General features: G+C 29.5%; 60 protein-coding genes and 2 riboswitches (1 of these 62 running past the window's edge). Of the genes, 50 read left to right on the top strand and 10 right to left on the bottom strand.

The window, feature by feature from the left end:
* The first annotated feature begins 253 nt into the window (after nt 1-253).
* From ACJDU8_RS12210 to ACJDU8_RS12235, 6 genes are all read left to right on the top strand, one after another.
* Nucleotides 254-1,255: a cell wall-binding repeat-containing protein gene (locus ACJDU8_RS12210; RefSeq protein ID WP_406792425.1), complete on the top strand. Its 1,002-nt coding sequence runs from the start codon at nt 254-256 to the stop codon at nt 1,253-1,255.
* 80 nt (nt 1,256-1,335) lie between these two features.
* The gene (locus ACJDU8_RS12215; RefSeq protein ID WP_406792426.1) at nt 1,336-1,485 is read left to right on the top strand and encodes a hypothetical protein; all 150 of its coding nucleotides are present in this window, start codon (nt 1,336-1,338) and stop codon (nt 1,483-1,485) included.
* A gap of 151 nt (nt 1,486-1,636) precedes the next feature.
* The gene (locus ACJDU8_RS12220) at nt 1,637-1,828 is read left to right on the top strand and encodes a hypothetical protein (RefSeq protein WP_406792427.1); all 192 of its coding nucleotides are present in this window, start codon (nt 1,637-1,639) and stop codon (nt 1,826-1,828) included.
* Nucleotides 1,829-2,082: 254 nt separating this feature from the next.
* Nucleotides 2,083-2,967, top strand: coding sequence for a helix-turn-helix domain-containing protein (locus ACJDU8_RS12225; RefSeq protein WP_406792428.1), 885 nt, complete (start codon nt 2,083-2,085; stop codon nt 2,965-2,967).
* Between the two features lie 100 nt (nt 2,968-3,067).
* A complete protein-coding gene (locus tag ACJDU8_RS12230) occupies nt 3,068-3,496 on the top strand; it encodes a pyridoxamine 5'-phosphate oxidase family protein (RefSeq protein ID WP_406792429.1) in 429 nt (142 codons plus the stop codon).
* Between the two features lie 197 nt (nt 3,497-3,693).
* On the top strand, nt 3,694-4,035 hold the full coding sequence (locus ACJDU8_RS12235; RefSeq protein WP_406792430.1) for a hypothetical protein: 342 nt from the start codon (nt 3,694-3,696) through the stop codon (nt 4,033-4,035).
* A gap of 475 nt (nt 4,036-4,510) precedes the next feature.
* On the opposite strand, the gene spoIIID is transcribed toward ACJDU8_RS12235, so the two are convergent.
* On the bottom strand, nt 4,511-4,774 hold the full coding sequence (spoIIID, locus tag ACJDU8_RS12240) for a sporulation transcriptional regulator SpoIIID (RefSeq protein ID WP_406792431.1): 264 nt from the start codon (nt 4,772-4,774) through the stop codon (nt 4,511-4,513).
* A 422-nt stretch (nt 4,775-5,196) separates the two neighbouring features.
* Here spoIIID and ACJDU8_RS12245 point away from each other — a divergent pair, with 422 nt between their 5' ends.
* Nucleotides 5,197-5,463 carry a hypothetical protein gene (locus tag ACJDU8_RS12245; RefSeq protein WP_406792432.1) on the top strand — a complete coding sequence of 89 codons (267 nt, stop codon included), beginning with the start codon at nt 5,197-5,199 and terminating at the stop codon, nt 5,461-5,463.
* A gap of 219 nt (nt 5,464-5,682) precedes the next feature.
* Here the strand turns inward: ACJDU8_RS12245 and fmt are convergent, their stop codons facing one another.
* Entirely contained in the window at nt 5,683-6,636 is a 954-nt protein-coding gene (fmt, locus tag ACJDU8_RS12250) for a methionyl-tRNA formyltransferase (protein ID WP_406792433.1), read from the bottom strand.
* A 487-nt stretch (nt 6,637-7,123) separates the two neighbouring features.
* A riboswitch (THF riboswitch) is annotated at nt 7,124-7,240 on the top strand.
* Between the two features lie 127 nt (nt 7,241-7,367).
* Here fmt and ACJDU8_RS12255 point away from each other — a divergent pair.
* The 8 genes from ACJDU8_RS12255 (at nt 7,368) to ACJDU8_RS12290 (ending at nt 17,069) form a co-directional block, all read left to right on the top strand.
* Entirely contained in the window at nt 7,368-8,159 is a 792-nt protein-coding gene (locus tag ACJDU8_RS12255) for a folate family ECF transporter S component (RefSeq protein WP_406792434.1), read from the top strand.
* Nucleotides 8,160-8,295: 136 nt separating this feature from the next.
* On the top strand, nt 8,296-8,577 hold the full coding sequence (locus ACJDU8_RS12260) for a hypothetical protein (protein ID WP_406792435.1): 282 nt from the start codon (nt 8,296-8,298) through the stop codon (nt 8,575-8,577).
* 507 nt (nt 8,578-9,084) lie between these two features.
* Nucleotides 9,085-9,768 (top strand): DUF3800 domain-containing protein, encoded by a 684-nt coding sequence (locus ACJDU8_RS12265; RefSeq protein WP_406792436.1) that lies wholly within the window; start codon nt 9,085-9,087, stop codon nt 9,766-9,768.
* Between the two features lie 369 nt (nt 9,769-10,137).
* Entirely contained in the window at nt 10,138-10,668 is a 531-nt protein-coding gene (locus tag ACJDU8_RS12270) for a hypothetical protein (RefSeq protein ID WP_406792437.1), read from the top strand.
* A gap of 306 nt (nt 10,669-10,974) precedes the next feature.
* Complete coding sequence (locus ACJDU8_RS12275; RefSeq protein ID WP_406792438.1) at nt 10,975-13,047, top strand: cell division protein FtsA; 2,073 nt, start codon at nt 10,975-10,977, stop codon at nt 13,045-13,047.
* Between the two features lie 31 nt (nt 13,048-13,078).
* The gene (locus tag ACJDU8_RS12280) at nt 13,079-14,251 is read left to right on the top strand and encodes a M20 metallopeptidase family protein (RefSeq protein WP_406792439.1); all 1,173 of its coding nucleotides are present in this window, start codon (nt 13,079-13,081) and stop codon (nt 14,249-14,251) included.
* 208 nt (nt 14,252-14,459) lie between these two features.
* Entirely contained in the window at nt 14,460-15,419 is a 960-nt protein-coding gene (locus ACJDU8_RS12285; RefSeq protein ID WP_406792520.1) for an RluA family pseudouridine synthase, read from the top strand.
* Between the two features lie 33 nt (nt 15,420-15,452).
* Nucleotides 15,453-17,069: a putative polysaccharide biosynthesis protein gene (locus ACJDU8_RS12290; protein WP_406792440.1), complete on the top strand. Its 1,617-nt coding sequence runs from the start codon at nt 15,453-15,455 to the stop codon at nt 17,067-17,069.
* A 3-nt stretch (nt 17,070-17,072) separates the two neighbouring features.
* Here the strand turns inward: ACJDU8_RS12290 and spoVB are convergent, their stop codons facing one another.
* Entirely contained in the window at nt 17,073-18,404 is a 1,332-nt protein-coding gene (spoVB, locus tag ACJDU8_RS12295; RefSeq protein WP_406792441.1) for a stage V sporulation protein B, read from the bottom strand.
* A gap of 237 nt (nt 18,405-18,641) precedes the next feature.
* Here spoVB and ACJDU8_RS12300 point away from each other — a divergent pair, with 237 nt between their 5' ends.
* The 4 genes from ACJDU8_RS12300 to ACJDU8_RS12315 all read left to right on the top strand — a co-directional run bounded on the left by ACJDU8_RS12300 (nt 18,642) and on the right by ACJDU8_RS12315 (nt 23,121).
* Nucleotides 18,642-19,949: a PQQ-dependent sugar dehydrogenase family protein gene (locus ACJDU8_RS12300; protein ID WP_406792442.1), complete on the top strand. Its 1,308-nt coding sequence runs from the start codon at nt 18,642-18,644 to the stop codon at nt 19,947-19,949.
* A 42-nt stretch (nt 19,950-19,991) separates the two neighbouring features.
* Nucleotides 19,992-20,708, top strand: coding sequence for a zinc dependent phospholipase C family protein (locus ACJDU8_RS12305; protein WP_406792443.1), 717 nt, complete (start codon nt 19,992-19,994; stop codon nt 20,706-20,708).
* A 107-nt stretch (nt 20,709-20,815) separates the two neighbouring features.
* A complete protein-coding gene (locus ACJDU8_RS12310; RefSeq protein ID WP_406792444.1) occupies nt 20,816-21,325 on the top strand; it encodes a class I SAM-dependent methyltransferase in 510 nt (169 codons plus the stop codon).
* A 65-nt stretch (nt 21,326-21,390) separates the two neighbouring features.
* A complete protein-coding gene (locus tag ACJDU8_RS12315) occupies nt 21,391-23,121 on the top strand; it encodes a B12-binding domain-containing radical SAM protein (protein ID WP_406792445.1) in 1,731 nt (576 codons plus the stop codon).
* A gap of 368 nt (nt 23,122-23,489) precedes the next feature.
* Here ACJDU8_RS12315 and ACJDU8_RS12320 read toward each other — a convergent pair whose 3' ends face one another.
* Entirely contained in the window at nt 23,490-23,657 is a 168-nt protein-coding gene (locus tag ACJDU8_RS12320; protein WP_406792446.1) for a Spo0E family sporulation regulatory protein-aspartic acid phosphatase, read from the bottom strand.
* Nucleotides 23,658-23,880: 223 nt separating this feature from the next.
* Here ACJDU8_RS12320 and hprK point away from each other — a divergent pair, with 223 nt between their 5' ends.
* The 4 genes from hprK (at nt 23,881) to ACJDU8_RS12340 (ending at nt 27,936) form a co-directional block, all read left to right on the top strand.
* Nucleotides 23,881-24,807 (top strand): HPr(Ser) kinase/phosphatase, encoded by a 927-nt coding sequence (gene hprK / locus ACJDU8_RS12325; RefSeq protein WP_406792447.1) that lies wholly within the window; start codon nt 23,881-23,883, stop codon nt 24,805-24,807.
* Nucleotides 24,800-25,348, top strand: coding sequence for a 5-formyltetrahydrofolate cyclo-ligase (locus tag ACJDU8_RS12330; RefSeq protein WP_406792448.1), 549 nt, complete (start codon nt 24,800-24,802; stop codon nt 25,346-25,348). Before hprK ends, ACJDU8_RS12330 begins: the two co-directional genes overlap by 8 nt.
* A 126-nt stretch (nt 25,349-25,474) precedes the next feature.
* On the top strand, nt 25,475-26,413 hold the full coding sequence (locus ACJDU8_RS12335) for a magnesium transporter CorA family protein (RefSeq protein WP_406792449.1): 939 nt from the start codon (nt 25,475-25,477) through the stop codon (nt 26,411-26,413).
* 122 nt (nt 26,414-26,535) lie between these two features.
* Nucleotides 26,536-27,936: an aminopeptidase gene (locus tag ACJDU8_RS12340; RefSeq protein WP_406792450.1), complete on the top strand. Its 1,401-nt coding sequence runs from the start codon at nt 26,536-26,538 to the stop codon at nt 27,934-27,936.
* Nucleotides 27,937-27,999: 63 nt separating this feature from the next.
* On the opposite strand, the gene ACJDU8_RS12345 is transcribed toward ACJDU8_RS12340, so the two are convergent.
* On the bottom strand, nt 28,000-28,848 hold the full coding sequence (locus ACJDU8_RS12345; RefSeq protein WP_406792451.1) for a PHP domain-containing protein: 849 nt from the start codon (nt 28,846-28,848) through the stop codon (nt 28,000-28,002).
* A 236-nt stretch (nt 28,849-29,084) separates the two neighbouring features.
* Between ACJDU8_RS12345 and ACJDU8_RS12350 the strand changes: the two genes are divergently transcribed.
* Nucleotides 29,085-29,285 (top strand): alpha/beta-type small acid-soluble spore protein, encoded by a 201-nt coding sequence (locus ACJDU8_RS12350; protein ID WP_406792452.1) that lies wholly within the window; start codon nt 29,085-29,087, stop codon nt 29,283-29,285.
* Between the two features lie 110 nt (nt 29,286-29,395).
* Here ACJDU8_RS12350 and ACJDU8_RS12355 read toward each other — a convergent pair whose 3' ends face one another.
* Nucleotides 29,396-29,722 (bottom strand): hypothetical protein, encoded by a 327-nt coding sequence (locus ACJDU8_RS12355; protein WP_406792453.1) that lies wholly within the window; start codon nt 29,720-29,722, stop codon nt 29,396-29,398.
* A gap of 298 nt (nt 29,723-30,020) precedes the next feature.
* On the opposite strand from ACJDU8_RS12355, the gene ACJDU8_RS12360 reads away from it, so the two are divergent.
* From ACJDU8_RS12360 to ACJDU8_RS12415, 12 genes are all read left to right on the top strand, one after another.
* A complete protein-coding gene (locus ACJDU8_RS12360) occupies nt 30,021-30,383 on the top strand; it encodes a phage holin family protein (RefSeq protein WP_406792454.1) in 363 nt (120 codons plus the stop codon).
* Between the two features lie 255 nt (nt 30,384-30,638).
* Entirely contained in the window at nt 30,639-31,064 is a 426-nt protein-coding gene (locus ACJDU8_RS12365; protein ID WP_406792455.1) for a bacteriohemerythrin, read from the top strand.
* A gap of 154 nt (nt 31,065-31,218) precedes the next feature.
* Nucleotides 31,219-31,395: riboswitch (Lysine riboswitch) on the top strand.
* Nucleotides 31,396-31,506: 111 nt separating this feature from the next.
* Complete coding sequence (locus ACJDU8_RS12370) at nt 31,507-32,961, top strand: amino acid permease (RefSeq protein ID WP_479723071.1); 1,455 nt, start codon at nt 31,507-31,509, stop codon at nt 32,959-32,961.
* A gap of 125 nt (nt 32,962-33,086) precedes the next feature.
* A complete protein-coding gene (locus tag ACJDU8_RS12375) occupies nt 33,087-34,214 on the top strand; it encodes an ABC transporter ATP-binding protein (protein ID WP_406792456.1) in 1,128 nt (375 codons plus the stop codon).
* Nucleotides 34,211-35,110 carry an ABC transporter permease gene (locus ACJDU8_RS12380; RefSeq protein WP_406792457.1) on the top strand — a complete coding sequence of 300 codons (900 nt, stop codon included), beginning with the start codon at nt 34,211-34,213 and terminating at the stop codon, nt 35,108-35,110. The genes ACJDU8_RS12375 and ACJDU8_RS12380 overlap by 4 nt, the downstream gene beginning before the upstream one ends.
* The gene (locus ACJDU8_RS12385; protein ID WP_406792458.1) at nt 35,110-35,910 is read left to right on the top strand and encodes an ABC transporter permease; all 801 of its coding nucleotides are present in this window, start codon (nt 35,110-35,112) and stop codon (nt 35,908-35,910) included. Before ACJDU8_RS12380 ends, ACJDU8_RS12385 begins: the two co-directional genes overlap by 1 nt.
* A 21-nt stretch (nt 35,911-35,931) precedes the next feature.
* Complete coding sequence (locus ACJDU8_RS12390) at nt 35,932-37,008, top strand: polyamine ABC transporter substrate-binding protein (RefSeq protein ID WP_406792459.1); 1,077 nt, start codon at nt 35,932-35,934, stop codon at nt 37,006-37,008.
* 66 nt (nt 37,009-37,074) lie between these two features.
* On the top strand, nt 37,075-38,445 hold the full coding sequence (locus ACJDU8_RS12395; protein WP_406792460.1) for an N-acyl-D-amino-acid deacylase family protein: 1,371 nt from the start codon (nt 37,075-37,077) through the stop codon (nt 38,443-38,445).
* Between the two features lie 126 nt (nt 38,446-38,571).
* Complete coding sequence (galE, locus tag ACJDU8_RS12400; protein WP_406792461.1) at nt 38,572-39,558, top strand: UDP-glucose 4-epimerase GalE; 987 nt, start codon at nt 38,572-38,574, stop codon at nt 39,556-39,558.
* A gap of 339 nt (nt 39,559-39,897) precedes the next feature.
* Complete coding sequence (argS, locus tag ACJDU8_RS12405) at nt 39,898-41,592, top strand: arginine--tRNA ligase (protein WP_406792462.1); 1,695 nt, start codon at nt 39,898-39,900, stop codon at nt 41,590-41,592.
* 124 nt (nt 41,593-41,716) lie between these two features.
* Nucleotides 41,717-42,514, top strand: coding sequence for a ribonuclease H-like domain-containing protein (locus tag ACJDU8_RS12410; RefSeq protein WP_406792463.1), 798 nt, complete (start codon nt 41,717-41,719; stop codon nt 42,512-42,514).
* A gap of 98 nt (nt 42,515-42,612) precedes the next feature.
* Nucleotides 42,613-42,990, top strand: coding sequence for a CBS domain-containing protein (locus ACJDU8_RS12415; protein WP_406792464.1), 378 nt, complete (start codon nt 42,613-42,615; stop codon nt 42,988-42,990).
* A gap of 8 nt (nt 42,991-42,998) precedes the next feature.
* Here the strand turns inward: ACJDU8_RS12415 and feoB are convergent, their stop codons facing one another.
* Both feoB and ACJDU8_RS12425 read right to left on the bottom strand, forming a co-directional pair.
* Complete coding sequence (gene feoB / locus ACJDU8_RS12420) at nt 42,999-44,936, bottom strand: ferrous iron transport protein B (protein WP_406792465.1); 1,938 nt, start codon at nt 44,934-44,936, stop codon at nt 42,999-43,001.
* A 64-nt stretch (nt 44,937-45,000) separates the two neighbouring features.
* A complete protein-coding gene (locus tag ACJDU8_RS12425) occupies nt 45,001-45,258 on the bottom strand; it encodes a FeoA family protein (protein WP_406792466.1) in 258 nt (85 codons plus the stop codon).
* Between the two features lie 293 nt (nt 45,259-45,551).
* On the opposite strand from ACJDU8_RS12425, the gene ACJDU8_RS12430 reads away from it, so the two are divergent.
* The 14 genes from ACJDU8_RS12430 (at nt 45,552) to ACJDU8_RS12495 (ending at nt 56,155) form a co-directional block, all read left to right on the top strand.
* The gene (locus ACJDU8_RS12430; protein ID WP_406792467.1) at nt 45,552-46,277 is read left to right on the top strand and encodes an HAD-IB family hydrolase; all 726 of its coding nucleotides are present in this window, start codon (nt 45,552-45,554) and stop codon (nt 46,275-46,277) included.
* A gap of 89 nt (nt 46,278-46,366) precedes the next feature.
* Nucleotides 46,367-47,032 carry a ribonuclease H-like domain-containing protein gene (locus ACJDU8_RS12435; protein ID WP_406792468.1) on the top strand — a complete coding sequence of 222 codons (666 nt, stop codon included), beginning with the start codon at nt 46,367-46,369 and terminating at the stop codon, nt 47,030-47,032.
* Nucleotides 47,033-47,350: 318 nt separating this feature from the next.
* Nucleotides 47,351-48,385 (top strand): N-acetyl-gamma-glutamyl-phosphate reductase, encoded by a 1,035-nt coding sequence (gene argC, locus ACJDU8_RS12440; RefSeq protein WP_406792469.1) that lies wholly within the window; start codon nt 47,351-47,353, stop codon nt 48,383-48,385.
* A gap of 25 nt (nt 48,386-48,410) precedes the next feature.
* Nucleotides 48,411-49,631: a bifunctional ornithine acetyltransferase/N-acetylglutamate synthase gene (gene argJ / locus ACJDU8_RS12445; RefSeq protein ID WP_406792470.1), complete on the top strand. Its 1,221-nt coding sequence runs from the start codon at nt 48,411-48,413 to the stop codon at nt 49,629-49,631.
* A gap of 17 nt (nt 49,632-49,648) precedes the next feature.
* Nucleotides 49,649-50,500: an acetylglutamate kinase gene (gene argB, locus ACJDU8_RS12450; protein ID WP_406792471.1), complete on the top strand. Its 852-nt coding sequence runs from the start codon at nt 49,649-49,651 to the stop codon at nt 50,498-50,500.
* 12 nt (nt 50,501-50,512) lie between these two features.
* A complete protein-coding gene (locus tag ACJDU8_RS12455) occupies nt 50,513-51,685 on the top strand; it encodes an aspartate aminotransferase family protein (protein ID WP_406792472.1) in 1,173 nt (390 codons plus the stop codon).
* A gap of 194 nt (nt 51,686-51,879) precedes the next feature.
* On the top strand, nt 51,880-52,086 hold the full coding sequence (locus ACJDU8_RS12460) for a DUF1657 domain-containing protein (RefSeq protein ID WP_406792473.1): 207 nt from the start codon (nt 51,880-51,882) through the stop codon (nt 52,084-52,086).
* Nucleotides 52,087-52,102: 16 nt separating this feature from the next.
* Complete coding sequence (locus ACJDU8_RS12465; protein ID WP_406792474.1) at nt 52,103-52,963, top strand: DUF421 domain-containing protein; 861 nt, start codon at nt 52,103-52,105, stop codon at nt 52,961-52,963.
* A gap of 11 nt (nt 52,964-52,974) precedes the next feature.
* On the top strand, nt 52,975-53,454 hold the full coding sequence (spoVAC, locus tag ACJDU8_RS12470; protein WP_406792475.1) for a stage V sporulation protein AC: 480 nt from the start codon (nt 52,975-52,977) through the stop codon (nt 53,452-53,454).
* A complete protein-coding gene (spoVAD, locus tag ACJDU8_RS12475; RefSeq protein ID WP_406792476.1) occupies nt 53,455-54,456 on the top strand; it encodes a stage V sporulation protein AD in 1,002 nt (333 codons plus the stop codon). It begins immediately after the preceding gene.
* A gap of 24 nt (nt 54,457-54,480) precedes the next feature.
* Complete coding sequence (gene spoVAE, locus ACJDU8_RS12480; protein WP_406792477.1) at nt 54,481-54,834, top strand: stage V sporulation protein AE; 354 nt, start codon at nt 54,481-54,483, stop codon at nt 54,832-54,834.
* 30 nt (nt 54,835-54,864) lie between these two features.
* A complete protein-coding gene (locus tag ACJDU8_RS12485; RefSeq protein ID WP_406792478.1) occupies nt 54,865-55,071 on the top strand; it encodes a DUF1657 domain-containing protein in 207 nt (68 codons plus the stop codon).
* Between the two features lie 206 nt (nt 55,072-55,277).
* Nucleotides 55,278-55,832, top strand: a complete 555-nt coding sequence (locus tag ACJDU8_RS12490; RefSeq protein WP_406792479.1) for a hypothetical protein — start codon at nt 55,278-55,280, stop codon at nt 55,830-55,832.
* Between the two features lie 101 nt (nt 55,833-55,933).
* Nucleotides 55,934-56,155 (top strand): DUF3006 domain-containing protein, encoded by a 222-nt coding sequence (locus ACJDU8_RS12495; RefSeq protein ID WP_406792480.1) that lies wholly within the window; start codon nt 55,934-55,936, stop codon nt 56,153-56,155.
* 97 nt (nt 56,156-56,252) lie between these two features.
* On the opposite strand, the gene ACJDU8_RS12500 is transcribed toward ACJDU8_RS12495, so the two are convergent.
* Complete coding sequence (locus ACJDU8_RS12500) at nt 56,253-57,131, bottom strand: YitT family protein (RefSeq protein WP_406792481.1); 879 nt, start codon at nt 57,129-57,131, stop codon at nt 56,253-56,255.
* A 157-nt stretch (nt 57,132-57,288) separates the two neighbouring features.
* Nucleotides 57,289-57,671, bottom strand: the 3' end of a protein-coding gene (locus ACJDU8_RS12505) for an acyl-CoA dehydratase activase (RefSeq protein WP_406792482.1). The gene runs 577 nt beyond the window's last position; the window shows 383 of its 960 coding nt (coding positions 578-960); its start codon lies off the right edge, out of view; the stop codon is at nt 57,289-57,291.

Consider the following 57,671-nt stretch of genomic DNA (forward strand, 5'->3'; position numbering starts at 1 on the left):
CAGCGTCATTTAGGCGCTGGAAGTATTACGCCCTTATAGGGCTGAGCAAGCCACCTCTTTTAGGGGTGGTCATGACTCTTGCTTGTATAGTCCAAATGCAGTTCCAATTTAAGAATAAAATTTAGTCATTTTTGAAGTTCCTCTTTTTTCTACAAACGCCAACTTTTTATGTATAATAACATATTGTAGAAGGATTTAACTAATATTTTGTAGAATATAGGTAACGTATGATAAAAAAAGGAGGATACATAAATTGAAAAAGATTAAATTACTAGTTGTGGCATGTATTTTAATGACAAGTATATTATCTGCTACTAAGGTGTTTGCTGAAAATAATATTACCGTTAATAGATTGTCAGGACAAGATAGATATGGTACTTCATTAGCAATTGTAAATAAAGGATGGACTCAATCGAATTATGCGGTTTTAGTAAATAGTCAAAACTTTCCTGACGCAATAACTGCTTCACCTTTAGCTAAAAAATATAATGCGCCTATATTACTAACTGATTTCACTACCTTAACCGATTCCACTAAACAAGAATTGCAAAATTTAGGTGTTGGAACTGTATTTATTATCGGCGGTACTGGGGTTATATCTAGCGATGTCGAAAATACTCTTGAAAGCATGGGGATTTCTACAAAAAGAATCTATGGCCAAGATAGATACGAAACTTCTGTTAATGTAGCTAAGGAACTAGGAAGTAGTAAAGGTGTATTTGTAGTAAGTGGAGATACATGGAAAGATGCTTTATCAGTAGCTCCAATTGCAGATAAGTTACAATATCCCATAATATTAGTGGGACAAGATAATGTCCCTGATACGGTTAAAAATTATATAAATCAAGTAAAAGCTAATAATGGAGAAGTAGATGTTGTAGGAGGTAGTGATACATTAAGCAATGATATATCAAGTGTGTTAAATCCTACCAAATCATACGATCAATCTACTCAATATGATAGAGCTCTAGCTTTAATCAATAATTATAAGGGGCAATTAGATTTAAGTAATGTATATTTAGCTAGTGATAGTAATTTTGCAGATGCACTAAGTGGTTCAGCTTTGGCAGGAATGAATGGAAATCCGATAATATTAGTTGGAGATAGTAATCAAAGTGATGTAAGTGCTTTTATTACTAATAATAATGTAACTAATGTAAATGTATTAGGTGGAACGGGTGTGTTAAGTGATAATGATATTAACAGTATTACTGGTAAAGAAAGTGATGACTTAGAAATTGTAAGCATTCAGTAGATGGAGGAACTGTATAAAAAAATTATGTATATAATTTTAGTAATGGTGAGACAAGTGCATTTTATAATATAAGTCCAAATTTGGATTTAATGGGAAAGATGGCATCTTCAACAAAAACTATTATAAGAATGCAAGCAGATAGTTCCAGTAAAGATTTTGAAATAAATCAAGATGAAAAAGATAATATAACTAATATTTTAAATAAATATAATCAAATGCTTGGGAAATAAAATATTATAAGTAAGTAATGTATTGTTTTTGGATAATATTGAAAGAAGGTTTTATAATTCTGTTTATTTTTATGTAATATTTCACAAAAATTATAATAAACTATTAATTGAGAATATAAAATTATTCAAAATAAAGGGGAGATATTATAATATGATGGTTAATCATGGCTTAATGATGTTTTCAGGTATTTCTTTTGTATTTATTATAATATATCTGATAATAGCTATAGTTACTTTTGTTTTATTTATAAGACTAGCTACGAGAGGGATAAAAGCATTAGATATATACATAGATAAGAATAAAAATAATAATACAAATGATAATAGTAGTAAAGATATTTAACTTGATAAAAGCCTTGTATTTGTTAAAAATACAGGCTTTTTATGATGGTTTAATTCATTAGAGAAAAAATAGCGTTATAATATTAGTATGCGTGAGATAGAAATAATGAAACCTGTACTTTGTTGAAAGATATATAGAGGGCGGGTAAGGTAAATGTGTCTTAGACCTTCCAATTTACTGATGCTGTTATGGTACATTTACCATGTAACGCTTGTCAATAATAAAGTTACCGGAAAAACTCAAGGAGAATTGCTATGGGAATAAATGAAAAATCTTTAAAAAGCATTCAAGCACTTGTTGGAAATATAACAGAGGATAATCTAAAGTATGTAGATTGTTATATATCCCAGCATTTAGGGATGTTCATACCAAGTGTTGGGTTCTGTGAATATGCTATCATACCACAACATACGCATCCAGCTTACTCTTTCATATTGTTTTTTTCTGAAGAAGATAGTATAGTTCCACAAACAATAGAAGTGTTACCAAATCACTATTTGGTATTATCAATGTCACCAGATATTAGTCATGAAGAGATAGAAAAGGATACCTTTACCCGTTATATTGCTATTTTTATATCAAGAGAATTTTATGAAGGGCAGTATAGCATATATAGCAATAAAAGGCCTGAAATCTATTTCTGGAATCAGTCTTCAGTTAATCAGGATATTATGATATATATAAAGCAGTTCATGGGTGAATATGAGAGTAGACAACTGGGCTATGAAAGTATACTTGATAGCCTTTCAACTATTATTGCACACCAATTGCTCAGAAGTATTCTAAAAATAGATGCTTCATCAAACTTACTTATCGGGAAATATGGGATAGAGAAGGTGATTGAGTATATGCATCAGAACTTTGGTGAAAAATTGTCAATAGTAAATTTAGCAAAACTTGCAAATATGTCTAAGTCTCATTTTATTCGTACATTCAAGCAAGAAACACAATTAGCTCCTATTGAATATTTAATAAAGCTGAGAATTGATAAATCTAAGAAGCTTTTAAGAAGTAAAACTAGCACTATTACAGAAATAGCTCTGAAATGTGGATTTAATAGTACATCTCATTTTTCTTCTTGTTTTGCAAAGCAACTTGGAATTACTCCCACAGATTATCAAAATTTGTATTCAAAATAATTAGCAGGATTATGAAATATCTTGAGAATATTTTGAAAGCTAGTTCCTTATAATTTTTATATATTTAAATATATAAAATATAAGATGAAGGGGAATAGGTATGATAAAAGAAGAAATTTTTGAATTAATGAGAAAAAATCCTGTCTTTTTTTTAGCTACAGCAGAGGATAATCAGCCAAGAGTGAGGGGGATGCTACTTTATAAAGTTGATGAGAATGGAATTATTTTTCATACAGGGATAATGAAAGATGTATATAGACAAGTAATGAAGAATCCCAGGGTTGAGCTATGTTTTAATGGAAATGGCACTCAAGTACGTATAAGTGGGGAATTGGAGGTAGTAGATGACGATAATCTTAAAGATGAGATTTCAGAACATCCAACTCGTAAATTTTTAAAACCATGGAAGGAAAGTGGAGAGTTAAAGAATTTTTATAAAACCTTTGTGGTATTTAGGCTGAAACATGGCATAGCTACTACGTGGACCATAGAAAAGAACTTTGGTCCTAAGGAATTAATCCAACTATGAGAATATTTAATGAGAAAGCAAGTCAGAAGAGTGGCTTGCTTTTATTATTTTTTAAATTTTAGAAGTCACATAAAAATCACATGATTATTCAGTATTGTAACTATAATTATCAATTATAATATGAGATAATATAAAGTCAAATTAAATGATTAGAGGACGTATTCCTAAGTTTTATAAAAACAGGAAGGATGATATTAGTGAGTAGAAAGGAATTTAATTATACAAGAAACTCATTTAATAAAATATATGCAGAAGGATTTGAAAAAGAACTATTGTGTAGTTTATTAGAAAAATATAAAATAGGAGAAATTTATTTTAATGACTGGGATGATACAACAATCATAAAAATAAAAACAAAGAGTGAGTTTATAAAAAGATTCGGTAAAGATTTAATAGGAGAACATAATATTAACTACAATGAAGAAGGAATATCCAATAAAATAACAAAAGAAGAAGAATTATGGACGTTATTAGATAGAAAAAAGTTGGAGAGAAGCTCATTGATGAAATACACACATGTAAGTGAAGGAGATGAATAATATGAATAAAAGAAATATTGATTATTCTCAACTATTTAGTATAAGTGCTGTAATTATAAGTTGCATCAATATACTAGGGATATTGTATATTGCATCTATAGGTAGGATATAGTTAAGCATGTCATGAGAAATTTAGCTGAAAAAATCATTTATTATAAATAAACATATGGTTTAAAGATGTTGCAAAAGTGTGATGTCTTTTTTTCTATTGAGAAATAAAACTAAGAAAATACATATAATGGAATTATGGTATATAGTATAAATATTATGTAAATAAAAATAAAGTAAACTACGAACAAATTTACAACAAATGATTGAATTGTATAATAATAAGTTATATACTAAAATTACATAAAGTGTATGGAACAAAATTAAATCATATCGGTGGAAACAGCTCAGAATAAACAATTCGTATATAACTCTTAAGTAAAGTCCCCCAAGAACTTTACTTAAATATAATACAGCAACTGGTATATTAAGCAATCCCCAGGCGTTCTTTTTGTTTTTTAATTCTAAAAGCTTCGCCACCTCTTATATGTCTAATGGATTTATTATATGCCAAAACGGTTTTTACTTGTTCAGCTATTTGTGGATTTAATTGTGGTAGTAATTCAGTTATATCTCTATGTATTGTACTCTTGGAAGTTCCAAATACTTGTGCTGTATTTCTTATTGTTGCTCTGGATGCCATAATATATTTTGATACTTCAATAACTCTATTTTCAATATAATTTTTCATTACTTTCACTCCTCGTATATATGTAGTGCTTATTACACTACTTAATTTAACTTAACTTTCTTTTGAAATAAATTATAATTATTAATTATGTGCAAAATACCGACCAATAGTGTGAAATTTGTGTTATTTTGTTGAATTAATTATAAAATATAGGTTTTTGATTTAAGTTTTCTTGACAATAAAATAGTACTTAAAAAATGTGATTGTTTAATGACATATTAATGTGAAGCTTATGTAATTCGGGTAAGAAAAAAATAAACCAGGCAGTCTACAATATTATTTGTGTAAATAGAAGGATATTCAGTTCTTTTGTAGAATATTACAATAATAGATAAAGTAAGAATATACACTTAAGGAAAAATCTTAGATAATCACATTAACTTTATATTGATATAAGAAACGTTAATTTAAGAGGTGATTTTATGAAATATGATGACTTTCCGTATTATTTAAAGTACAATAATGAAGAAATTCAATGTCATGTTTTTAGATGGGATGATACTTTAAGAGTAAAATGTAAATACAAAAATACTTTAGTAGAATGTACTTGTTCGTATAAAAAATATTTAGAGGATCTGTCTATAATTGAATCTATGCTTAATAGGCATTTAAAAACAATTGACGAAAAAGGGGAAGAGTTCTATCAGCATTATAAACTAAAAGAAGTAATGAAAATTCTAAAATGTTAAACATAATTATATGAAATGAAAGATTTAAAAGGGGTGTCCAATTAAACAACGGCTTCCGTTTTGAGGTGCAAAACGGAAAAACCTTATAATAGGTAACGTTAAAAACAGCACTAATATTCACATATATTAGTGCTGTTTTTATCATGTTTTTATTTGCTATTAATAAATATTACGAACCAATAATCATAATATTGTAGTCCTATATAGACTATTAATCAATTATGATAATACAATGCCTTTTTCTATTTTATTTCCTTTTAAAAATTCTTTTACCTCAAGAGGTTTCCCACCTGGAAACTGTAATATTTCTATAATCAGAATACCGTTATTGGTGGCGACTGTAATTCCTTCATTATTTGCATCTATGATATAACCAGGTGGTTTAATAATATTTGCCTCTAATGACTTGGATTTGAATATTTTAATTGGAATATCTTTATAATAAGTATGAGCAGTTGGCCATGAGTTTATATTTTTATATGGCCAAGAACTCAATCCTCTTATTAAATTATGTATGTTAATACTACTGTCATTCCAATTAATCTTTGCCATTTGCTTGTTTAACATCTGTACATAAGAACTTCTATCACTCTGTTGTTTTACCCCACAAATTTTACCTGTGATAATTCCATTTATTGTTTCCTCTAACAGTTCAGCACCGTTTATTTTTAATAATTCGTACAATTCTCCTGCTGTCATAGATTCAGATATGTCAAACTCACTTCTCATAAGCATATCACCCGTATCTATACCAGTATCCATTAGTATAGTTGTATTTCCAGTTGTTATTTCCCCATTTATTAAACTCCAATTTATTGGTGATGACCCCTTATACATTGGGAGGAGAGATGCATGTAGATTAATACATCCGAGTCTTGGTATGTCAAGTATATGCTTAGTTATGATTTGACCATATGCTACAACAATAATAAAATCAGGTTTTATTTCTTTTAATTTATCAATAATTACAGAGTCTGTTTTTATTTTTTCGGGCTGAAAAATTGGAATTTGATTCGATAGTCCGACCTCTTTGATTGGTGAAACTGCTACCTTTTTCCCTCTTCCACTTGGTTTATCAGGTTGTGTTACAATCGCACTTACATTATATTTCTCTATCATTTTCTTCAATGAGGGAACTGCAAAATCAGGAGTTCCCATAAAAACTATTTTCATTATTGATACCTCCCTTTGATACTACAAAATATATTTTGTAGTTATTCATTAGTTACACAATAAAATACAAGTATTCACTATTATTATATCTAAAATATGAACATGATTCCAAGTCTTTGAAGAAAATACTGTTTATTACTTAAAATATATTATATCCTCCAAAGTAAATGGCTTTTCTGTTATACCGAGCAACATTGCAGGGGTTACATCTTCCTTCTTGTATTTAAAGGTTTCACAGAAGTTTAGATATGTCCTTAATATTGTCAGCATATAGTGTGCATACTTTGGGTTGAAGTTAGAATAGATATAACTTTTTCCTTCACCACGACCTGATACGAGGGGTCTTTCAAGGATTGAGGCTCTCCTTCGTATCTGATTAAAGTAAGTGTTTATAGCCCTCATATCTACATTTATAACGAACGTAAATGGAAATTAAAATTATTACATTGGACAATGCCTAACTTATTTTGTATAATTAATCCAAAGTAGCAGAGTAAATATTATGCGTAAAGTGTTAGAGGATGGGAAGTTGTCTCTAAACGAAAAGCTTAAATGCTTATTATACAAGATTTAAAGCTTACGATATAATATTGCTTCCGCTGTTACATTAAAGGGATCTTACATTTACTTCTTTTCTCTTTAGTGTGGCTACATTAAAAAGACGAGAGGTGGTTCTGTGGAAAATTAAATTAATTCTTTGTGTAAATTATAATACACTGGAGGTAAAAGATATGAAAAACGGAATGAATATAAGATTCCTTGTTACTACCGCAGTTTTTATTGCTATTGCAATTGTTTTAAGATCCTTTGCTATAAATGTAGCTGTAGGGGGTACACTTACTATGCGGGTAAGTTTTGATGCTATATGTTATATAGTTCCTGGTCTTCTTTTTGGTTCATTATATGGAGGGATTGCAGGGGGATTAATAGATGTACTTGGATATATAATAAGACCTATGGGTGGCTATATTCCTTTGTTTACCATAACTAATATAGCAGCAGGTATTTTACCTGCTATATTGTGGAAGGGTATAGGAAATATAGACAAGCATAAAATTAGAAATTATTACAGTATTTTTTTTGCACTGGTATTTCTAATAGGTTTTGTAAATTTCATTGTGATAAGATTTATGCCTAATACTGTTTTAAATAAACTATTAATGTTTTTGGGCAAAAAATCTCAGTACCTTAGTTTTGGATTTATGGTAATAGGTAGTATAGGTATTTTAATTTTCATTATAAATTTACTTATTAACAAAAATTCAGGAAAATTATATATGGTTATTAATAATAACTATTTTAAGATGGTAATTGTTCTAGGTATATCTGGGATTGTCATATGTACTATAAATACCTATATTCTATTGATATTCACTCCAGCTCTTATGGTTAAAGGATTTATATTTTTATGGATACCTAGAATAATTGAAACTTTACTTATGACTATAATTAATTCTTATATAATATGTATAATCTTATATTCCTACGATTTGTTTTATGGTAGAGTAGTTAAAAAAGCTTAAAAAAAGTAAGGTTATTAGTCATTTTGATTTGAAATGATAGAACTAGAAAAATCATTTGATATGAGGATGTCCAATTTGCAATGAGTTGACAAACATAGTAAAATAAAATTATCAGATAAGGGGAGATGTATGTAAAATGGACAAATTAGATAAACTATTAGAAATATTTAATACTATAAAAGAAGAAAAACAATATTTGTATGCTAATTACAAGGAATTTGGGGCAAATATAAAAGTGTATATAGGATTCAATAAGTATAAAAATAATTTTTGTCAGATTATAAAAGAAAATGGAGTTGTTAAAAATACAAGAGATATTGAAATTAATCAAGTGTTATTTTATTTAAAAGATATATTTAATAAAATAGATGGAGTTGAAAAAAGTAATTGGCAAAAAAATTTCAGAGAGGAATATTAAGTTAAAAATATATTGAAATATAAAAAAATTATGGTTTATTAAACGTTGTAGCTTTTAAATCATAATTTTTATTTTATAATTTTCATCTTTAACATTCTCCAATATGTCACCAACACAATTTGTATGAGAAATGTAATTAATGTCTTCTTTTTTTTATTTATTGACTTTAAATAATGCAGAAAAAACATTAGAATTTTAATTTTATTGGTTTTTTCTGCATTTTGCAGTAAAATAGTATTATTGTAGAACATTGATAGGAAGGACTGGTAAGAAAGCCTCTAGAGAATATAGAAGACTTTAGACATAATGATTTTTGAGTATGTAAGAATGCGAACAGGGAAACACATGCAGCAATCTCTTAAAGGGTTTAAAGACAATCATCTTATAAGGGTGCACATGCAGATGTTACTAAAGGTAAAAAATGTAAATAAAATATCCATCTAAAGTGGTAATTATGATATAATAAGTATTAACTGGACAAGAATACAAAAGAGGAATGGGAAACTAATGCATATATATATTGATGAGTCAGGTAGTATGACAACAGATAGTATAACTTCTAATAATAGATATTTCATAATTGCTATATTATTAGTAGCCGAACCCAAAAAATTAAGAAGAGTCTATGAAAGATTTATAAGTAAATATTTTGATGATTTAAAAGAATCAGATAAAAATGGGAAGATGTTTAGAAGAGGTAAATTTGTTGAGTTAAAAGGTTCTTCACTTACGCCGGAAATGAAGAAGATATTTTTAGAATACTTTTGCAGAAATAATCATTTTCAAATATTATATATAAAAGTAGATAACTCAAAAGTGACTAAAAATTTTTATAAAAATAAAGCAAGGGCATTTAATTATGTATTAAAGTTAGCATTAGAAAATCTTTATAACAGCGGGGTATTAACTGATAGAAATTGGGCATTAAATATTGATGAAAGAAATGTTAAAGCTGATGAGAGACATCAATTAAGGGAACATTTATTAACAGAGTTTATAGGAAAAGATATTGTTGATGAAATACAGCTTGAGTATTTTGATTCTTCTAATAATAAGCTAATACAGTTAGCCGATGTATTTTCAAACTTATATTATTCAAATATATTAACAAATAATTCTTATAAAGATGAAATTCAATATATGATTGACAACAAATATTTATTAAGCACATTTATATTTCCGCTACTATGAATACTATATTTATTTTTTACATAAGTATAATAGTGTAGCATCAACAGTAAATCCTATGATGTGCGGTTATCTTCGTAAGCACCATGTATTGGTGTCATACATAGGTAATTGATGCTATTTATGAATATAAACTGTATATTAAGAAATTGAGTATTAAAACCATTGACGTATAGTGTGACAAGTGTTATACTAACATTGAGTTAAACAGTAAGTCCTAATCATACGCCGTTTTCTAGGTAAGTGGCATGGTTTGTCATCGTATTTAGGCTATTAACTTATGAAATACCAGTATGGCTTCTGAATTAAGAAGTCTTTTTTATTTCTTAATTATTTGTGTAGATATATGGGCAGTGAGAGAGGGTTATGTTAATGGAAAATATATGTTTGAAATTAGAAAAGTTAAGGAAGATATGTTCACAAAAGAAAAATGAAGTCAATGATTTGTATAATGATTTAGTAAATTCCATATTAAAAAGAGATATGGAGTTGCTTTCAAAAAAATACAAGGAAATAATAATAGTGAGACCTGATTTTTGTAAAACAGAGTATTTTAAATACTATATGGATAGAAATGCACTTGATATAATTGATGATAGGGGAGAATATTTTGGATGGCTTTTTGAAATAGCATTCAGTGGTATTGATATCTGTTTGTCAGATACATATGTGGATAAAGAAACTAATATATCATATGATGTTTCTGAAATAGGTGAAGTTAAAGATGAAAATGCTTTTGAAGAGATTGAAAAGGTAATAAAACGGTTGGATAACTCAATTGAGTTTCTAAAAAATAATAGCGATTTTACAAAGTACAAATATTACTATGAATGTGAACATGAGAATGTAAAATGTTCCGATATATTTGAAGTATATAATATAGTTACAAGTAGAAAGTATTAAGTAGGCACTTTGGCATCCTTTAATTTAGGGTGCTATTTTTTATTATACAAATAAATAAAAGATAGAAAATATAAATGATAATGAAATCTTAGTAAACAGTATAAATATTATGTATATTAAAAAAATGTAAACACTAGGCAGAGAAAAGTATTCTTCATGAGCAAGCTTTACCTAAAATTTAGAATTACTTGATTTTCAAATGTAATAAAAGGGTTTTATTGAATGTTTAACTATATTGTTATATAATTCTATTAGGCTCATATTATTAGGATATGAGCCTAAAATTATAGAAAAAGAGGTAATATTATGAAAATTACTAATCTTAATCCACAAGATGTGATATTTGCATTGGATATAGGAACAAGATCAGTAATAGGCACTATAGGGGTATTAAAAGATAAAAAATTTAATGTAATAGCAGAACAGTGTATAGAGCATGAAGAAAGAGCAATGGTTGATGGACAAATACATGATGTGGCACTTGTAGCAAATGTGGTAAATACCATAAAGAGCAAACTTGAAGAAGATCTAAATATGAAAATAGAAAATGTGGCTATCGCTGCTGCAGGAAGATTTCTTAGAACCATAGAAATAAAAGAAAAAATGGAAATAGATTATGAAAGAGAAATAGATAGAGATATTATAAGAAGTTTAGAGCTAACTGCAGTAAAGTCTGCCCAGGAAAAAATAAATGAGAGTGTAAAAGGCAGACTGTATTGTGTTGGATATAGCGTAAAGAACTATTACTTGAATGGATATGTTATAAGTAATTTGCTAAGTCATAAAGGGAATAATGTGTGTGCGGAGATTATAGCTACTTTTCTTCCAAGGTCTGTAGTAGATAGTTTGTATTCTGTTATGGAAAGGGTAGGCCTAAGTGTGGTAAATTTAACTTTAGAACCTATTGCTGCTATGGAAGCTGCTATTCCCCAGAACCTAAGATTGCTAAATTTAGCTTTAATTGATATAGGTGCAGGAACTTCAGATATAGCTTTAAGCAGCAGCGATAGTATAAGTGCTTATGGCATGGTACCTGAGGCAGGAGATGAGGTAACAGAAGTTATAGCACAAAATTATTTAGTTGATTTTAATACTGCAGAGAAAATAAAAAAGCAGTGTACAGAGAATAAGGCTATAACCTATATAGATGTTTTAGGTTTAGAGAATGAAGTATCTTCGGAGGATGTAGTAAAGCTTATAGTTCCCACTGTAGAAAAAATAACAGATAAAATTGGAAGCAAGATAATAGAATTAAATGGTGGTAAATCTCCTAATGCTATTTTTTTAGTAGGGGGCGGTGCACATACACCTAAATTAAAAGAATTTTTAGCTGAGAAATTAAATGTGCCCCTACAGAGAATTGCCATAAAAGGGAGAGAGGCAATTGCAGATTGTATTTGTCCTGACAATTCTTTGGGAAGTATAGGGGTGACAGTTTTAGGCATAGCACTGGTTTGCATAAAAAGGTTAGGACATGATTTTATTGATGTAATGCTAAACGGAAATGTAGTAAGTCTTTTTAATTCTCATAAGCATACTGTCATGGATGTGATGCTGTATGCAGGTATAAATCCTAATGTATTGATAGGCAAAAATGGCAAAAATATAAGATTTACTGTAAACGGAATAAAAAGGGTGGCTTTTGGAACTTTAGCTTCTAATGCAGAAATAACTATAAATGGATTTCAAAAAAGTATAGATGAAGAAGTTAAGGAAGGAGACAACATAGAAATAAAGTATGCCATTAATGGGAAAATTGCTTCACCTAAAGTTATAGATTATGTACAAAAAATATATTCTATAAGTTTTTTTATAAATGATATAATAGAAAATTTAGAGCCTATTGCATATATAAATAAGAATAGAACAGGTCTAGGCAGCATTATAAATGAGGAGGATGATGTAGTAATAATTTTTCCGGAAACTTTAAAGGATTATGAAAAATATTTTTCTTCTCACAGCCAGGAATTTATATACTATCTAAATGGAAATAAATTAGATATAAATTATATAATAAATGAAGGGGATAGAATTTATAGAGTATTAAAAAGTCAGGAAGAAAAACAGGAAAAGATTGAAAAAATATCACTAGATTCAGTAGATGAGAAAGTACCTGAGATTAAAAAAGAAAATGAAAGAGATTTAAAGCAAATAAATGAATTTGAAGAAATTAATAAAAAAGAAATGACTATAACTGTAAATGGGAAAAACATAGTGCTTAAAGGAAAGAAACAATACATATTTGTGGATATATTTAATCATACAGAATTTGATTTAACAAAAGTAAAGGGTAAATTATACTTACATTTGAATGGAAATGATGCAGGTTATTATGATAAACTGTCTCAGGGGGATATAATAGAGTTAGGCTGGGAGTAGAGCTTTTGATAAGTATATTGGAGGTATGGAGATGGATAGGGATTTTTTAAAGATGGCAGGAGCTATAAAAGGAGAATTAATTGAGATAAGAAGGGATTTTCACAGACATCCTGAACTTGGATATGAAGAAAAGAGAACTTCTCAGAAAATAAAAGAATTTCTAAAAAACATAGGTGTAGAATATATAGAAACTGCAGGTACGGGAATATGCGCAATAATAAGAGGAAAAGGATATAAGACTATAGGCATAAGGGCTGATATAGATGCGCTTCCCTTAGAAGACAACAAAAACTGCAGCTATTCTTCAAAGGTAAAAGGAAAGATGCATGCCTGTGGCCATGATGGTCACACTACCATACTTTTAGGGGTAGCTAAAATTTTAAGTAGTATAAAAGATGAGTTAAAAGGGAATGTGAAATTATTTTTCGAGCCTGCGGAAGAGACTACTGGCGGAGCTAAGCTAATGGTAAAAGAAGGAGTACTTGAAAATCCAAAGGTGGATAGAATAATAGGACTTCATGTAGATGAAAATATAGAAGTAGGAAACATAGGCTTAAAATTAGGAGTTGTAAATGCAGCTTCTAATCCGTTTACTATAAAGATTAAAGGGGTAGGAGCACATGGTGCAAGGCCTAATATGGGAGTTGATCCGGTAGTTATAAGCAGCCATGTAATAATAGCACTTCAAGAAATTATAAGTAGGGAATTGCCACCAACTGATGCAGCAGTTATTACTGTGGGTTCTATACATGGGGGAACTGCCCAAAATATCATACCGGAAGAAGTTATAATATCAGGTACTATGAGAACTATGAGAACTGAACATAGAGAGTATGTAAAAAAGAGGCTTTATGATATAACCTATGGTATTGTAAGTTCTATGAGGGGAAAATGTGAAATAAATATAGAAGAAAGTTATCCTTGTTTGTATAATGATGATAATGTGGCTCAGGATATTTTAAAGGCAGCCTATGAAGTAATCGGGAAAGAACATGTGAAAATGTTGGAAAGTCCTAGTATGGGTGTGGAGAGTTTTGCTTATTTCTCAATGGAAAGACCTGCTGCATTTTACTATTTAGGTTGTAGAAATGAAAGTAAAAATATAATATATCCGGCTCATGGAGGCTTATTTGATATAGATGAAGACTGTATTCCTATTGGAGTTGCCATACAGTGTAGGGCGGCATATGATTTTTTAAAGTAAATTAAGTTAATAATCAGTAAAATGTAGTGATAAGTAAATTGTACTTAAAGTTTTTATTCTAATTAGTTATGGACTTTAGGTGCATTTTTTTGTAAAAAACTAGCAAAGGAAATTTTATGTGTTGATTTATATAATGATAGTATTATATAATTAGATATTGTTGGCATGAAATTGTCAATAAATATTTAAAATGCCGGGAGAGATTATGATGAAAGTCGAAATAGGAAGCAATGAATCAGGCCAGAGATTGGATAAGTTTTTGAGAAAATGGCTTCAAGATGTACCCATAAGTGCTATATATAAAGCTATAAGAAAAGGTGATATTAAAGTAAATGGAAAAAAAGCTAAGGAAAAATATTTTCTGGTAGAGAAAGATATAGTAGAAGCTCAATACATAAGTTCTCAGGGTAAAAACTTTAAATTTAATAGAGTAGATAATAATTTTTTAAAAATAACTTATGAAGATGAAAATATGCTCCTGGTGGAAAAGTGGCCGGGAGTTCTAGTACATTCGGATAAAAAGGCCGATGATGTAACTTTGACTGACTACGTACTTTCTTATTTATACGATAAAGGAGAATTCAAACCTGAAGTTGAAGTTACATTTACTCCTTCCCCTTGTAATAGATTGGATAGGAATACTTCAGGAATAGTTATATATGGTAAAAATTATGAATCCTTGAAATTATTAAATGAAATAATAAGGCAAAGAAATATAAGGAAATACTATCAAGCTTTAGTAAAGGGAAGGATAAATGAAGGACTTTATGAAGGATACATATTAAAAGACGAAAAGAACAATACATCCAACATATATAATACACCTAGAAAAGATACAAAGAAAATATCTATGGAGGTAAAGAATCTTTACACCTGCGGTACCTATTCTTTAGTAGAATTAGAGTTAATTACAGGTAGAAGTCATCAGCTAAGAGCTCATTTATCACATCTAGGAAATCCTATAATAGGGGATAGTAAATATGGTATATCCAAGATAAATAGTTTTTTTTATAATAAATATGGATTGTCATATCAGTATTTATATGCCTATAAAGTAAATTTTAGAAATTGTACTGGAAAGTTAAGCTATATGGAAAATAAAACTATATCTGAGAAGCTTCCACCTATATTTAAAAAAATAAAAAATGACATATTTAATAAATTTTAATTATTCATTGTTTTTGGATAGGGAGTTTTAATTATGAAAGAACAATCAACAACTAAAGGTTTTGCTATACTTTCTATGGCAGGAATGTTAGTAAAAGTATTATCTGTAATATATATTCCTATTTTAATGAAAATAATTGGAGAAGAAGGCTATGGATTGTATGCGGCATCTTATCAAATATATACTTTTGTGTTTGTACTTGCCAATTCGGGTATACCTGTGGCCATATCAAAGCTTATATCTGAACTAGCTGCAGTTGGAAATTATAAAGATGCAGTTAGAGCATTTAAAATAGCTAGATTTATTTTAATGGTCCTAGGAATAATAATGGCATTGTTTTTATTGATTTTTGCCTCACCTCTAGCTAAAATAACCCACTATAATGGGGTGTACTTATCACTTGTAAACTTAGCACCTGCTATAGTATTTACTTCTATAGCTTCAGCTTACAGAGGATACTTTCAGGGCAGGGGAAATATGACGCCTACAGCTGTATCCCAGGTTATAGAACAAATATTAAATACAATATTTACACTTATATTTGCTGCATATTTAATGAGGTATGGAGTAGAAGCAGGCTGTGCCGGTGGAACTATGGGTACATCCCTTGGCGCTTTAGCTTCTGCTAGCTTTTTGATGTTCTGTTATACAAGAAACAATAAATTTAAAAGTCCCAAGGGTTCCCTAAAAGTAGAAAATGCAAGACTTACTACAACAGAGATTGCAAAGAAAATTGTGAAATATGGATTACCTATAACTTTATGTGTAGGTATGACCTATGCCGGAAGTATAGTGGACTTAGGCAATACAAAAATAAGGCTTATGGCAGGTGGGATAACTGAGACTAGGGCGACCATATTGTTTGGTTATCTTACAAAATATCAACAGCTTCTAAATGTTCCTATAGCTATAATATCCTCGCTGTCCATGGCAATACTTCCAGCCATCGCTGCAGCTATGGCTGTTAAAGATGGAAAAAAGGTAAGGGATAACATAAATTATTCTTTTAGGCTGTGTTTTTTAATTGCTATTCCATGTGCAGTAGGACTTTCAGTTTTAAGTGGACCTGTATTCTCCATGCTGAAATTTGGGAGAGGTTCTTATATTATGACCTGGGGTTCTGTGGTACTTGTACTTATGTCTATTATGCAAATACAAATTACTATTTTACAAAGCATAGGAAAGCTTTTTACTGCTACATTTTATTCTATAGTAGGCATAATTATAAAAATATGTGTAAATTATTTTCTAATTGCAGTACCTAAAATTAATATATTAGGTGCCATAGTGGGTAGTATTTTAGGGTTTGTCATACCTATAATATTAAATCACAGAATTATTAAAAAATCTTTAAATGTAAAAGTTGGTTTGATAAATCATGCAATTAGACCTGTGCTAGCTTCAGGGATAATGGGAGTTACAGTAGCTGTGACATATTTCTGTACAAATTATATATTCGGATTTATAAAATTCCCATACATATCAAATGCTATTTCAACTGTAATATCTATACTGGTGGGAATAATCACATATACTTTTGTTTTAGTTCTAGTAGGTGGAATAAACAGCAGAGATATACAGTCAATGCCTAATAAAATAACTAGGTTAATTCCAAAATTTATATTAAATAAGGTATGTCTAAAAAAATAACTTCTATGAATAACCATAGAAGTTTTCTTTTATAATTTCACGCATATTTAAAATTAAAGTAGTAAAATAAGTTATAATTAAGCTTATACCACAGCCATATATGTTTATCCAAGGTATACCTGTGAGTATGTATATTAATACTAGTTCTAAAACAGAAGAAATAAGGGAATTTCTAAGTATTATATTTTGTTTCCCAATTCCATTTAGAATACCAAAAGTGGCCATGGAAACAAATACAACAGGGGCAGATAAAGCAGCAAATCTTATGTAAGAGTCAAGATCATATCTTTTATAAAATAATTCTCCCAAGTAACCAGACATACTAATACAAATTATCATAGTGACAATACCTAAAAGAAGAGATACTTTTATTATTTGAGATACTCTATTTTCTATAGCCCAATAATCTCTGTTACTCATTTTTTCGGATAAATCTGGAATTAGTACTATGGACATAGAGTTTATAATGGTAATAGGTAGAAAAATTATATTAAGGGCCATTCCGTCAAACTTACCTATCATGCTAAGTGCCAAGTTGTATTCTATACCTGAAGCCACAAGTCTCCTTGGAACTATTAAAGTGGAAATTGCAGAAAGTGCCGTAGTTAAAAAACCATTTAGACATAGAGGAAAAGATATAACAAGTATATTAAATAAAAGTTGTAATTTATCCTCATAATATGAATTATTAAATCCTAATTTCTTCTTTTTAATTTTGTACATTATATAAAGAATAATAAAACTTATAAATTCACCAATGGCTAAGGTTATGTAAGCTGCAGTTACAGTGCTCCTTATGTCTTTCAAGCAGAATAAAGTTATTATAAATATTATTATGGTAATGCGAAGAAATTTTTCTGATATATCTATAAATGCAGGTATTTTTACTTGGGATATTCCATAAAAGTAACCTTTAAGTATAGAAGAAAGGGCTATAAAAAATATACCGGGACACATAACCTGAATAGCATGTATGGCTCTTGGGTCTTTTATTATTTTGACTCCTATATAGGGGGCATTTATAAATATGATACACACTATAAATGTAGCCAATACAGAATTGAAGGTAAGAGATACATCTATAGAATTATTTAAATTATTAAAATCATCTTTACTGAAGTATACAGCGGCTACTTTGGATAGAGCTGTTATCATACCTCCCGATATAAGGCATACAAACAAATCGTATACCGGCATTATGAGTCCATAAAGTCCCATGCCCTCTGCACCTAATTTTCTAGATAATATGATGGAAAATATGAATGCAAATATTGAAGTAATTAAATTTGCAAAAATTAAAGTAAGTGAACTTTTTAAAAACCTGTCTCTTTTCATAAAAACTCCTGTTTTCCAATTATAGTATAGTATTGATATAAAATTATTTAATATTAATAACTATGACAATGTTTTAAAGTATATTCTCCTTAAATTAATAATTGAGGGTTATAGATAATTTTGAAAAACTTGTTTTAATAATTCTTAATTTTTAGTTATTAAAAGAAGGTACTCATATGTAGAGATTTTTATAATATATATTTATTGTTAAGATATATTTTAAGGAGAGTATTATATATGAAGAAGTTACTAAAAATTTTGTCCATGATTATAATTGTTCTAGTATCAGTTTTTGTAATTAAATTTTATTTTTATAAAACTCATTCAAAAATTAAAGTTCAAATTAAAGATGTTACCTTAAGTTGTAACTTAAAATATAGAGGATTGAAAGGTGCCGTTGATTTTGTGGTGGATGAAAAAGGTACTTATTACATAGCATATAAGAATAGAATACAAATAATAAAAAGTGATGGAGAAAGTTATGATATATTAAAAAATTTAAGTTTAAATATTTACAGCATGGATTATTACAAGGGAAACTTATATTATTCTTCTGATGATAAAGTATATTGTTACTCCATAGAAAAAGGTGAAAACTCGGTACTTATAAGTGGCATGCCTAATTATGGAGATTACAAGGATAGTGTATTAAAGGTAAAGGGAGGATATATATATGTGTCTATAGGGGCTGCCACTAATTCGGCTGTAGTAGGAGATGATAATATATGGATAAAAAATAATCTTTATGCCCATGATGTTACTCCTATTGATTTAACCTTGAAAGGTATAAATTTTGGAAGAGAAAAGAGAGGGGCTTTTCAAAGCTATAATACTCAAAGTGTAAAGGGACAAATAATTCCTAAACATTTTCCGGGAAATGCCTCTGTTATTGTATATGATCTAGCAGACGGCAGCAGTGAAACCTTTGCCTCAGGAATAAGAAATGTAACGGGAATGGATTTTACAAGTGACGGTAAATTTATATGTGCCATTGGCGGTATGGAAAATAGAGGAAGCAGACCGGTTATAGGCGATACGGATTATATATATGAAATTAAAAAGGGTGTATGGTATGGATGGCCAGACTATAGTGGCGGAGATCCTGTTACTTCCCCTAAGTTCAAAAGTATTAAAAATTCTCCTCTGCAATTTGTACTGGATAACCATCCAAACGCTAATCCACCAGCACCTTTATATCAGCATAAAGCGGTAGGTGCCATAGGGAAACTGACTATAGATACAGAAGGAGTTTTAAACCAGAAAGATAGTATATTTTTTTATGATAAGTCAGATAGTATAATATATAGCTTTCGTGGAATAGGTTCACCTATGGAGGAAATTAAATTTAACAGCAATTCTCAAATTTCAAACATTAAAATATTTAATAGGGAGTTATTGGCACTTGACGAAAATGAAGGCTATTTATATAGTATAAGCAGAGGTAAAATTAATGAACACATAAAAGCAAGCAAAAATATTTATCCCTATTTAATTTTTGTATCAGTGCTTGGTGTTATATTAATTCTAAAAATTCAAATTCAATAATTTGTAGATATATTCTATTTTAAAGAGGAGATTATTTTTTATATGAAACATGAAATTGAAAGAACCTATGGAAATGCTGTAAGGAGAATATTTTTTGCAGTAAATCCACTTAAGAAGAAAATTATGAAAACTAATTGTACTGTCCATAAATTTATAATTATACAGTCTATTGAAATATTGAAAAATGATGGCTATGAAGAAGAATATAATTTTTTTAAAAAATATATAAATGCCTTAAATGCAGGAGTTACTTGGGCAGATCAAGATTTTAAAAGTTCAAATCACTTCTATCACATAAGTAGAGGAAAAGGATTATATGGATTTTCCGATGCACTGACAGAGTGTAAAAAATATTATAATAAATCTCTGAAGCTTTTAGAGTCTAATCAAATGGAAAAGGCCCTATTTTATTTTGGAGCTTCCTGCCATCTTGTTCAAGATGTTACAGTTCCTCACCATGTAAATAATAAACTTTTGAATAGTCATAGAAAATTTGAACTTTGGATAATAAGCAGACTTATGACAGATTACTCTTTTATAGCAGAAGATGGAGTTATAATGTATGAAAAGTTAGAAGATTTTATAAAGAATAATGCTATAATGGCAAATAGTATTTATATAAAAAATAGCAATATAGAATCTAGAAATGAAAAATATGGTAAGATAGCTGTAACTATTTTAAAAGAGGCCCAAAGAACTACTGCGGGATTTATGGTTAAATATTATGAAAAAATAAAAAACTTTAAAATTCTCCCATAAACGGGAGGATTTTTTTTGCTTTTCAAGAACATATATAATTAGTAGCTAACATATTATGTATTTAAATATGAAGTCGTTCTTAATATTGGTAAAGGGTAGTGGTGGAGATGAGTAAAACTATATTTATAAATATGGAAAACCAAATATTTAGAGGAAATTTATTAGATGTGGGACTGGAGAATCAAGGTATAGTATATAATATATACAAGGAATTTAATGATGATGTAAATATAGAATATATAAATGGAAAAGAGGAAGAAAAAAATATAAAAGAAAACTATTATCATAATTGTATATTATTGTTCTCACTTAATAAACTGTGGTTTAATTTTAAAAAGAAAAATTTTATTGAAGACATATACAGATATTTAAAAGAAGATGGTTTGCTGCATATATGGGATATTGATAAAGGTTATAGTAAAATTTTTAATGGGTATGTAAAAATTTTAGTACCGGGGGGAGAGATAAAAAAAATAAGAATAATGGATTTCAATATTTTAAAAAATAATTCTAAACAAAATACATTAAAATTGCTGGATAAATATTTTAAAATTTTAGATTTAAAAAATTCAGATGGGCTTTATTATATAAAGGCTCAAAAGAAAAGGGAAGTTTAATGAAATTCACCAATTAATTCACAATATTTTTAAATATGTATAGAGAAAGGAAATTGAGGATATATATGAAGATACTATTAACAGCACTTAATTCAAAATTTATTCATAGTAATCTAGCAGTAAGATATTTAAAAGCATATACTAAAGAGCTTTCATATAATTGTGTTATAAGAGAATTTACTATAAATGACAGAAGAGAAAAAGTATTAGAGGAGATTATAGGTGAGAATCCGGATGTAGTGGCTTTTTCCTGCTATATATGGAATATAGAGTACATTAAATCATTAGCGGTACTTATTAAACTTGTAGATCCTTCTATTAAAATTTTATACGGAGGACCTGAAGTATCTTATGATAGTTATAATCTTTTGAAAAAATTGCCAGGAGAATACATAATAGTAGGTGAAGGGGAAGATACTTACTATGAATTTGTAAAGTTTCAAATAGAATATTTTAATAAAATAGAAGAAAAGGATAATTATGAATTTTCTTTGAGTCTAAAAAAAATAAAAGGACTTTGTTTTAAATGGAATGGACAGGTAACTTTAAATGAAGAAAGAGAATTAATGGATATGAACAAAATAATATTTCCCTATGACGAGCAGGATGATTTAACAAATAAAATTGTATACTACGAATCCAGCAGGGGATGTCCCTTTTCTTGTAAATATTGTCTTTCTTCAACTGTTCATGGTGTAAGATTTTTGAATATAGAAAGAGTGAAAAGGGAAATTAAGTTTTTAATGGGGAAAAATATAAAGCTTATAAAATTTGTAGACAGGACTTTTAATTGCAATCCTAAGTTTGCTATGGAATTATGGAAATTTATAATAGAAGCTGATACGGAATGTATATTTCATTTTGAAATTTCAGCAGATATTATTACAGAAGAAGAGATAGAATTACTGCGGAAAGCACCAAAGGGGAGAATTCAATTTGAGGTGGGAGTTCAAACCACAAATGACAGTGTTTTAAATAACATAAACAGATATGTTAAATTTAAAGATATAGAACAAAAAGTAAGAAAAATTAAAAAAAATAATAATATAAAACAACACTTAGATTTAATAGCGGGACTTCCGGGGGAAAATTTTCAATCCTTTAAAAGATCTTTTAATGAAGTATATTCTCTAGAGCCAGAAGAAATTCAACTGGGATTTTTAAAATTACTAAAGGGCTCACCTATGAGGGAAGAAGCAGAAAAGTGGAAAATGGTGTATTCTCCTTATGCTCCCTATGAGATTCTGAAGACCCAGTATATGGATTATAAAGAAATTGTAATCTTAAAGAGAATAGAACAGGTAGTAGATAAATACTATAATTCTGGTAAATTTAAAAATATAATAAAGTATTTTATTTTTAAGTTTAAAACAGCTTTTGACTTTTATTATGAACTTGCGGTGTTTTTTTATAATAAGGGGTATTTTAACAGGAATATATCCGCAGCAGATTATTATAGGGTATTCTTAGAGTTTGAAGAAGAATGTTTTAATAAAAAAAGTATGGAACTTAGGGAAATAATAAAGTATGATTATTTAAAATTTAATAAGAAAAAGTGGATTCCAGATTTTTTAATAAGATATAGGGATAAAAATGAGGAAAAACATATAAGAGAAAAAATTGAAGAGGGCTATATAAAAGTATCAGAAAGTTATCACATAGAAAAATTTTTTATAAATGTAGAAAAGTTTTTAACTACATCTGTATTAGAAGAAGTACAAGAATATGTAATATTTGATATTATAAGGAATAAAGAAATATATTTATTATCTAACCTCTTATCAAGTGATTCTTAGGTTCAGGTGGAGTTTGCTTATGAGAAATACTTTTCTCTATCTGAACCTTATTAACAGTATTCTTAGTGTCTTCAGCACTTAGAATACGTTATCCTTTAGGAGAAGAACTTATCCAGGCGCGTAGCAGTGCTTATCCCCCACTTTGAAGAAGGTGGGGATGTTAGCAATGGTAGCGTTCGGATAAAAAAGAACAGTAAAACTTGTACTGTTCTTTTTACTAGTTTAAAGGAAATTTATATGTATGTGTTATTTGTATTCATTAAGGAATATATTATTTATAAGTATACTCTCATTTTCAAGATAAAAGTTAGTTTAAATAATCTATCTGGGAATAGAATTTTAGCAGGAGATTTTTATTAGCTAAATAATTATTTTTTAAAATTATTTTCTTTTTGGTACTTTAAAATTAACTCGTCCAATTTTTTGCTGTATTTGACAACTATATCATCAGTAAGCTTACTTGTTTTCATTAATAAATATAAAGTTTCTTTTAGATTATTTATTTCTATGTCTAAAGTTTTTAAATCAGTTTTCATTATTATTCCCCCAGCAAAAACTTTTTTACTCTATATATTTTAACAGATAATAGATAAATAAACATATCTTTTATTAGTCATTAATATACAATATAACACAAAAATAAACAAAATCTCTCTATATATAGATTTTGTCACAATAATATATTTTATTTGCAGTTGACAATATAAAATAATTTATACAAAATAAAATTAAAGTAATACTGAACTGAGAGGTGAAAATATGTCGGTAACAGTGGAAGATATTATAAAAGATTTGGAATTGGAAGTTATAAATAAAGGGAAAAATATAAATGAAATAATTGTAAGTGATATAAATAGACCTGGACTTCAATTTAGCGGGTTCTATAATTACTATGCCAATGAGAGAGTTCAGATAGTGGGGAAAGCTGAATGGAGTTTTTTAGATGCTATGCAGCCAGAACTTAGAAAAAAAAGATTGGAAAAGTATTTTGAATTTGATAATCCAGGCACCATAATTACCAGAGGATTAACACCCCATAAAGAATTTTTAGAAAGTGCTATTAAAAATGAAAGATGGATACTTAGAACCAATAATATCTCTACAAGATTTATAAATAGACTTATGAATTATTTAGATGTTAAGTTAGCTCCTGAAACTAGACTTCATGGTGTTTTAATGGACGTATATGGTATTGGTATACTTATAACAGGAGAAAGTGGTATAGGAAAGAGTGAAACTGCACTGGAACTTATAAAAAGAGGACATAGGCTGGTAGCTGATGACGCAGTTGATATAAAACAAATAGATGGAGTACTTAATGGAACTTCTCCATATATCACATCAGGTATGATAGAGGTTAGAGGTATGGGAATAATTGATATTTCTGCCCTCTATGGGTTAAGTTCTGTACTGAAAACAAAGAACATTAGTTTGATAATATGCTTAGAACAGTGGAAAAAAGATGAAAATTATGATAGACTAGGCATAGATAAAGAATATATGGATATATTAAATGTACCCGTAAGAAAATTGAAAGTTCCTATAAGACCAGGAAGAAATCTAGCTGTTATAATAGAAGCTGCAGCTGCAAATTACAGATATAGCCTTGTGTCCAATGTAACTCCAGTAGATGTAATAAGTGAGAGAATACAAGAGCTTAGAAAAGAAGATGGTGAGGATGAATAAATTTTATATAAGAAAAGCCATGAAAGAAAAAAGGGACAACCTGCCTAAATTAGATAAAGAAAAATTAGATAGCATAATATTTGAAAAAATTATAGGAAGTGAAGAATATAATAAAGCAAAAAGTATATTTATATTTGTAAGTTATAAAAGTGAAGTGGATACTCATAGAATAATAAAGAGAGCGTTAAAAGAAGGGAAACTGGTTTGTGTTCCCAAAGTTATATATAAAGATGGAGGTATGGAAGCGGTTAGAATATATAAATTTAATGATTTAAAAGAAGGTGCCTATAAAATATTAGAGCCTCAAAATACAAGTTTAGAAAAAATAGAAGAGACATCTATTGATCTCTCCTATGTTCCTGGCATGGCATTTGACAAAAATGGCGGCAGGATAGGATATGGCGGGGGATATTATGATAGGTTTTTAAAAAAGGTGAGAGTTGATTCGAAAAAAATTGGACTAGCATATAGCTTTCAAGTTTTGAATGAAATTCCTATGGAAAAGTATGATGTATTCATGGATGATATTATTTACGATTAAAAATACTATTAGAATAATGAATTATTTAGGATTAAAATTAACACACTAATATAAACTGGACTTATTCTATATGTATGAGACATATAGAATTTAAATTGCTTGTAGTTTTTATTGGTGGTGTTTTTTGTGCAAATATTAAATATAGACAATAATTTTCAAGAAATTACTGAAAATATTGATTTTGTAGGTAATCATTATTGGATACTTTTGCCTATAGACGAAATTGATAGATTAGATTGTTTTATATCTGTAGACAGAGAAACCATAGATGAATGCAAGACTTTTTCACAGGTGCCCAAAATAAGCTTTTTTGATGGATACATATTTATGATATTTAATGTGCTTAGTTATGTAGAAGAAATAGTAGTATCCAAAGAATTGAATGTGTTCTTAAGTAGAAATTATATAATAACGGTATATAAAGATAGAATTGATATATTAGATACTTTAATGAAGGATATAAATGATTCTAAAAATTGTTTTGTGTTAAAAGATAATCCAAAAGTGTGTATACTTCTCTATTATATTTTAGATAGAATAGTAGTGAGAAATTATGATATCATATCTGAACTAGAGGTTGAAGCAGATAAAATTGAAATAAGTGTGTTAAAAAACCCAAGACATGAGCAAATAGATAGTCTAATAACTCTCAGAAGACAGGTTTATAAGATAAGGAAATATTTAAATCCTCTTATATACATAGGGGATAGTTTAGTTATAAATGACAACCTTGTAATTGATGCAGATAGTATGAAATATTTTATAAACTTAAATAGAAAAATAGAAAAGCTTATGCTTTCCCTTGAGAGTTTAGTTCAGGATCTGGCTTTAGTAAGGGAAGCTTTTGAATCAGAAATTGCAAATAAAACTAATGAACTTATGAAAATTTTTACCGTAATAGCAACTATATTTTTGCCTTTGAATTTAATAAGCAGTATGTACGGCATGAATTTAAAAGGAATCCCTTTTGTAGAACATGATAATGGGTGCCACTATGTAGTATTGATAATGGGTGTTGTAGCTGCAACTCTCATATGCGTATTCAAGAGAAAAAAGTGGCTTTAAATTAATGTAACAATCATTTTAATAAAATTATTATGATAAAATATAATTGGTAATAAAATGAATGTTACCACTTATTTTTTCATAATATTATTGTAAATTAAATATAGATAAGGGGAGATAAAATGTCAAATAATCTAACTAAAAAATATAAGTATGCCTGGGATAAATATTCAAAGAAGGATTTTAAGTTGCTTTTTCAATTATCCGATGCATATAAAAGTTTTATGTCCAAATGTAAAACAGAGAGAGAATGCATAAAAGAATTTATATCTAGAGCGGAGAAAAATGGTTATAGAAATTTGGAAACTGTAATAAGTGAAAAACTAACTTTAAAGCCAGGTGATAAAGTTTACGCTAATAATAAGGATAAAACTTTAGCACTTTTTGTAGTTGGAAGCAAAGATATACAAGAGGGTATGAGGATACTTGGTGCTCATGTGGATTCTCCAAGAATTGACTTAAAGCAAAATCCTTTATATGAAGATACAGAGCTGGCACTTTTAGATACCCATTATTATGGCGGAATAAAAAAGTATCAGTGGGTTACTATTCCACTAGCTATTCATGGTGTCATAGTGAAAAAGGACGGTAGTAAAATAGAAATAGCAATAGGGGAAAAGGAAGATGAACCTGTAGTTGGAATATCTGATTTACTTATACATTTAGCCTCAACTCAAATGGAGAAGAAGGCAAATAAGGTAATAGAAGGAGAAGATTTAAATATATTAATTGGAAGTATTCCAATTCAAGATAAAGAAGCCAAGGATAGAGTGAAACAAAATATTTTAAAATTATTAAATGATAAGTATAAGATAGAAGAGGAAGATTTCGTGTCGGCAGAATTGGAGGTAGTTCCTGCAGGGGCTGCCAGGGACTTTGGATTGGATAAAAGTATGGTTATGGCTTATGGGCAGGATGATAGAATATGTGCATATACTTCTTTTGAAGCCATGATGAATGTAAATAATCCTGATAAAACCTGTGTTACTCTTTTAGTAGATAAAGAAGAAATAGGAAGTGTGGGAGCTACTGGAATGCATTCAAGATTTTTTGAAAATATAGTAGCAGAAGTTATAGCGCTTTGTGGAGATTATAATGATTTAAAATTAAGGAGAACTTTAACAAACTCAAAAATGTTATCTTCAGATGTTAGTGCAGCGTTTGATCCTAATTATCCATCTGTCATGGAAAAGAATAATTCAGCTTACTTTGGCAAAGGAATAGTGTTTAATAAATATACAGGTTCTAGAGGAAAGTCCGGGTGTAATGATGCAAATCCTGAGTATATAGCTGAACTAAGAAATATAATGGAAAAAAATGATGTATCATGGCAGACCTCAGAACTTGGTAAAGTAGATCAAGGCGGCGGAGGAACTATAGCCTATATATTGGCTCAATATAATATGCAGGTTATAGATTGCGGCATAGCACTGCAAAATATGCACGCTCCATGGGAAGTATCAAGTAAGGCGGATATATATGAAGCTGTAAAAGGTTATGCTGCTTTTTTAAAGGAAATATAATAGAAAAAATCCTGTATTATTTCAAATTTTAGAGATTATACAGGATTTTGTTGTTATACATTTTTAAAGGCTATTGAGTTTATTCAAAAAAATATCTATTCTATCCCCATCTAAAAATACCTGTCCTATATTATGTGAATGTTTAGAAGTTTTTTCTTTTTCTGCAGTTATACCGTGGAAATCAGAACCTGCAGTTATTATTTTATTATATTTTTTAGCATATTCTATAAATTTATGTGTATCCTCTTTAGTATTGTTAGAGTAAATTGCCTCTATACCATGAAAGGGAAGCTGGATTAATCCTTCTATGTCAACATCTTTTACAAGTACAGGGTGAGCTAATACAGTGAGGGCATTTAGGGATTGAAGCATCTTTATGCCTTCTAGGGTAGATAATTTTTTATTTGGTACATAAGCTAAACAGGATTCACCTATAAAGTTTTTAAATATATATTCAAAACTATAATTATATCCTTCATTTATAATAGCCTGAGCAATGTGGGGTCTTGCAATAATTCCGTGGGCATTTTTTAATATATTTTCATAAGAAAGATTTATATTAAAAAATTTATGTAGATTATCAACTATTTTTTTTGCCCTTTCTACTCTATATGTGTTCATTTCTTTTAAGAATTTTTTAAATTCTGATGATATACAGGTGATATCCTTAAAGTAACCTAATATATGAACACTTTTATTTTGGTATAGAGTAGATAATTCCAATCCCGGGATAACTTTCAAATTTATCTTATCTCCTTCATATAAAGCGCTATCTATGCCAGATATAGTATCATGATCTGTTATAGCAACTATGTCTAAACCTAATCTTTTTGAACCATGTACTATTTCAGCAGGAGATAACATACCGTCAGAAGCAGTTGTGTGCAAATGAAAATCTCCTTTTTTATACAATAAAATCACCTACTTGTTAAAAATTAATATATGTAAATTATACTCTAAATAATAGTTATTTAACAGGGAACTATAGGAATTAATATATTTTATGCATAAAAAGATTCTATTTATGATAGAAATTAGCTTATTTTCATACAATTTTATAGTGTAATAATTTTTATATGGAGCAAACTTATAGTGTAATATAAAATAAAATAAAGCAAAGAATATAAAAGAAGAGGAGGAAATTAATCATGGCAAGTAATAGTTCAAATAGAGTTTTAGTTCCCCAGGCTAAAGAAGCTTTAAATAAATTTAAATTGGAGTCAGCTAGGGAAGTAGGAGTGAATTTAAAAGAAGGATATAATGGAGATCTTACTTCAAGGGAAGCGGGATCAGTAGGCGGAAATATGGTTAAAAAGATGGTTCAGGCCTATGAGCAGAATTTAAAGTAAAAAAATTAAAGTAGATATAAACAAAGTCAGATGAAATTCATTTCATCTGACTTTTTAACGTAATGAGGTGCAAATATCTAAATGAAAATGTATACAAGTAATGGTATAGATTATTTTATACCACTTATTTTACCTCTAAGTGCTTTTATTCGTCCATTTACATAGTTTAAAAGTTCAGTTTTATTGTCCTTTATATTCACTGGGGCGCTGGAAACTATGTTTATAACATTCAATCTAGTGGAATTTATTTCACTAGCAATTTCATGGGCCAAGTGCTTATCCTTAGTTCTCCAGTAAGCATTATTAAATTCATTTGCTTGCTTTTTATTATAATATCCCTTTTCAATGCCGAATTGAAATAAATCAGCCGCAGATTCCAGTTCATCCAAGTCTCTAGATTTTAAAGTTTCATCAATAAGAGTTTGAAATGTTTTCATTATTATACTCCTTTTCAATAAATTATTAGAACTAATATATCTATACTTTTAAACTTAAAATTTGTTCTATATAGACAATATTACTTATACCTTTTTTCTTTTATTTTGTCAATATTGATTTTTAATATACAGAATATGAGCTTTTTATTATTTAAAAAATTGAGGATTATATCTATTTTTGTCAACATATTAAATTTAAAATTGTTTAAAAAGTTCATTATTCTTAAATATTTTTTATGCTTTAGGTAAAAACTATGTTTATGTAAAATAAATATTTTATTGAAAAGGAGTGACTTCCATGGGTGATACAAATAAAGAATCAGGAAAGTCTTCTGTAGGAGGTTATATAGTAAGATTTATTTTAACAGTGATTGTACTGGGAATAACTTCATTTTTAACACCTGGTTTTAGAATAGTAGGACTGTGGTCGTATTTATTGGCGGCAGTTGTAATAAGCTTGATAGACTATTTTGTAGAAAGATTTATGGGTGTAGATGCATCTCCTTTTGGAAAAGGAGTAAAAGGTTTTATAATTGCAGCTATAATACTGTATTTAACTCAATTTTTAGTACCGCATATGAGTGTTTCTCTATTAGGGGCTGTTTTAGCAGCAGTGGTTATAGGTATATTAGATGCTGTAATTCCTGGAAGAGTTATGTAAAATGTTGTCTTTTTAAATCAAATTTTTAAAAGATAGTTTATTTTATAAGTTGTAATTTGAAAACTTAGTAGCTTTATTTAAAATATTTTTGCACATCAAAATTGATAAATTATTTCAATTTTGATGTGTTTTTTTGGATGAAAGTATGTTGTATAAAAAATTATAACTTTAAGTAGTTTATAATTTCAATTTTTGCTATAATCATAATATATATTGTCATAAAAAATATTAAAAAAATACGAGGAAGGTAATATAATGTTTAAGTGGAAAGATGATTATAAATGTGGAATTAAAAGGATAGACGAAGAACATAAAAGACTTTTTGAGATAGGAGAGTCTGTATATGAACTTATAATAAATGAAAATCATGTAGATTATTTTGGAGATGTTTTAAATTTAGTTGATGATCTTAAAGAATATGCCATATATCACTTTGAAGATGAAGAGAAAATAATGAAACTTTATGATTATCCCGCATATAATCAGCAAAAAAAAGCACATGATGCTTTTATAAATAAAATTGAAAATGTGGATATAGAAGAATTGGACGAGGATGTACAGAAGTCTATATTAAAGCTTTTAGATTTTGTGTATAATTGGATATCGGAACACATACTGGGGATGGATTTAAAAATGAAGGATTATTTTAATAGTTTAAAATTTAGGAATGTGAAGAAATGAGGAGCAAGTATATGAGGGTGCCAATATGACAAAATAATCATATATTGTATAGTTATATATTGTGATTTTTGTCATAAAGGGTAAATAAATGCAAGGAAAGTCTATTGACTAATTTTATATTATAGTACATAATGTATATGTACTATAAGTGAATAATTAAGATAGAGGTGCAAGATTTATAAGTAGAGTTTTGGAGACAAGCACTATGAAGAAACTTAAAAGGAAATTTTGCCGAAGTATTCAATAAATGCTTTAATGTTGGATTAACTGGTTTTGTATAAAATATATGCAAGACTGTCACAAATTTAATTTGTGAAGAGCTATCATTCATTGTGGAATTAATATATTTTTAACCTTGGGTGTACACTCTCAAGGCTATTTTTATGTGTATCTTATTTACTTCACTTATGGGAATTTTGAGACCGATAAGGGGGAGAAAAAAGTGGAAAGTTCAGTAGATCAAACAAATGAACAGAATAATGAACTAAAAAGAGGTCTTAAAACAAGACATTTAAGTATGATTGCTATAGGAGGAGCTATTGGAACAGGTATATTTCTGGCATTAGGTGCTACTATCAATCAGGCAGGCCCTGGAGGGGCACTGGTAGCTTACGGCTGCATAGGACTTATGGTTTATTTTTTAATGACAGGTTTAGGTGAAATGGCTACTTATATGCCGGTTTCAGGTTCTTTTGGTACCTATGCCACTAAATTTGTAGATCCAGCTTTAGGATTTGCATTGGGATGGAACTATTGGTACAATTGGGCCATAACTGTAGCTGCAGAAATGGTAGCAGGGGCTCTTATAATGAAATATTGGCTTCCAGGGGTACCTGCTATCATATGGAGTGTATGTTTTTTGGCTCTAATAGTTTTATTAAATCTGCTATCTGCAAGAGCTTATGGAGAATCAGAATTTTGGTTTGCAGGTATCAAGGTAGTGACTGTTATCGTATTCATATTAGTAGGAGTAGTCACTATTCTAGGAATATTTAATGGAAATCCTATAGGACTTAAAAATTTTACGGTAGGACAAGCACCTTTTGTAGGTGGTGCTAAATCTATATTTTTAGTATTTTTGATTGCAGGGTTCTCTTTTCAAGGTACTGAATTGGTAGGTATAGCAGCAGGGGAGAGCGAAAATCCAGAAAAAACTATACCAAAAGCTATTAATAGTATATTTTGGAGAATATTAATATTTTATATAGGTACAATATTTGTAGTAGGTGCTATAATTCCATACATGAATGCAGGAGTTGATACAAGTCCTTTTACCTTAGTATTTGAAAAGGCAGGTATAGCAGGAGCTGCTTCTCTTATGAATGCAGTTATATTAACTTCAGTATTATCTGCAGGAAACTCTGGAATGTACGCTTCTACCAGAATGTTGTATTCAATGGCCAAGGATAAGAAAGCACCTGCATGGCTGGGAAAGGTTAATTCAAGAGGAGTTCCTATAAATTCTTTGATACTTACAACTGTAGTAGCATCTGCATGCTTTTTAACAGGACTTTATGCTGAAAGTACAGTTTATGTTTGGCTGGTAGCGGCTTCAGGTCTTGCAGGGTTTGTAGCGTGGGTTGGAATAGCAATTTGTCATTACCGTTTTAGAAAAGCTTATGTTGCTCAAAATCGTGATTTTGATAGACTAAAATATAAAGCTAAATTATTTCCGCTAGGCCCAATAATAGCATTTTTACTTTGTATTGTAGTTATTTTAGGACAAGGTGTTAGTTATTTTGGAGCCAATAAGATAGATTGGAGTGGAGTAATTTCGTCTTATATAGGACTGCCATTATTTTTAGTACTGTGGGTATGGTATAAGAAAAAATATAGTACTAAAGTAGTAAAATTAGAAGAAGTAGATTTTGACAGTATTGAAAAAGAAGTGAAATAATTAATATACATAAATATTTAGTTACCAAGGGAGAAATCTATATCCTTTGGTAATTTTTTATTGTTTTTTAATTGTATATATTAAAAATAATTTATTTTATATAAAAGAACAGCGTATAATATAATATGGAGGTGGGAACACTGGACACTATTCTCAAATTAGTTAATTTAGTAAAAAATTTTCAGGATGAAGTAGTAATAAAAAATATCTCTATGAATATTAAGAGAGGTGAATTTTTAACTATTTTAGGGCCAAGCGGCTGTGGAAAGACTACTACCCTTAGAATGATTGCAGGTCTTGAAGAAGTTACCAGCGGCAGCATTCTACTAGAGGGAGAACATATAGAAGATAGAGAGCCCTATGAGTTGAACATTAATACTGTTTTTCAAAACTATGCTCTTTTTCCTCATATGAATGTATATGACAATATAGCCTATGGGTTAAAGGTAAAAAAAGTTAAAAAGTGGGAGATAAAAAAACGTGTTGATGAAATGTTAAATCTGGTACAACTTAATAACTATGAAAAAAGAATGCCTAGGCAATTAAGTGGAGGGCAAAAACAGAGGGTGGCAATCGCCAGAGCTCTTATTAATAATCCTAAAATATTGCTTTTGGACGAACCTTTGGGAGCACTGGATTTTAAACTTAGAAGAAAGATGCAGATCGAACTAAAATCCCTTCAGAAAAAGTTGGGTATAACTTTTATATATGTAACTCATGATCAGGAAGAAGCTCTTAATATATCCGATCGTATAGTTATAATGAACAGAGGAAGTATAGAGCAGATAGGTACTGCAAGAGAGATATATGAAAAGCCTAAAACCAAATTTGTAGCAAGTTTCATAGGGGAGTCCAATTTATTTGATTCAATTGTAGAAAATATTTTTGAAGATAAAGCTCTATTAAATACAGGGAATTTTAAAATAACTGTGAAAAACAAATCATTACATTCAGAGGATAAAGTCTGTATACTGGTTCGACCAGAAAATATTAGGTATTCTTTAAAGAATATAGAGGGGTTCAAGCTTAAAGCTGTAGTTAAAGAAAATGTATATCTGGGTTCTAATATAAAGACAACTTTTCTTTTAGAAAATGGTCAGGAGATAACTTCAGTTAATTATCGTAAAAATTCAGATGTACCAGAGATATATAAAACTGTTTTTCTATATTGGGATGTAGAAGATGCTATAATAATAAATTTTCAAGAAAAAGATGATGAGTCTAAAGGGGGAAAAGAGGTAATGGTAAGTTGAAAAATATCAGACCTTCTTTAGAATATAAAAATGTAGATAAAAAACACGCTTTTAGTGTAGAAAAGGCTTTTTTTATAGGGCCTATATCCATATGGATGATAATTTTTATGGCAGTACCAATTTTATATATTGTATTTATAAGTTTTCTTCAAAGGGGAGTAAATGGAGGGATTGATTTTACATTCTCTTTAGATAACTATAAAAGAATTGTCTCACCTTTATATTTTAAAATATTTTTTGACTCCCTATATATTGCATTTATAACTACTTTATGTGCTTTAATTTTAGGTTACCCTTTTGCATATTTTGTAGCTAAAATACCTAAAAGACTTCGTATATTTACTGTGATGCTTGTAATTATTCCTTTTTGGACTAACTCACTTATAAGAACTTATGCATGGATGGTACTTATGAGTACAGGAGGAATAATAAATAATTTATTTATCAAATTTGGTGTTATAAAGCAGCCGCTAAAAATGCTTTACACTTATGGAGCTGTACTTATAGGAATGATATATACACTTTTTCCATTTATGGTACTGCCTCTTTATACCTCCATAGAAAAGATTGAAGAAATCTATATAGATGCAGCAAAGGATTTGGGAGCAAGCTCACTTAAAGCGTTTTTAACTATAACTTTGCCCCTTAGCATGCCGGGGATTATATCAGGATGCATTTTAGTCTTTATGCCTTCTCTTGGATTATTTTATATATGTGATCTTATGGGGGGAAGTAAAGTGATGCTTATAGGAAATCTTATTAGAAATCAATTTTTATCTTCTCGAGACTGGCCTTTTGGAGCAGCCATATCTATATTTATGATAATTGCTACATTACTGATTGTGGTTGTAGGTGTAAAATTAGCGGGTAAGAAAATGGATCTGGAGGTTTTTTAATGAAGACTAAGCTTTTTAAATACAGTTCCATTATATATATTGTGCTTATATTTATATTTTTGTATTTACCTATATTTGTAGTTGTAAGTTATTCATTTAATATGACAAGAATAGGGGCAAAATGGACGGGATTTACTATAGATTGGTATAGGAAGCTATTTAATGATTTAAATGTTATAATTGCATTTAAAAATAGTTTTACTATAGCAATTATGAGTATGCTGGTGTCATCTGTAATAGGTACAATAGGAGCCGTTGGATTATATAAGTATAAGTTTAAAGGGAAGAGCATAGTAGAAGGAATTTTAAACATAACTATTGTAATACCTGAGATAATTATGGGTATTGCACTACTTATATATTTTTCACAAATGGGTTTTTCATTTGGTATAGGTACTCTGATTTTATCTCATGCTACCTTTAGTATACCCTTTGTGTTTATTATAGTAAGGTCAAGGCTGTCTGGATTTGACTCTTCTATTGAAGAGGCAGCTATGGATTTGGGAGCTAATAGAGTTCAAGTTTTTATAAGTATTGTACTTCCAATAATATTACCGGGGGTATTTTCTGGAGCAATGATTGCCTTTATACTGTCTTTTGATGATGTAATTATAAGCTTTTTTCTATCAGGACCGGAGAGTACAACTTTGCCCATAAAAATATTTTCTATGCTTAAATTTGGATTGTCTCCAGAGATCAATTCTATTTGTACTCTAATGCTTTTGATTACATTTATAATTTTAGCTGGGGCACAGGTTATTAAAATAATAGGGGCGAAACAAGCCTCAAGTGTAAAATAATTTAAATTAGGGGGATATTTAATGAAAAATAAATTATTAAAAATGCTAAGTATATATGTTATGACTATGTGCCTAGCATTTGCTTTATCAGCATGTACAAATCAAAGGCAAGCTTCTAATGACAATGAGAAAGTACTAAATTTATTTACATGGGCCAATTATGTACCTGATTCTGTAGTTAATGAATTTGAAAAACAAACTGGCATAAGGGTAAATTACAGTAATTTTTCTACTAATGAAGAAATGCTGGCAAAGCTTCAGGCAAATAAGGGTTCACAATATGATGTTATAATTTGTAGTGACTATATCATTGAAGTTATGGGAAAGCAAAAGAATATTTTAATGTGGCCTATAGATAAATCAAAGATACCTAATTATAAAAATGTAGATCCTCAATTTTTAGCACAGAACTACGATAAAGAAAATAAATATTCCATTCCATATACACTGGGAAGTCAGATGATTGTCTATAATCCAGATAAAGTGAATTTCCAGATAAAAGGGTATAAAGATCTTTGGAATCCTTCGCTTAAAGACTCCATTGTACTTGTGGATGACCCAAGGATAGTCATAGGAATGACACTGAAAGAATTAGGGTATTCTATGAATGAAACAGATGCTAAAAAATTGGAACAGGCCAGAGAAGAATTAAAGAAGCTAAAGCCAAATGTAAAAGTGTTTGATGCAGATACGCCTCATACAAGTCTTATAAATGGAGATGTAAGTGTAGGATATATGTATGGCTCCCAGGCATCAGCAGCAGTAAAGGCAAATCCAAAATTCAAGATAGTATATCCCAAGGAGGGTATGAATGCAGAAGAAGATAACTTCATCATACCTGTAAAAGCACCTCATAAGGAAAATGCAGAAAAATTTATAAATTTTATGTTGGATGGCAAAATAAGCAATGAAGCCACTACTGCTAACGAGTATGTAAATACCAATACTGCAGCCAAAAAGTATATGTCCAAGGAGTACTTAAACAATAAAGCAGTTTTTATTCCAGATTCAGAATTAAAAAGAGCTGAGAGATTTAGAGATGTAGGAAGTGCCACTAAGACCTATGATTTAATATGGTCTGAATTTAAACAACAGTAAATTAAAAACCAAAGTAAATTTTTAATAATAAAATAAACTAGGCAGCAAGTTTTAAGGGGGTTAACCATGGATATCTATGATATAGTGATAAAAAATGCTCAAATTGCAGATACGGAAAATGAAAATATATTTAAAGGTAATATAGCATTGTCAGATGGAAAAATATCTGAAATTACCAGTGAAGATATAAAGGGGAATAAGGAAATAGATGCCAAAGGATGTGTAGTAAGTCCTGGATTTATAGATATTCATGCCCATATTGATGGAAATATGGACTGTGGGGAATTATCTTTAGTTCAAGGAATTACTACCACAGTAGGAGGAAATTGTGGAGGAGGACCTATAGATTTAGATGAATTTTTTGATAATCAGAATAAAAATGGATTTTTACTAAATCAGCTTCAATTTATAGGTCACTCCTTTACTTTAAGAAACGAAGTTGGTATAACTAGTCCTTATATTCAGGCAACAACAAATGAGATAAAAGAAATGGAGAAACTTCTTGAAAAGGCGTTTTATGAAGGTGCAGTAGGATTATCTTTTGGACTAGAATATGCTCCAGGATCTTCTTTTGAAGAAGTTATAGCCTTGGGCAAACTAGCTTCAAAGTACAACAAACTAATTTCTATCCATACCAGACTTAAAGCTCCTGATGACTTAGAGTCGCTTGAAGAAGCTGTTAAAATTGCAGAGGTTACAGGGGCTTTAGTACAGGTATCCCATTTGGTGTATCAATATGGGGAAGGGGTAATGACTGAGGCACTAAATATTATAGATAAGGCTAGAAGAAGGGGACTTAACCTATGGGCGGACAGCGGTATGTATACTTCCTTTGCCACTGGCATAAATACCAGCGTTTTTGATAAGGAGCATATTAAAAAGTTTGGATGGAAGTTCAGTAATTTATGTGTTGCTTCGGGCAATCTTAAAGGTAAGTGCCTTACAGAGAACTTATATGATGATATGAGAAAAAAAGATGAAAATCCAATGATAATTTGTTATACAGGATTAGAAGAGGAGATTTATGAGGCACTTTTAAGAGATTATGTAGTTTTATCTTCGGATTCAGGTCTCAATCCAATGGCAGATATAGGTGAAGGCCATCCTCAAAATGCTGGTTCCTTCCCCCGTTTTTTTAGAAAAATGGTAAGGGAGAAAAATTATCTTTCTCCTATCAAAGCTATTAAAAAATGTACATTAATACCAGCTAATATACTTGGTCTTAAAAATAAAGGAAAATTAGCAGTAGGATGTGATGCAGATATAGTAATATTTGATTTAAATACTATTTGCGATAAGTCTGATTTTTTAGGAAAAGGTAAACCAAATGCTTATCCCCAGGGAATTTATTACGTAATTGTAAACGGACAGATAGTGGTTGAAAAGGGTAAAATTAACAAAGATGTGCTGCCAGGCAAAGCAATTAGAATGAATTAACTGGCTATAAATATTAAAATATAATCTGTTCTATCATATGATAGAACAGATTATATTTTAATCCTTTATTAACACAAATTGAGATTCAACTGTAGTAAAATAGATATCAAGATTGGAGGTTTTAAAATGTCAATTCTAATTTGTGGTGGAGCGGGATACATAGGAAGTCATATGGTGGCAGAATTATTGGAAAGAGGAAAACAAATTGTTATATTGGATAATTTTGAAAAAGGACATAGAGCTTCTGTTTTAGGAGGGAAAATTTATCATGGAGACTTGAGAGATGAAATTATAGTGGATAAAGTCTTTAGAGAAAATGAAATTGAAGCAGTAATAGATTTTGCAGCTTATTCTCTGGTAGGAGAAAGTGTATCTGAGCCTCTTAAATATTTTGAAAATAATGTAGTAGGTACTTTAAATTTATTAAAAGCTATGAAAAAATATAAAGTGAACTATATTGTGTTTTCTTCAACTGCTGCTACTTATGGAGAGCCAAAAAGTATACCTATTTTTGAAGATGACTTAACATATCCCACTAATCCCTATGGAGAATCAAAGCTTACAGTGGAGAAAATGTTAAAATGGAGTGATAAGGCCTATGGCATAAAATATGCTGCACTAAGATATTTTAACGCTGCAGGAGCACATATAAGTGGATCAATAGGAGAAGACCATAATCCAGAAACCCATCTGATTCCTATAATACTTCAAGTAGCTTTAAAAAAGAGAGATAAAATATTGATATTTGGGAATGATTACAACACAGAAGATGGAACTTGTGTAAGAGATTATATTCATGTTATGGATTTGGCTAATGCTCACCTTTTAGCATTGGATAAGATCATAAAAGGCGGGGAAAGTAAAATTTATAATTTAGGTAATGGTAAAGGCTTCTCTGTAAAAGAGGTAATTGAAGTTTCAAGGGAAGTAACAGGACATAACATAAAGGCTGAAATTGCACCAAGAAGAGAAGGTGATCCAGCGGTGCTTATAGCTTCTTCTAAAAAAGCTGAAGAAGAACTTTGCTGGAAACCAAAGTATAACTCACTTGAAACAATTATTGAAACTGCCTGGAAATGGCATAAAACTCACCTGCATGGATATGGAGAATAAAGTTATTGGTTAAAATATGGAAAGTATTAAAATTTATATGTTGACAAAAAAATATTAGTAGTAATATAATAAAGTGTAGGTTATATGTGGGTTTATTGAAGAATACTTGTATAAGCCATCAAAGGTTAAGTTTGTTAGCATTTAGAAATACAATAGATAGGCTGTATACCTATTATTTAAATGTTGTGATAGGAGGAGGCCGTCTCTTAAAATAAAAGAGGCGGTTTTTTATATTATATAGTTAACTTAGGGTTTTTAATTTTTATTTAAAGTAATAAAATAGAAGTAGGAGAGGAGATGAAATGTGTTAAATAAAGGTATATTTATTTAACTGTTAGTATGGATTTTAAAAAGTTAGCAGCAGAAGCAATTAGGGAAAACATAGATTTAGAATTAGATTTTATAGAAAATTTAATAGAAATACCGCCAAGACCTGAAATGGGGGATTATGCATTTCCATGTTTTCAATTGGCAAAAGTACTTAAAAAAGCACCAAATATAATTTCTGAAGAACTAAAGAATAAACTGGAAAGTGAATACTTTGAGAAGATTGAAAACTTAGGACCTTATATAAATTTTTTTGTAGATAAAAAAATATTCACCAAAGATACTTTAGAAAAAATATTATCAGAAGGAGATAGCTACGGAAGTTCAAATATTGGGGAAGGGAAAAACATAGTTATAGAATATTCATCCCCTAATATTGCTAAGCCTTTTCATGTGGGTCATCTTTTTAGTACATCTATTGGAAATGCGCTGTATAATATGATAAGTTTTCAAGGATATAATTGCACCAGAATAAATCATCTGGGAGATTGGGGAACTCAATTTGGAAAGCTTATATCTGCTTATAATAGATGGTGTAATGAAGAAGAACTTCATAAAAACCCTATAAAAGAACTTTTAAGAATATATGTTAAATTCCATGAAGAAGCTGAAAAAGAACCTTCTCTTAATGAGGAAGGCAGAATGTATTTTAAAAAGTTAGAAGATGGATGTGAAGAAGAGATTAAACTTTGGAAAAGGTTCAAAGATTTAAGCCTTGGAGAGTTTAAAAAAGTATATAATTTACTAAAGGTAGATTTTGATTCCTATGCAGGAGAAAGTTTTTATACAGATAAAATGGATGCAGTCACAGAAGAAATAGATAAAAAGGGACTTCTTGTGGAGAGTAATGGTGCAAAGGTTGTAATGCTGGACGAATACAATATACCTCCATGTATTGTAAAAAAATCAGATGGAACAACTATATATGCTACCCGTGATTTAGCGGCAGCTATATATAGAAAAAAAACCTATGATTTTTATAAAAGTATATATGTAGTGGGTCTTGACCAATCTCTTCATTTTAAACAGGTATTTACTACTCTTAAATTAATGGGAAAAGATTGGGCAGATTCCTGTAAACATGTGGGATTTGGACTTGTTAGATTTGCAAATAAAAAGCTTTCTACAAGAAAAGGAGATGTAATATTCTTAGAAGATCTGCTAAACAAATCTATAGAGAGAACCCTTGAAATAATAAATGAAAAGAATTCGGAACTGGGAGATAAAGAAGATGTGGCTAAGAAAATTGGCATAGGAGCTGTAATATTTACTTATTTAAAAAATAATAGAGAAAGAGATATAGTATTTGACTGGAATGAAATGTTAAGTTTTGAAGGTGAAACTGGGCCTTATGTTCAATATAGCTATGCTAGAGGAAAAAGCATACTCAGAAAAGCTGGGGATATAGGTAAGGAAGATATAGATTATAGTAAATTAAGCAGTAAAGAAGAATTTGAACTTGTAAAGACGCTTCAAAATTTTAATAACGCCATTTTAAATTCTATAAATAAACTAGAACCATTTATGGTAACCAGATATGTAATAGATGTAGCTAAGGACTTTAATAAGTTTTATAATGTCCATAGTATTATAAATGCAGCAGATGAGGATACCAAAAGAGCTAGATTACAGATGGTAAAATGCACATGTCAGGTACTGAAAAATGGATTGAATTTGCTAGGTATAGATGTAGTGGAAAAGATGTAGATAAAAAATTTTTTCATCCTCTTTGAAATTTCAAATATCTTATAAAGAGTTGTATTAATTTTTAGGATATATCTTTAGATTATATAATATAGAGAGGAGAAGTTACGGTAAAGTAACATGTATTATGGAAATTAAAGAATATGATCATCTTATAAATGTAAAAAGTAATGTATTTTTAAGCTGTGACATGGAAAATATAGCTTATTTTGATATAGAGACAACTGGTTTTGACAGAGAATGTGATAATATAGTACTCATATCTTTTGGAAGATTTCTAAGTAAAAATAAATTAATAATAAAACAATATTTTGCAGATACTTTAGAGGATGAAAGTGAGATATTATATAATTTTGGTATGGATATATTAAAATATGATAAATGGTGTTCTTATAATGGAATAGCTTTTGACGAACCTTTTATAAAAGAGAGAATGCGCAGGAATAATATATGTTTTGAGTTTCCTCCATATCATATAGATTTATACAGGCTTATAAGACCGTACTACAAGCAGCTGGGAATGGAAAGATGCAATTTAAAAACTGTGGAAAAATACTTAGGTATAAATAGGGAAGATAAGATAGATGGAGGAATTAGTGTAGATTTATATAAGGAATTTTTAAAGTCTAAAACTAACAGCATAAAATATACTATAATGCTTCATAATTATGAGGATGTTTTAAATTTACCTAAAATACATGAGTTTACTTTTAAAATAAGGAATAATAATTTACTTGTAAGGGAAAATTGCATTACAGAAAAGCAGAAAAGATATTTGAAAATTCTTTTGAAGAAAAATAATGTAAATTTGAATATACAATTAGAGAAAATATCAAAAAAAGTTGCATCACAAATTATAGATTATTTGTTAAAGGGTGAAAAAGATACGGAGAAATTTGCCAATATAATAGATAATAGTTATTAATAAATTTTCAATATAAATTACTATTGTGCTTGGTTTTTTTGAGAATTTTTAGACTTTTTAGAAAAAGTACTGTATAATGAAAGAAGGAGGGGTGTTGTGTGATTAAAGAAATAATGAGATCGGATATTGTAAAACTAAAGAAGGAAGATAGCTTGTGTAAAGCTTTAGATATAATGGATGCTCATAATGTAAATGGAGCACCAGTAGTTGATGAAAATGGACAACTGATTGGTATGATAGTAAAAGCAGATATATATAGATTTTTAATGGAAGAAGGTCACTATGATACTTGTCCTGTAGATTGGGCCATGACAAAAGATGTAGTTATTGCCCGTAGTGAAGAGGACATTATGATTGTGGCAAAAAGATTGAGAAAAAACAATATAGTAGCCATTCCTATAATAGATGATAAAAGTGTAGTAAAGGGCATTGTTTCTATTGAAGATGTAATGGATTATATGATAAAAAAGTCCTGATATAACAATCAGGACTTTTTTATCACTTTTTCTTTTTTATCACGATGAGAACAGTTAGAAACGGAACAACAACCACAATCACATTTTCCCTTAAATTTATTTTTTAAGCTTTTATATAATATATAAGCGGATGCCACAACTATAGCAGTTCCTAATATGATTTCCAACATATAAAATCCCCCCATTACCCAAAGGGTAGCTAATTTAAATACTACAAAAGAACCTAACCATGCAAGTATTAGTTGATATGTTACAGAAAATACAGCCATTCTGCTTCCATACTCCTTTTTTATAGTAGCTAATGCAGATATACATGGAGTGTAAAGCAGTACAAAAACTAAAAAGGCATAGGCTGAAACAGGTGTAAAAAAACTTGGTAATAAAGAAGATAAATTTCCTCCATATACGATGCTCATAGTACTAAGTACAATTTCTTTTGCTGTGATACCAGTAATGAGTGCTACAGAACTTTGCCATTGATCAAAGCCCATAGGGGAAAATATAGGACTTATAAATTTTCCTACAGATGATAAAATACTTTTGTCCATGCTTACCATACCAGATAAATTAAAATTGGATAAAAACCAAATTAAAACCGACATAGAAAGTATAATTGTACCAGCTTTCCTTAAAAAACCTTTAGCCTTTTCCCAAGTATGAAGTAATAGATTTTTTAATTTTGGAATATTATATTCGGGAAGTTCTATTATAAAAGGTTCTTCATCCTTCTTAAATATGGTATTTTTAAAAAGGATCCCGATTAAAAAGGCTATTGCTATTCCAAGAATATATAGTGAAAATACCACTTCCGTCTGGCTGTGGGAGAAAAAAGCAGATGCAAATAGAGCATATATGGGAAGTCTAGCATTACATGACATTAAAGGTACCAGTAAAGCCGTTAATTTCCTATCTTTTTCACTTTCCAGAGTTTTAGAAGACATAACTGCCGGTACCGAACACCCAAAACCAACTATGAGGGGTATAAAAGCCTTGCCGGATAACCCCATTTTTCTCATAAGTTTGTCCATTATAAAAGCTCCTCTTGCCATGTATCCGCTGTCTTCTAAAAAGGATACACCGAGGAACAAACAAAATATAACGGGAAAGAATACTACAACAGAACCTACACCTGCTAAAATCCCATCGATTAAAAGAGAGCTAAACCAGTGAGAAGTTCCTGAGAGTAATACTTTTAAGTAAGGAGTCAAAGAACCATCTAAAAAATTACTAAAAGCATCTGCTATGGGTTGACCCACCCAACTGAAAGTAAATTTAAAAATTAATATAAGTGCTATTAGAAATATAGGATAGGCCAAAAACCTATTTAAAATTATATTATCTATTTTTTCAGTGGGTGTGGTAATATCTTTTTTTGTCTCTAATAAACATTTATTCAAAATATCATTTATATAAGAATAAGCTTCTTTTTCGCTTTCAAATTCAAATTTTGTTTTGTCTTCGGGAGTTTTGAAGTTGCCATTTTTTAGAATTTCTATAAGTTTATCTATACCAATACCTTTAGTTGCTATGATAGGTAATACCATAACCCCTAATTCTTTAGAAAGTATAGGAATGTCTATTTTCATTCCCTTAGACTCTGCTACATCTATCATATTTAAAACTAATATTATAGGTTTATTAAATTGTTTTAATTGAGTGGTAAGGTATAAATTTCTATTCAAATTAGATGAATCTACAATATTTATTATAATATCTGGATTATCTTTTAATAAGAATTCTTTTGATACTTTTTCCTCATTGGAGTAAGTGTCCATAGCATATATACCAGGTAAGTCTACAATTTTTATAGAGTTATTTACATAACCTTCTTTTTTTTCTACAGTTACCCCAGGCCAGTTACCTACATATTGGTTTGAACCAGTTAAATAATTAAATAAAGAAGTCTTACCTACATTAGGATTGCCAAGCAAAGCTGCTACAACCATATTATTCCTCCTGTCTATAACATAACGGGTAATACTAATATTTATGATTAATGAAATTACTTACTTAACATATTTTATCATATGTCCTGTTTACATTATTTACTGCATTTACTGATATATTTTTTGCATCCTTTTTACGTATAGCCAGATTAAAGCCTCTTAAATGTATAACTATTGGATCTCCAAGAGGTGCAGAATTTTTTACTAGTACTTCAGTGCCCTCAATACAGCCAAGGGCTAAAAGTCTTTTAACTAATTTTTCATCTCCACTTAGTCTTTCTACTAGACCTTTTTCACCAGGTTTTAGATCGCAAATACTCATACTGAATCACCTCACTAAAATTGATTTACATATAATGAAAATCATTATCATCGTTTATTTCTATCGTACCATATTTGATATTCACTGTCAATAATTAAACCATTAAATGCTATTGCAAAATTGAACTTTTTATATTTATCAATATTTGATATAATGAGATTTATAAAATATTCCTTACTATACTATAATATTTTCTATAGAAAGTCACAAAAACTAATATACATATATATGTTAAAATAGTACTATATTGTATATCTAAATTTTAAAATAAGTTATAAGGAGAAAATGTGAGTATGAATATTGCAGCTTTTTTTGATATTGATGGTACTTTATATAGAGAAGGTCTTATAACGGAGGTTTTTAAGAAATTAGTAAAGTATGAGATAATACCTGGAGAAAGATGGTATAAAGAAGTGAAACCTGAGTATGAAAGATGGGATAAGAGAAAAGGAAATTATGATAACTATCTTTTAAAAATGGCAAATATATATATAGAAGCTATAAAAGGGCTTCATAAATCTCAAATTGAATTTATAGCTAAAAATGTAGTATCACAAAAGGGTGATAGAGTATATTCTTATACTAGAGATATGCTAAAGTGGCATAAGGAAAACAAACATATAGTAGTGACTGTATCTGGAAGTCCAGTGGAACTAGTTAGAGAAATGGCTATCAAGTATGGATTTGATGACTATGTAGGAGCTGTATATATGAGAGATGAGAATAATGTATATACAGGAGAGGTAGTTCCCATGTGGGATAGCAGCAGCAAGGAAAAAGCCATAAAAATGTTAACTGAAAAATATAATATAGATTTAGAAAAAAGTTACGCTTATGGAGATACTTTGGGGGATTTTTCTATGATGCAGATTGTTAGAAATCCTGTTTGTGTAAATCCCACTAGAGAATTGTTGAAAAAAGTGTTGGAAGATGAACAAGTAAGCAAAAGGATAAAAATAGTAGTTGAAAGAAAGGATATGATATATAAGTTTGGAGCTGGATGTATAAAAGAAATTTAAATGTTTTTAATTTTATTACATGTATTTATAATTATATTGAATTGGAAAGTACCTTATCCGTATAAAGGAAAGTAGAAAAGAGTGGTATAGTGATAGAAAGACTTAATGATGTTGAGGTTGAAAAACCAGTAATAGAAAATTCATTGAAAGTAGAGGATAGTAGATGTATTTTTAGAGATGCTATATTTTTTGATTTAGAGCACTATATATATAAAAAACCTATATGTGTAGGCGTATTTGGCTGCTGCTTTTATGATTATAAAAATGAAGTGCTAAAGGTAACGCAGTATATGATAGAAAATAAAAAAGATATAAAAATAATACTAAAATTGGCAAAAGAATATTTTGAGAATATGGTCCAAAAAAATAAAAAATATATAGTTACCTTTTCGGGAAACAATGATTTTACAGTGATAAATTATTTATTTGAAAAGTACAATATGGAGTTTAGTATAAGTGATCACTTTATAGATATAGATCTGCAAAAAGAATATGAAAGGAAGATTCATAAGTCTATAGGATTAAAGTCATTAGAAAAAGAATTCGGAATTACAAGGGAAAACACAATTATAAGCGGTTCTAATTTAGCTAAAACTTTTAGTAAGATAATTAAAGATAATGAATATATAAATAGAATGCCTCAGATAAAAAAACAAAAAATATTGCTGTATAACGAACAAGATGTAGTGAGTCTGTTCAACATATATACAAAATGGAATAATGTGGTTATAGAGAACCCGTCAAGTGAATCTTAGAAGAACTTATCTGGGGATAGCGTATTTTAATAATTGTATAAAAACCATAAAAGTTTATATAAACTTTTATGGTTTTTATTTTAAATTATTGTATATTTATAATAAATATATACATATAATATCTCTTGCTTTAAGGTGCCAATAATATAAAAATATTATAGTATGTTTAATAAATGAAAAATATTAAATTAATTTTTATAAAAAAATATTGCATATTTATTTATAAAGTCATATAATAACTACATATTTAAAAAATATGTAAAAAGCTATTATTTATATTTTTATAGGTAATTATGATCTAAAAGGAGGCAAATTAATTTGATACAGGTAGGAGTTGTTGGTGGAACAGGTTATGTAGGGGCAGAATTAATAAGGCTTTTATCAAATCATAATAAAATTGAAATATCAGGTATATCATCTACAAGTTATAAAGGAGAATCTATTAGCAGTATATATCCGGGTTTTTATGCTTTGAAAGAGATGATATGTGAAAGTGATGATGAGGTCATAGAAAAAAGCGATTTGATTTTTTTAGCATTGCCTAGTGGAGTAAGTGAATCTATTGCAGAAAAGGCAATTAGTAAGAATACAATATGTATAGATATGGGTGCAGATTTTAGATTCAAGAATGAATCTTTATATAAAAAGTGGTATGGTAAGGATTTTGTTGTACCAAGTTTACACGAAAGATCTGTGTATGGTCTTCCAGAGTTGAATAGAAAGGATATAAGAAAATCACAGATTATAGGAAATCCAGGTTGTTATGCTACCTCTGTTGAAATTGGTATTTTGCCACTTATCTCTAAAGGATTGATAGAAGAAAAAGGTATAATTGCAGACTGCAAGTCAGGGGTAACTGGTGCTGGTAAAAATCTTACAGAAGGTGCTCATTTTGTTAATTGCAATGAAAGTTTTAGTGCATATAAAGTGGCAAATCATAGGCATACTCCGGAAATAGAGGAAAATTTAAACAATATATCAAAAGAAAATATAAAGCTTACATTTATTCCTCATTTAATTCCAATAAATAGGGGAATTTTATCTACAGTATATACAACTCCTAAAAATCCAGTAAATATTGAAAAAATATACCAGGAGTATTGTGAATTCTATAAAGAGGAGCCTTTTGTAAAAATTCTTCCTTTAGGGGAAGTGGCAAAGATAAACAATGTAAGACTCTCTAATTACTGCCATATATCTATACATTTTGATGAGGAGAATAATAAGCTTATAATTATATCTTGTTTAGATAATATGATAAAAGGTGCAGCAGGACAGGCAATTCAAAATATGAATATTGTTTTAGGCTTTAATGAAAAAGAAGGACTTACTGCTGTGCCAGCTGTTTTTTAATTAAATTTTAAGGAGGCCATTTAGAATGAATTTAGAAGTTATAGAAGGAGGAATTACTTCTCCTAAAGGTTTTATATCTTCAGGAATAAGTTGTGGTATTAAAAAAAATAATTTACAAGATCTAGCCCTTATAATGTCTACTAAGTTTTGTAATTGTGCAGGCGTATATACAAAAAATATAGTTAAAGGGGCACCTCTTTTAGTTACTAAAAGTCATTTGGAAAATAAAACTGCTCAAGCTATAATTATAAATAGTGGAAATGCTAATACCTGTACAGGGGAAGCTGGAATAGAGGATGCCAAAGAAATGTGCAGATGCACAGGAGAAGCATTACAAATTGAAGAAAATAATGTGCTTGTAGCATCTACAGGTATTATAGGTGTAAAGTTAAATATTGATGCTATAAAAAAATCTGTTCCATCATTAGTTAAAAAACTAAATAAAAATGGCTGCAAAGATGCAGCAAGGGCTATAATTACTACAGATACTTTTACAAAAACTTTAGCTGTAGAATTAGAAGTAGGAGGAAAATCAGTAGTAATTGGAGCAATGGCTAAAGGTTCGGGAATGATACATCCTAATATGGCAACTATGCTTTCTTTTATTACTACAGATGTAAATATAGATGCAGATCTTTTAGATAAGGCGTTAAAGGAAAGTGTAAGGGTAAGTTATAATAGAATTTCCGTAGATGGAGATACATCTACAAATGATATGGTACTTATTATGGCAAATGGATTAGCTGAAAATCCAATTATAGATGAAGAAAATGAAGATTATAAGATATTTTTAGAAGCATTAAAAATATTAAGTATAGAATTAGCCAAGATGATTGCAAAGGATGGAGAAGGCGCTACTAAGCTAATAGAGTGTAAAGTCATAAATGTACCTGGGGAGAAAGAAGGAGAAATTTTAGGTAAATCTGTAATATGTTCAAGCCTTGTGAAAACTGCGTTATTTGGATGCAGTGCAAATTGGGGGAGAATATTAGATGCTATTGGATATTCAGGAGTAGACTTTGATATAAATAAACTTGAGGTTTTAATGGAAAGCTCAAAAGGAAGTATATTGGTATTTAAAAATGGGAATCCTGTAGATTTTTCATCTGAAAAGTCTGTAGACATACTTTCAGAAAATACGGTAGGTATAGTTTTGAATTTTAATTCAGGAAATTCCAGTGTATGCTGCTGGGGATGTGATTTGACCTATGATTATGTAAAAATTAATGGAAGCTATATGTCTTAAGGGAGGTACGGGAGGAATTGAATTATAATGAGGTGGCAAAAATTTTAGCGGAATCACTGCCATATATTCAAAAATATAGAGGTAAAACAATAGTTGTTAAGTATGGTGGCAGTGCTATGATAGACGAACAGCTTAAAAAATATGTTATAAATGATTTAGTACTTATGAAATGTGTGGGAATAAATTTAGTAGTTGTTCATGGAGGAGGTCCTTTCATATCTTCTTATCTAAAAAAATTAAACAAGGAAAGTATTTTTATAGATGGGTTAAGATATACAGATGAAGAAACCATGGATGTGGTTCAAATGGTACTTAGCGGAAAAGTAAATAAAGATTTGGTTAAGTTAATTCAAAATTATGGTGGAAAAGCTCTGGGACTATGTGGAATAGACGGAGCCATGATTAAAGCTGAAAAAATTTCCACAAAGGTGGATTTAGGAAAAGTGGGAGAAATCACAGAGATAAATACTGAAATTATCATGAGTTCAATAGATAATGGATATATTCCTGTAATAAGCAGTGTAGCATTAGGAAATGATAATGAAGTATACAATATAAATGCAGATACCTGTACTTTTAAAATTGCAGCAGCTTTAAAAGCACAGAATTTAATACTTCTTACAGATGTACCTGGAGTTATGACAGATGTGAAGGATTCATCCACTTTAATTTCAGAGTTAACATTGAAAGATATTCCAAAGTTATATGAAGATAATATTATAAAAGGCGGAATGATGCCTAAAGTAAATTGCTGTGTTGAAGCCATTAAATCGGGAGTTAAAAGTGCACACATTATTGATGGCAGAGTGCCTCATTGTCTTCTTGTAGAATTGTTTTCAAAAGAAGGCATAGGAACTATGATTTATTAGGAGGGGATTGATTTGGATTATTTAAATTATGCAAAAGAATATCTTATGAATACTTATAACCATCTTCCAGTAGTATTTACACACGGCAAAGGGTGTAAATTATATGATACTTACAATAAAGAATATTTGGATTTTACTTCTGGTATTGGTGTAATGTCTCTAGGCTATGGCAATGAAGGTTGGATTAAATCTGTAGAAGCTCAACTAGAAAAAGTAGCTCATACTTCTAATATATTTTTAAATATTCCAGTACTAGAATTAGCTAAAAAATTTACACAATTATCTAAAATGGATAAAGTATTTTTCTGTAATTCAGGAGCAGAAGCTAATGAAGGGGCTATAAAATTAGCTAGAAAATATAGTTTTGATAAACATGGAAAAGCCAGAAATACTATACTTACATTAAAAAAGAGCTTTCATGGAAGAACTATAACTACATTAAAAGCTACAGGACAGGAAAAGCTTCATAAATATTTTTATCCTTTTACTGAGGGATTTAAATATGCAGAAGCTAATGTGGAAGAATTGGAAAAATCCATAGATTCATCAATTTGTGCTATTATGATAGAGCCTATTCAGGGAGAAGGAGGGGTAAATCCTTTAAGTGAAGAATTTATTCATAGAGTTTTTGAAATAGGTGAAAAAGAGGATATTTTAGTTATATGTGATGAAATCCAATGTGGTATAGGTAGAACAGGAAAGCTCTATGGCTTTAACAATTATGATGTTCAACCAGATATTATATCTACAGCAAAAGGCCTTGGTGGAGGATTGCCTATAGGTGCTGTGCTTTGTAATGAAAAGTTAAGAAATACTTTTAAATATGGGGATCATGGCTCTACGTTTGGAGGTAATCCAGTCTGTGCATCAGGAGCTTTAGCAGTATTAAATGTAATTAGTCAGGAATCTTTTTTGCAAGAAGTAAGTGAAAAAGGTGAGTTCATTAAGGAATACTTTAAAGGTAAGAGTAAAAAAAATATATTAGAGGTTCGTGGAATGGGGCTTATGGTAGGTGTAGAAATTAAAGAAGAGACCTCTAAGGTACAGAAAAAAGCTCTGGAAAAGGGATTACTTGTATTAACTGCAGGTCCAAATGTAGTTAGACTACTTCCTCCTCTTACAATTTCAAAAGAAGAATTAGAAGTTGGGTTAAACATATTATATGAAATTATAGAGGATATTTAATTAATAGTACTGTGTGGATAAACTGTGGTTAAAAATATACTGATGTAATGTATGTTACATCAGTATATTTTTTATTATGTGTAATAATTCTTTTGAATATGGTAAAACTATTTTTGAAAAGTTAATTATTAATTATATTATAAAAAATTAGCGGGTGGAAAACATAAATATAAGATATAAGGAGGTATGGTATATTGACTGTTGGATCAAAAGTAAAAAGCACATTGGTTACCCTTAAAAGTGTTGAAAGTACTTTGAGAATATATTCTCTTCAAGAACAGAATAAAAAAGCAAAAGCTGTTTATAAAAAAGCTTTAGAAGATGTAGGTGGTGTAACACAGAATTTAAATAAAAGATTAAAGTGTTTAGAATATGAGGAGCCTCAATATAAAAGTAATTGATTTGGAGGAATAATATATGAAACCATGGATTATAGTTCTATTGAAATCCTCTGCATTATTTTTCATATCCTTATTTTTTATAAGAATATTGGGGCAAAAACATTCCACTAGAATGAATGCCTTTAATTTTATAAATTATAGTGTAATAGCTATTTTAGTTGCACTGATTTCTGTAAATATTATAGGAAACTGGGGATTTGGTGCACTAGCTTTAGGTGTGTGGTTCTTATTACCAATAGCTTTGGATTATATATGTATGAAAAGTAAACTCATATATAATTTGATAAATGGTAAAGAAGTTGTAGTCGTAAAAGAAGGAAAAGTTATGGAGGAAAATTTAGGTAAAGTAAGGTGTAGTGGCGAGGATTTATTAAGAGAACTTCGTTCGAAAAATATATTTAATTTAGCAGATGTGGAATTTGCGGTAATGGAATCTACAGGAGATATAAATGTAATATTAAAATCAGATAAAAAACCGGTTACTGCAAGAGACTTGGGAATACAGGTATCACCTGAAGGTGCACCTCAAACTGTAATTTTAGATGGAAATATAATAAATGAGTCCTTGAGCAATCTAGGATTGAATCAAGGATGGCTAAATACCCAATTAGAATTATTAGGAATATGTTTAGATAATGTATTTATAGGACAGGTAAATTCAAAGGGTGAGCTTTATGTGGATCTGTTTGACGATATCATTAAAGTTCCAAAATCTAATGTAAGAGAAATGATATATGCCAATTTGGAAAAAGCTCAATCCGACTTAATGTCTTTTGAACTTGAGACTCAGGATGAAAAGTCAAAAGATATGTATAAGAAAGATTCTGTTATATTAAAAAATACATTGGAAAAATTAAGACCTTATTTATTGGGATAGAAGGTGATAAAGTGTCTAATAAAAAGAACAAAAAACTAACTCCGCTGCAAAGGCAATATCAGAATCTTGCAAAAGAAAAAGAACCTAAAAGAAAAGTTTTAAAAAATTGTCTTAAAGCATTTCTAGTTGGCGGAATTATATGTACGATAGGACAGGGTTTGCAATTTATGTTTATAAAGTATTTTAATTTTACCGAGACAACTGCTGGAAATCCTACTTCTGCAGTTTTAATAATAATATCTGTAATTCTTACAGGGTTTGGTGTGTTTGACCATATTGCCCAGTGGTCTGGAGCGGGAACGGCTATACCCGTTACTGGTTTTGCAAATTCTATTGCATCCTGTGCCATAGAACATAAAAGTGAGGGATATGTTCTTGGTGTAGGAGGCAATATGTTTAAATTAGCTGGATCAGTAATAACTTTTGGGGTTTTTTCTGCATTTGTAGTTGCAACTATACAAATAGTTATTAAATGGTTAGGTGGGATTTAAATGATTCAGGGACATCAATCGTGGGTATTTGAATCCAAGCCCAATATACTTGGCTGTTCTGCAGTGGGGGGACCTTTTGAGGCAAAGGGTGCCCTAGCTAAAGAATTTGATTTGCTTCATGAAGATATATGGGTTGGACAGGATAGTTTTGAAAAAGCTGAAAAAAAATTATTAGAAGAAGCTTGTGAAATAGCTATAAAAAATTCAAAAGTAAATAAAGAGGATATAAATTTTTTTATAAGTGGAGATCTTATGAACCAAATAATTACTAGTAGTTTTGCAGCAAGAACTTTTAAAATACCCTACTTAGGGGTGTTCGGAGCTTGCTCAAGCTCTATGGAAGGATTAGCTTTAGCTTCTTTTATTGTAGATAATAATGGAGCGGAATATGCACTTTGTGGGACTTCAAGTCATAACGCAGCTGCAGAAAAGCAATTTAGATATCCTACAGAATATGGAGGGCAAAAACCCCCTACAGCACAATGGACGGTAACTGGAGCCGGAGCCGCAGTTATTGGTAAAGGGCATGATAAACCTAAAGTTACCACAGCTACTATAGGCAGGGTAGTGGATATGGGAATTTCAGATCCTTTTAATATGGGTGCTGCCATGGCAGCAGCTGCGGTGGATACAATAGAAGCACACTTTAGAGATTTAAATAGAACACCCTCTTATTATGATATTATAGCTACCGGTGATTTAGGTAAAATAGGACATGAAATAGCAGAGGATATGTTAAAAAGAGATGGATTTGAATTTTCACAGGGAGTATTTAAAGATTGCGGGATTATAATGTATAAAAAAGATCAGCCTGTGTTTTCAGGCGGCAGTGGATGTGCCTGCTCTGCTACAGTAACTTATGGACACTTCTTAAAGGAAATGAGTCGGAAAAAATTAAGCAGAATATTAATAGTTGCAACGGGGGCGCTAATGTCACCTATGTCCTATCAACAAAAGGAAAGTATACCCGGTGTTGCTCATGCGGTATCTATAGAAATATAGAAAAGAGAGGTGTATTTTATTTATATGGAAAAATTTCTTTGGGCATTTTTAATAGGTGGAATAATATGTGTAATAGGTCAAATAATGATGGATGTATTTAAACTTACTCCCGCTCACACTACAACTACTCTTGTAGTTGTAGGAGCCATATTGGGAGGACTTGGATTATATGAGCCTTTGATAAAGTTTGCTGGGGCAGGTGCCTCTGTACCTATAAGTAGTTTTGGAAATGCCTTGGTAAAAGGAGCTATTATGGAAGCTAAGGAATATGGGTTAATAGGAGTTCTCACAGGAATTTTCGAAGTTACCAGTGCGGGTATTTCTGCAGCTATAATTTTTGGATTTATTGGAGCATTAATTTTTAAACCTAAGGGGTAATTCATTATATTTTGAAGGAGGTGATAAAATATGACAGTTGGAACTCAAATGCAGCAGGCTATAGCTGGAATCCAAAGTGCAGCTGCAACTATGAAGACATTTGCCCTTGAAACACAGAATGAAAGTGCTAAAAATGATTTTGAAAGCATAGCAAAAAATTTAGATTCGGCACTTGAAACGCTTAAAGGGAGACAAAAATTTATAGAACATCAAGAACCTCAGTATAAAAATATATAATATATAATATATTTATAAAGTATGAGAGAAATAAAAGTCATAATAGTAATAATTATGACTTTTATTTTATCTACATAATATTTATTATGTAGATAAAATAAAAAGTAAACTAATAGCCATAGAAACTACATATGAAATTTCACTTAACAAAAATTATCATATATTGTATAATAAGTATAAAGGTATGCTTGCAAAAGGAGGGAGCTATGAATTATTATTGTGAAGAATGGGAAAGGATGCAGATTAAAGGTAAAATTAAATTTATATTAGACTTTAAAAATTTAATGATTATAATTATGTTTATATTTTTATTCTTAATTGTAAAGAGTATAACTTTTAGGCAATTTTACTTATTAAAAGAAATCTCATTTTATATAATTTATATGGTTATAAGCATTTCCATTCTTTTAATAATATCCCAATGTATAAAATGGAATCTATATATGAGATTTTTTAAAGGTAATTTTAAAAAAGAATCTGCTATTATGAAATTAAAAGAAATTTTTGTAGGACTTTTAAATTTATGGATTCCTTTAGGGATTTTCTGTTCAATATTTATAATAACACCTAACTCACATATATTAAAAAATCTTAATTTCACTTTAAAGTATATATCCTATTTTACAGGCTATGTAATAATGAATTGTATGGCGTGGCTATTTATAGGTTTTATATTAGAAATATTTATTAATATAAATTTTTTAAAATTAGTAAAAAATAAGAATCAAATATATGTATTTATAAGTAAAAGAGTAGATTAATTAGGTTAAAATATAAAGTAATTTAGGTGAAAGTCTTGGGAATACATGGTATAATATATATATAATGTAAATACATGTTTTTATCAGGGGGGATTTAAGTAATGAAAGCAATAAAAGTAATAATAGATAGGTTTGAAGGGCCTTATGCAGTTTGTGAAAAAGAAGATAAGACTATGATGGATATAAAACGAATAAAATTACCTGCTAATGCAAAAGAGGGCTGTGTACTTAATATTAGTGGGGACAAAATAACTATAGATATAGACGAAACAGAAAAGAGAAAAAAGCATATTGCAGCCTTAGCTAAAAATATGTGGAATTAAATATTTATAATTTTAAGTAATGAATAATAAGGTTAGGATATTTTTGTATAATATTTGAGATGTCCTAACCTTATTATTGTTAATAAATATGTTATTACTAGTGTATTGACTTCTTTTTATAACTTTTTCCTGATACTTCTATGTGACCTATAGTTATAAGCGCATTTTTATCAAAATCACTAACTATAGATTTTAATTTAGATATTTCTAATCTAGACACTATTACATAGAGTACATTAGTAGGTGTATTAGTATAGCCTCCTTTACCATCTAAAAGTGTAACTCCTCTTCCAAGTCTAGCCAGAAGGGCAGCCGTTATATCTTCAGATTTATCAGTGATTATTAGCACAGCTTTTGATTCATCAAGACCTTCTACAGTGATATCAATAACCTTAAAGGCTATAAAATAAGTTACCATAGAATACATAGCTCTATCCCAACCAAAAAGAATTCCTGCACTACTTAATATAAATATATTGATGATCATTACTATTTCGCCTATAGAAAATCCAGTATTCTTGTCCAAAATTATAGCTATAATTTCTGTTCCGTCAGAGGAACCTCCATTTCTTATAATCAACCCAATACCAATTCCAAGTATTATTCCTCCAAATACTGAGGCCAAAAGAGTATCATTTGTTATACTTTTAACAGGTTCCAAAAAAGAAACAATAATTGATAAGGCAGATACAGAAAATAAAGTAGATATTGTAAAAGTTTTTCCGATGTGCTTGTATCCAATTATGAGAAAAGGTATATTTAAAATGAAAATAAACAAACCTAATGGGAATTTTGTAATATGACTAGATATAATAGATACGCCTGTAATACCTCCATCTATTACATTGTTGGGAATCAAAAATATTTCCAGAGCTATAGCTGCTAAAGCAGCTCCAATAAGCATAAATGCAAATTTAGTAGTTAATTTAAATATTTTATGGTATTTTGGGGGAGTTAAAATATATTTTTTTTCCATTAAACCATCCTTTCATATTTTAGTTTTGTTAGTTAATAGTAATAAGATAATCATTAACACTTTATAAGGATTCAATATCTATATATTTAATTATATTTTATAAATTTATGTTTTGTCAAATTTATAATGGAACAAAACTATTTCTGCATAGAAATTTCTATGCAGAAATAGTTTTGTTCCATTTTTCGCATCTTCCTCCGAAAAAACCTATTGTTTCTTTTGTGTTTAGTATTTTTACTACTTCACATCTGTTAGAACATCCTGTGCATTCAAAGCTTCGGGATATAAAATCTATATTAGCTAAGTCGAATCCATTAAATTTAGTAGGAATATTGTTTTTTTTCAAATATTCTTTAGCAAGAATAGCTGCGCCTATAGCACCCATTACTTTGAAGTTTTTTGGTATTGTTATTTCTTTACCCAATATCTCCTCGAAAGAAGTTTTCATACCTATATTTGCGGCAACTCCACCTTGAAAAAATATTTCGGATTCTATATCTTTGCCTTTTGCTACATTGTTTAAATAATTTCTGACCAAAG

The organism is Candidatus Clostridium eludens, assembly GCF_045310515.1.
Classification (GTDB): domain Bacteria; phylum Bacillota; class Clostridia; order Clostridiales; family Clostridiaceae; genus Clostridium_B; species Clostridium_B eludens.

What these genes read in the sequence shown, in the direction of transcription:
- ACJDU8_RS12500 (WP_406792481.1), bottom strand. Translation starts at nt 57,131, where the DNA reads ATGGAAAAAAAATATATTTTAACTCCCCCAAAATACCATAAAATATTT.
- ACJDU8_RS12465 (WP_406792474.1), top strand. Translation starts at nt 52,103, where the DNA reads ATGAAACCATGGATTATAGTTCTATTGAAATCCTCTGCATTATTTTTC.
- ACJDU8_RS12495 (WP_406792480.1), top strand. Translation starts at nt 55,934, where the DNA reads ATGAAAGCAATAAAAGTAATAATAGATAGGTTTGAAGGGCCTTATGCA.
- ACJDU8_RS12285 (WP_406792520.1), top strand. Translation starts at nt 14,460, where the DNA reads ATGAAAGTCGAAATAGGAAGCAATGAATCAGGCCAGAGATTGGATAAG.
- ACJDU8_RS12300 (WP_406792442.1), top strand. Translation starts at nt 18,642, where the DNA reads ATGAAGAAGTTACTAAAAATTTTGTCCATGATTATAATTGTTCTAGTA.
- ACJDU8_RS12275 (WP_406792438.1), top strand. Translation starts at nt 10,975, where the DNA reads ATGAAAATTACTAATCTTAATCCACAAGATGTGATATTTGCATTGGAT.
- ACJDU8_RS12290 (WP_406792440.1), top strand. Translation starts at nt 15,453, where the DNA reads ATGAAAGAACAATCAACAACTAAAGGTTTTGCTATACTTTCTATGGCA.
- hprK (WP_406792447.1), top strand. Translation starts at nt 23,881, where the DNA reads ATGTCGGTAACAGTGGAAGATATTATAAAAGATTTGGAATTGGAAGTT.
- ACJDU8_RS12255 (WP_406792434.1), top strand. Translation starts at nt 7,368, where the DNA reads ATGAAAAACGGAATGAATATAAGATTCCTTGTTACTACCGCAGTTTTT.
- spoIIID (WP_406792431.1), bottom strand. Translation starts at nt 4,774, where the DNA reads ATGAAAAATTATATTGAAAATAGAGTTATTGAAGTATCAAAATATATT.
- ACJDU8_RS12280 (WP_406792439.1), top strand. Translation starts at nt 13,079, where the DNA reads ATGGATAGGGATTTTTTAAAGATGGCAGGAGCTATAAAAGGAGAATTA.
- spoVAE (WP_406792477.1), top strand. Translation starts at nt 54,481, where the DNA reads ATGGAAAAATTTCTTTGGGCATTTTTAATAGGTGGAATAATATGTGTA.
- ACJDU8_RS12365 (WP_406792455.1), top strand. Translation starts at nt 30,639, where the DNA reads ATGTTTAAGTGGAAAGATGATTATAAATGTGGAATTAAAAGGATAGAC.
- galE (WP_406792461.1), top strand. Translation starts at nt 38,572, where the DNA reads ATGTCAATTCTAATTTGTGGTGGAGCGGGATACATAGGAAGTCATATG.
- ACJDU8_RS12340 (WP_406792450.1), top strand. Translation starts at nt 26,536, where the DNA reads ATGTCAAATAATCTAACTAAAAAATATAAGTATGCCTGGGATAAATAT.
- ACJDU8_RS12375 (WP_406792456.1), top strand. Translation starts at nt 33,087, where the DNA reads ATGGAGGTGGGAACACTGGACACTATTCTCAAATTAGTTAATTTAGTA.
- ACJDU8_RS12265 (WP_406792436.1), top strand. Translation starts at nt 9,085, where the DNA reads ATGCATATATATATTGATGAGTCAGGTAGTATGACAACAGATAGTATA.
- ACJDU8_RS12320 (WP_406792446.1), bottom strand. Translation starts at nt 23,657, where the DNA reads ATGAAAACTGATTTAAAAACTTTAGACATAGAAATAAATAATCTAAAA.
- feoB (WP_406792465.1), bottom strand. Translation starts at nt 44,936, where the DNA reads ATGGTTGTAGCAGCTTTGCTTGGCAATCCTAATGTAGGTAAGACTTCT.
- ACJDU8_RS12425 (WP_406792466.1), bottom strand. Translation starts at nt 45,258, where the DNA reads ATGAGTATTTGCGATCTAAAACCTGGTGAAAAAGGTCTAGTAGAAAGA.
- ACJDU8_RS12355 (WP_406792453.1), bottom strand. Translation starts at nt 29,722, where the DNA reads ATGAAAACATTTCAAACTCTTATTGATGAAACTTTAAAATCTAGAGAC.
- ACJDU8_RS12360 (WP_406792454.1), top strand. Translation starts at nt 30,021, where the DNA reads ATGGGTGATACAAATAAAGAATCAGGAAAGTCTTCTGTAGGAGGTTAT.
- argS (WP_406792462.1), top strand. Translation starts at nt 39,898, where the DNA reads ATGGATTTTAAAAAGTTAGCAGCAGAAGCAATTAGGGAAAACATAGAT.
- ACJDU8_RS12310 (WP_406792444.1), top strand. Translation starts at nt 20,816, where the DNA reads ATGAGTAAAACTATATTTATAAATATGGAAAACCAAATATTTAGAGGA.
- ACJDU8_RS12225 (WP_406792428.1), top strand. Translation starts at nt 2,083, where the DNA reads ATGGGAATAAATGAAAAATCTTTAAAAAGCATTCAAGCACTTGTTGGA.
- ACJDU8_RS12395 (WP_406792460.1), top strand. Translation starts at nt 37,075, where the DNA reads ATGGATATCTATGATATAGTGATAAAAAATGCTCAAATTGCAGATACG.
- ACJDU8_RS12230 (WP_406792429.1), top strand. Translation starts at nt 3,068, where the DNA reads ATGATAAAAGAAGAAATTTTTGAATTAATGAGAAAAAATCCTGTCTTT.
- fmt (WP_406792433.1), bottom strand. Translation starts at nt 6,636, where the DNA reads ATGAAAATAGTTTTTATGGGAACTCCTGATTTTGCAGTTCCCTCATTG.
- ACJDU8_RS12330 (WP_406792448.1), top strand. Translation starts at nt 24,800, where the DNA reads ATGAATAAATTTTATATAAGAAAAGCCATGAAAGAAAAAAGGGACAAC.
- ACJDU8_RS12270 (WP_406792437.1), top strand. Translation starts at nt 10,138, where the DNA reads ATGGAAAATATATGTTTGAAATTAGAAAAGTTAAGGAAGATATGTTCA.
- ACJDU8_RS12315 (WP_406792445.1), top strand. Translation starts at nt 21,391, where the DNA reads ATGAAGATACTATTAACAGCACTTAATTCAAAATTTATTCATAGTAAT.
- ACJDU8_RS12245 (WP_406792432.1), top strand. Translation starts at nt 5,197, where the DNA reads ATGAAATATGATGACTTTCCGTATTATTTAAAGTACAATAATGAAGAA.
- ACJDU8_RS12260 (WP_406792435.1), top strand. Translation starts at nt 8,296, where the DNA reads ATGGACAAATTAGATAAACTATTAGAAATATTTAATACTATAAAAGAA.
- ACJDU8_RS12430 (WP_406792467.1), top strand. Translation starts at nt 45,552, where the DNA reads ATGAATATTGCAGCTTTTTTTGATATTGATGGTACTTTATATAGAGAA.
- ACJDU8_RS12390 (WP_406792459.1), top strand. Translation starts at nt 35,932, where the DNA reads ATGAAAAATAAATTATTAAAAATGCTAAGTATATATGTTATGACTATG.
- ACJDU8_RS12410 (WP_406792463.1), top strand. Translation starts at nt 41,717, where the DNA reads ATGGAAATTAAAGAATATGATCATCTTATAAATGTAAAAAGTAATGTA.
- ACJDU8_RS12220 (WP_406792427.1), top strand. Translation starts at nt 1,637, where the DNA reads ATGATGGTTAATCATGGCTTAATGATGTTTTCAGGTATTTCTTTTGTA.
- ACJDU8_RS12385 (WP_406792458.1), top strand. Translation starts at nt 35,110, where the DNA reads ATGAAGACTAAGCTTTTTAAATACAGTTCCATTATATATATTGTGCTT.
- ACJDU8_RS12485 (WP_406792478.1), top strand. Translation starts at nt 54,865, where the DNA reads ATGACAGTTGGAACTCAAATGCAGCAGGCTATAGCTGGAATCCAAAGT.
- spoVAD (WP_406792476.1), top strand. Translation starts at nt 53,455, where the DNA reads ATGATTCAGGGACATCAATCGTGGGTATTTGAATCCAAGCCCAATATA.
- ACJDU8_RS12490 (WP_406792479.1), top strand. Translation starts at nt 55,278, where the DNA reads ATGAATTATTATTGTGAAGAATGGGAAAGGATGCAGATTAAAGGTAAA.
- ACJDU8_RS12305 (WP_406792443.1), top strand. Translation starts at nt 19,992, where the DNA reads ATGAAACATGAAATTGAAAGAACCTATGGAAATGCTGTAAGGAGAATA.
- ACJDU8_RS12350 (WP_406792452.1), top strand. Translation starts at nt 29,085, where the DNA reads ATGGCAAGTAATAGTTCAAATAGAGTTTTAGTTCCCCAGGCTAAAGAA.
- spoVB (WP_406792441.1), bottom strand. Translation starts at nt 18,404, where the DNA reads ATGAAAAGAGACAGGTTTTTAAAAAGTTCACTTACTTTAATTTTTGCA.
- argJ (WP_406792470.1), top strand. Translation starts at nt 48,411, where the DNA reads ATGAATTTAGAAGTTATAGAAGGAGGAATTACTTCTCCTAAAGGTTTT.